This window comes from Aeromonas sp. FDAARGOS 1408 (assembly GCF_019048665.1).
Classification (GTDB): domain Bacteria; phylum Pseudomonadota; class Gammaproteobacteria; order Enterobacterales; family Aeromonadaceae; genus Aeromonas; species Aeromonas dhakensis.
This window is the reverse complement of record NZ_CP077394.1, coordinates 3837501-3891087: the sequence shown is the minus strand read 5'-3', so window position 1 is coordinate 3891087 and position 53587 is coordinate 3837501. Positions and strand designations below refer to the sequence as shown.

Sequence of the window (53587 nt, the reverse complement as noted above, 5' to 3'; positions counted from 1 at the left end):
CCTCAAGCGCAATGAAATCATGAAGATGGATCTCGAACGCAGTGGCTATGAGGCCGAGCTGGAGGCGCAGATCCTCAAGGATGTGGCCCGACTGAAGGATTTTCAGTTAAGCCGGTGAGCCAATAACAACAAGAGGAAGCAAGCGTGCAAGCAGAACAGATTGTGTGGGATCAGGCCCTGATCGAAAAATATAATTACAGCGGCCCGCGTTATACCTCCTATCCCACTGCGCTGGAGTTCAACGAGGGCTTCGGTTATCCGGACTTCGTCCAGGCCGCGAGCCAGTATCCGGCGCGCAACCTGTCGCTTTACGTGCACATCCCCTTCTGTCACAAGCTCTGCTACTACTGCGGCTGCAACAAGGTGATCACCCGTCACCGCCACAAGGCTGACCAGTACCTCGATTACCTCGAGCAGGAGATCAAGGCACAGGCCCCGCTGTTCAAGCAGCGGCTGGTGACCCAGCTGCACTGGGGCGGCGGCACGCCCACCTATCTGGATGAACCCCAGACCCGCCGACTGATGACCATGTTGCGGGAGCACTTCCATTTCGCCGAAGAGGGGGAGATCAGCATCGAGGTGGATCCGCGCGAGATCGAGCTCTCCATGCTGGACGTGCTGCGGGAAATCGGCTTCAACCGCATCAGTCTTGGCGTGCAGGATTTCAACAAGGAGGTCCAGGTCGCGGTCAACCGCGAGCAGGACAACGACTTCATCCGCGCCATGCTGGAGCGGGCCCGCGAACTGGGTTTTCGTTCCACCAACCTGGATCTCATCTACGGCCTGCCACATCAGAACCGTGAGAGCTTCCACCACACCCTGGAAGAGGTGCTCAAGACCGACCCGGCGCGCCTCTCCATCTTCAACTATGCCCACCTGCCGAGCCGCTTTGCCGCCCAGCACAAGCTGAAGGAGGCGGACATGCCGGCGCCGCAGGAGAAGCTGGCCATGCTGCAGGACACCATCGCCTTCCTGACCGGTCAGGGTTACCAGTTCATCGGCATGGATCACTTCGCCAAGCCGGACGACGAACTGGCGGTGGCCCAGCGTGAGGGCAAGCTGCATCGCAACTTCCAGGGCTATACCACCCAGGGGGATTGCGACCTGCTGGGGCTGGGGGTCTCCTCCATCAGCATGATCGGCGACGCCTATTCCCAGAACCAGAAAGAGCTCAAGGCCTACTATGGCCAGGTGGAAACGCTGGGGCACGCCCAGTGGAAGGGGTGCTCCCTCAACCGGGACGACCTGATCCGCCGCGAGGTGATCAAGCGCCTCATCTGCGATTTTCGCCTGAACTTTGCCGCCGTCGAGCAGGCCCATGGTCTGGTGTTCAAGGAGTACTTCGCCGAGGATCTCAAGCTGCTGCAGACCTTCATCGATGACGGTCTGGTGCGCATGACCGAAGAGGGGCTGGAGGTGGTCTCCACCGGTCAGCTGCTGATCCGCAACATCTGCATGTGTTTCGATGTTTACCTGCGGAGCAAGGCGCGCCAGCAGCAGTTTTCCCGGGTGATCTAAGCCGGTCGATGCTATTGGAAAATAAAAAAACCGCCTCTCGGCGGTTTTTTTGTTGGGCCTGGCTGTACTCAGTGCTGGGCTGCGCGGGCGCTCAGCTCGGCCTTTTCGCTCTCGCTCAGGAAGGCCAGGGTCAGGCCATTCTGCTGGGCGGTGCGGATCTCGCTCACTGTCATGCCGGCGGCCGGAGCGGCCACTTCATATTCGTGAGGCAGGTCGATCCCCTCTACCGCCGGGTCGTCGGTGTTGAGACAGGCCAGCACGCCGGCGGCCAGGAACTGGCGGATCGGGTGCTCGCTCAGACTCGCCACCGTGGTGGTCTGAATGTTGGAGGTGAGGCAGGATTCGATGCCGATGCGGTGCTCGGCCAGATAGGCCATCAGGGCTGGATCCTGAATCGCCTTGACGCCGTGGCCGATACGCTCGGCCCCCAGCTCGCGAATGGCCTGCCACATGCTTTCGGGGCCAGCGGCTTCACCGGCGTGCACGGTGACGCGCATGCCCGCATCGCGCACCCGGCGGAAGTGCTCGGTGAACAGCTCGCCCGGGAAGCCCAGCTCGTCGCCAGCCAGATCGATGGCAACCAGCTTGTCGCGATGAGCCAGACAGGCATCCAGCTCCTGCTTGCACTGCTCGGTGCCGAAGGTGCGGCTCATGATGCCGATCAGGTTGGTCTTGATGCCGAAGTCGCGGCTACCGGCCGCTACGCCGTCGATGATGGCTTCGACCACGCCCTGCGGGTGCAGCTTGTGGGCCATCGCCATGTAGGCCGGGCTGAAGCGCAGCTCGGCATAGTCGATGCCGGCGCGCAGCAGGTCTTCCACGTTCTCGTAGGCCACCCGGCGGCAGGCATCGTAGTCGGCCAGCACGGCCACGCCCCAGTCCAGTTTCTTCAGGAAGGCGACCAGACTCGGCTCGTTCTCGACGATCTGCACGTGCGGGCGCAGCGCTTCGAGTTCGTCTGCCGGCAGCCGGATATTGTGCTGACGTCCCAGCTCGAGGATGGTCTGCGGACGGATGTTGCCGTCCAGATGGCGGTGCAGGTCGGTCAGGGGAAGAGATCTGTCAATCATGATGGCGCCTTCTTCGAGTCGGGTTGGAAAGCCTGCCATTCTAGGCGGGGCTTCCAAAAAAGATACCCCGTTTGAAATCAAACGGGGTCTTATTGGTCGGCGATTTGCCAAGGCGTGATGGGAATCGTTTTTCCTCGGGACTCAGGAGAGGTCGAGTTCCTTCAGCTTGCGGGTGAGGGTATTGCGTCCCCAACCGAGCAGGCGCGCCGCCTCCTGTTTGTGGCCATGGGTATGGTCCAGCGCGGTTTCCAGCATGATCCGCTCGAACTGGGGCAGGGCATCGGCCAGGATGTCGGTCTCCCCCAGCGCCAGCTTGGCGGCGACCCAGTCCTGCAACTGCTGCTGCCAGCCGCCGGACAGCGCCGGCTGGCCCGGCTCGGCGGTGCTGGTGATGGGGGTCAGCAGCTCGGTGGGCAGGTCGCTCACCAGCACCTCCTGCCCCGAGGCCATCACGGTGAGCCAGCGACAGACGTTCTCCAGCTGGCGCACGTTGCCGGGCCAGGGCAGACGGCTGATATAGGCCTGGGTATCCGGATGCAGGCTCTTGGCCTCCACGTTCAGCTCCTTGGCTGCCCGCAGCAGAAAGTGACGGGCCAGTTGGGGAATGTCTTCGCGCCGCTCCTTGAGGGCGGGAATGTGGATGCGGATGACGTTGAGGCGGTGGAACAGGTCTTCCCGAAACTCGCCGTCGGCCACCCGCTTCTCCAGGTTCTGGTGGGTGGCGGCGATGATCCGCACATCCACCTGTACCGGCTGATGGCCACCGACCCGGTAGAACTGGCCGTCGGCCAGCACCCGCAGCAGCCGGGTCTGCACATCCAGCGGCATGTCGCCGATCTCGTCGAGAAACAGGGTTCCGCCGTCGGCCTGTTCGAAGCGGCCGTGGCGGATGTTGTTGGCACCGGTGAAGGCACCCTTCTCATGGCCGAACAGTTCCGATTCGATGAGATCTTTCGGGATGGCTGCCATATTGAGGGCGATGAAGTTCTTGTGGGCGCGCGGGCTGTGCTTGTGCAGGGCGTGGGCGACCAGCTCCTTGCCGGTGCCGCTCTGGCCGTTGATCAGCACCGAGATGCTGGAGCGTGACAGCCGGCCGATGGCGCGGAACACCTCCTGCATGGCCGGCGCCTCGCCGATGATCTCTGGGCTGCTGGCCGGATCCTGCTGGCGTGCCTTGCGCTTGGTGCGCTGCTCCTTGAGGTGATTCTCGGCGCGGCGCACTAGAGTCACAGCCTCGTCGATGTCGAACGGCTTGGGCAGGTATTCGAAGGCGCCGCGCTGGTAGGCGTTGACTGCGCTGTCGAGATCCGAGTGGGCGGTCATGATGATGATGGGCAGGTCGGCCTGGCGGCGATGGATCTGCTCAAGCAGGCTGAGGCCGTCGATGCCGGGCATGCGGATGTCGGAGAGGATCACGTCCGGCGAGCGCATTTCCAGCGAGCTCAGCAGCGCCTCGCCGTCGGCGAAGCTCTCGCACTCGAAGCCTTCACTGCCGAGGGTGCGCTCCAGCACCCAGCGGATAGAACTGTCGTCATCGACGATCCACACTTTTGCTGTCATGACGTTCCCTTATTTGCGAAGCGGTAGAAAAATGGTGAATTCGGTGTGGCCGGGCCAGCTGATGCAGTCGATCCGCCCCTTGTGCTGGTCGATCAGGTTCTGGGCGATGGAGAGGCCGAGCCCGGTGCCTCCCTCCTTGCCGGTGATCATCGGATAGAAGAGGGTGTCGCGGATGGCATCCGGGATGCCGGGGCCGTTGTCGATGATCTTGATCTCGGCCGCCAGCCGGTAGCGCTGGCCGTGGATGGTGATCTGGAACGCGGTGCGGGTTTTGATGCGGATGAGGCCGGTCTGCTCGCCGATGGCCTCGGCGGCGTTGCGCACCATGTTGAGAAAGGCCTGCTGCAGCTGGTCCGGCTCCATCTCGAACTCCGGGATGCTGGGATCGTAATCCCGCTCGATGCGCACCGTTGGTGGTAGCTCCAGCTCTACCAGCCGGCGCACCTGCTCCAGTACCGAGTGCACGTTGTGCATCTGGTGACGACCGGGGCGCTGGGGGCCGAGCAGCCGATCGACCAGTACCCGCAGCCGGTCGGCCTGTTCGATGATAATGCCGGTATATTCGCGCAGGGCGGGGTCGGGCAGCTCCTTTTGCAGCAGCTGGGCCGCGCCGCGCAGACCGCCGAGGGGATTCTTGATCTCGTGGGCCAGGCCGCGTACCAGCTCCTTGGCCGCCTGCTGCTGGGCATGTTGCTGCAACTCCTGGCTGATCTTCTTCTGCTGGTCTATCTTGCGCAGCTCCACCACCATCAGCCGCTGTTCGTGGTCGGCCAACGGGCTGACGCTCATCTCCACCAGTCTGGGCTCCCCTTCCACCACCAGGGTGACTTCGCTGTCGGTGAAGCCCTGCCCCGAACTGAGGCACTGCTTGAGCCGCTGTAGATCGAGGGAGATATGTTCCAGCAGATGGGGCAGCTCGATGCCGATCAGCCGGCGCTGACTGAGGGAGAGCAGCTGCTCGGCGGCGGGGTTGACGAACTGGATGCAGAGCCGTTCATCCATCAGGATGACGGCGGTCAGCAGGTTGTCGAGCAGTATCCTGGCTTGATCCGGGCGGGTTGGCACTGGTTTCTCCCTAAAACGGTGCTATACACCAGCTATGCACCAATGTGGTGCATTTAGTCTACCCGTATCGAGGCACAGGATCACCCCTTGTTGTTGAGCGGGGTCGCTTTGGGGGCTGAATTGATGCTGGCCCGGTGCAGGTAGAAGGTGACTGCCTTGGATTTAGCAAGGATCGTACCGTCTTTGGCGAGCAGCTCGAGCTGGGCCTCGTGGGCACCCCGATCCAGGTTTTCGACCCGGATGGCGAGGGCGTTGTTGACGAGGGGGGCCGCCTTGCCGTCCAGGGTCAGGCGCACGTCATACTGGGTGGGCGGCTGGGGCTTGACCTGGCCCTGGAACACCACGTTGCCTGTGTTGTCGCGCAGTGTACTGCCCTGTTCCGGGGAGAGCAGTTCGATCACCAGCTTGGCCGCCTCCTTCTCTTTTTTGGCATCGACACCGGTCAGGCTGTTGAAATTGTCCACCTGGACCGAACGGGGGGCAGTGCCTATGAAGGGGGCGACGCGCAGATCGACCTCCTTGGCTTTCTGTCCCGGGGGCGGAGCATCCGTGTAGTGGACGACCCCCTGGTTGTCGGTCCAGGAGTATACCTTGGCGGCCTGGGCGGCACTGGTGGCCAGTAGCAACAGGCTCAGCATCCATACTGGGTAGGCGGTTTTCATCCATCTCTCCTTGACGGGATTCTGCTTAATCCTATCAGAGAAAAAACCCGCCTGTCGGCGGGTTTGGTCAAGTTCTGAGCTGGGATCCGGATTAAACGGAGTAGTACAGTTCAAATTCCAGCGGGTGCGGGGTCATGCGCACACGGTCAACGTCCTGCTGCTTCAGCTCCAGGTAGGAGTTGATGAAGTCGTCGCTGAACACGCCACCGCGGGTCAGGAACTCGCGATCCGCATCCAGCGCGGCCAGGGCTTCGTCCAGAGAGCCGGCCACGGTCGGCACTTCGGCTGCTTCTTCCGGCGGCAGATCATACAGGTTCTTGTCCATGGCATCGCCCGGATGGATCTTGTTGATGATGCCGTCCAGACCGGCCATCAACTGGGCAGCGAAGGCCAGGTACGGGTTGGCAGCCGGATCCGGGAAGCGGACTTCAATGCGGCGCGCTTTCGGGCTCGGTACCACCGGGATACGGATGGAGGCAGAGCGGTTGCGGGCGGAGTAGGCCAGCATGACCGGTGCTTCATAACCCGGTACCAGACGCTTGTAGGAGTTGGTGGTCGGGTTGGCGAAGGCGTTGATGGCCTTGGCGTGCTTGATGATGCCGCCGATGTAGTGCAGCGCCATCTCTGACAGACCGCCGTACAGGTCGCCGGCGAACAGGTTGACGCCGTTCTTGGCCAGAGACTGGTGGCAGTGCATGCCGGAGCCGTTGTCACCGAACATGGGTTTCGGCATGAAGGTGACGGTCTTGTTGTAGGCGTGGGCCACATTGTGGATCACGTACTTCAGTACCTGTACTTCGTCAGCCTTCAGGGTGAGGGTGTTGAAGCGGGTGGCGATCTCGTTCTGACCGGCAGTGGCCACTTCGTGGTGGTGAGCCTCAACGACCTGGCCCATCTCTTCCAGCACCAGACACATGGCGGCGCGGATGTCCTGAGAGGAGTCGACCGGGGCAACCGGGAAGTAACCGCCCTTCACGAACGGACGGTGGCCTTTGTTGCCGTGCTCGTAGTTGGTACCGGAGTTCCAGGCGGCTTCTTCGGATTCGATCTTCACGAAGCTGTGACCCATGGTGTTCGAGAAGGTGATGTTGTCGAACATGAAGAATTCCGGCTCCGGCCCGAACAGCACGGTGTCGGCGATGCCACTGGCTTTCAGGAAGTCTTCGGCACGCTTGGCGATGGAGCGCGGATCGCGGTCGTAACCCTGCATGGTAGCGGGTTCCAGCACGTCACAGACGATGTTCAGGGTGGTCTCTTCGGTGAACGGGTCCAGCTTGGCAGAGGCAGGATCCGGCATCAGCACCATGTCGGATTCGTTGATGCCTTTCCAGCCGCCGATGGAGGAGCCGTCGAACATCTTGCCGTCTTCGAAGAAATCTTCGTCGACCTGGTGGGCAGGGATGGATACGTGCTGCTCTTTACCCTTGGTATCGGTAAAGCGCAGGTCGACAAACTTGACTTCGTGTTCCTGGATCAGGGCCAAAACGTTCTGGGCTGACATGCTAAGTAACCTCCGGTGTTAAAACTCTTAGGGTGAATGCGTCATCACATTCACATAAGCCAGTATCGTGCCAAGTTTGTGACAGCTTGATTTCAGGGCATTTGCGACTACGGGCCTGCCCCGAGACTCGCTATCTCAGCGCGTTACGCCTCAAAGTAGTGCAACCTTGGATCGTTTTGGTGCACTAAAATGGTGCGTGGTATACGGTCGGCCCCTATCTAAGCAGGCTTTGATGAGAAGGTCTATGATCCTGATCCCCTGTTATGCGCGAATGTACTGCAATTCTGCTAGGCAGATCACAAAGGCGAGAGTACAATTAGCGCCCAATTTTACCCGGTGATTTGAGGCGAGAATGTTAGAGAATTTACGCAATATTGCGATTATTGCGCACGTTGACCACGGCAAAACCACGCTGGTGGACAAGCTGCTGCAGCAATCCGGCACTCTGGATCGCACCAGCGAAGGTCAGGAACGGATCATGGACTCCAATGATCTGGAACGGGAACGTGGCATCACCATTCTCGCCAAGAACACTGCGATCCGCTGGAACGACTACCGCATCAACATCGTGGATACCCCGGGTCACGCCGACTTCGGTGGTGAAGTTGAGCGTGTGCTCTCCATGGTTGACTCCGTACTGCTGCTGGTTGACGCCGTTGACGGCCCGATGCCGCAGACCCGTTTCGTGACCCAGAAGGCGTTCGCCCAGGGTCTGAAGCCGATCGTGGTCATCAACAAGATCGACCGTCCGGGTGCTCGTCCTGATTGGGTAATGGATCAGGTCTTCGATCTGTTCGACAACCTGGGCGCCACCGATGAGCAACTGGACTTCAAGGTTGTTTACGCCTCTGCACTGAACGGTTGGGCCACCCTGGATCAAGACGTCGAGTCCGAGAACATGGAACCCCTGTTCCAGGCCATCGTCGACAACGTGGAAGCGCCTGCCGCGGACACCGACGGTGCCTTCCAGATGCAGATCTCCCAGCTGGACTACAACTCCTACGTGGGCGTTATTGGTATCGGCCGCATCACCCGTGGTCGCGTCAAGACCAACCAGCAGGTGACCGTAGTGGGTGCCGATGGCAAGACCCGTACCGGCAAAGTTGGCCAGGTGCTGGGCTACCTGGGTCTGTCCCGTACCGAAGTGGCCGATGCGCAAGCTGGCGACATCATCGCCATCACCGGTCTGGGCGAGCTGAAGATCTCCGACACCATCTGCGACAACGGTGCCGTTGAAGCGCTGCCGCCGCTCTCCGTTGACGAACCGACCGTGAACATGACCTTCCAGGTCAACACCTCTCCGTTCGCCGGTAAAGAGGGCAAGTTCGTGACCTCCCGCAACATCCTGGAGCGTCTGAACCAGGAGCTGGTCCACAACGTGGCCCTGCGTGTGGAAGAGACCGACGATCCGGACAAGTTCCGTGTCTCCGGCCGTGGTGAACTGCACCTCTCCATCCTGATCGAAAACATGCGTCGCGAAGGCTACGAGCTGGCGGTATCCCGTCCGGAAGTTATCCTGCGCACCGTGGATGGCGTTCTGCAAGAACCGTTCGAAACCGTAACCGTGGACGTGGAAGAAGCGCACCAGGGTTCCGTTATGGAGCAACTCGGCCTGCGTAAGGGCGAGATGACCAACATGACCCCGGATGGTAAAGGTCGTGTTCGCCTCGACTTCATGATCCCGAGCCGTGGCCTGATCGGCTTCCAGACCGAGTTCATGACCCTGACCTCAGGTACCGGTCTGCTGTACCACACCTTCGACCACTACGGTCCGCACAAGGGTGGCAGCATCGGTGAGCGTCAGAACGGCGTGCTGATCTCCAACGCTACCGGCAAGGCGCTGACCTATGCCCTGTTCGGTCTGCAAGACCGTGGTCGTCTGTTCATCGGTCACGCGACCGAAGTGTACGAAGGCCAGGTGATCGGTATTCACTCCCGTTCCAACGACCTGACCGTCAACTGCCTGAAGGGCAAACAGCTGACCAACATGCGTGCCTCCGGTACCGACGAAGCCCAGGTGCTGACTCCGCCGATCCGCATGTCTCTGGAACAGGCTCTGGAGTTCATCGACAACGACGAACTGGTTGAAGTCACTCCGAAGAGCATCCGTATCCGCAAGAAGCTGCTGACCGAGCTGGACCGCAAGCGCGCCGGTCGTGCTTGATCCGCTGCATCAGCGATGAAAAGAGGCCTGCGGGCCTCTTTTTTTATGGCCGCTTCCCGCAGAAGGGGCCACAGTCGCGCCCGGACGAGTCGCATCCAGCCGGTTCGCGGGTGGTCAAACGGTGACAGGATCTGACACAATGTCGGCATGATGAAGACATAGGGAAGCACAATGCAGCTGAAATCCGGTGGCCGTCTCGGTCACGCCCTCTCTTTCTTGCGCCATGATGGGCGCCATTTTGCCCAGTTCGTCTGGGGCCGTTTCCAGCAGGACAGGCTGACGGTTACCGCCGGCTATCTGGCCTATGTCACCCTGCTCTCCCTGGTGCCCATGATCGCCGTGGTGTTCGGCATGATGTCGGCTTTTCCGGTGTTCCAGAGTCTGAAGCAGGCGATGGAGCAGTTCGTCTATCACAACTTCGTGCCCACCGCCGGCGAGATGCTCAAGGAGTACATCGACGGCTTCGTGGCCAACGCCACCAACACCACGGCAGTCGGTATCGGTGCCCTGATCGTGGTGGCGCTGATGCTGATCTCGGCCATCGACAAGAACCTCAACTACATCTGGCGTTCGACCCGGAGCCGGCCGCTGGCCCAGGCTTTCGCCATGTACTGGATGATCCTGACCCTGGGCCCCGTGCTCATCGGGGCCAGTATCGCCATCTCCTCCTATATTTTCTCGCTGCGGCTGTTCGGGGCCGAGAGCCTGTTCGGTATCGGCTACCTGCTGCTGCGCGGCCTGCCATTCCTGTTCTCTGTGCTCACTTTCCTGCTGGTCTATACCGTGGTGCCCAACTGCAAGGTGCGGCTGATGCACGCCTTCATCGGCGCCCTGGTGGCGGCCACCCTGTTCGAGCTGGCCAAGCGCGGTTTTGCCATCTATATAACCAACTTCCCCTCCTATCAGGCCATCTATGGTGCCCTGGCGACCATCCCCATTCTGTTTGTCTGGGTCTACCTGAGCTGGCTGGTGGTCTTGCTTGGCGCGGAAACCACCGCCTGTCTCGGCGAATATGAGCGACCGGGTGCCGATGAGTTGGCTTGACCCGGCCCCTTGCTGTTAGCATCGACGACCGCCCCCGTCAGCAGATGGGGGCGGTCGTTTCGTTTTGAGAGGAGAGAGATGTGATTGCACTGATTCAGCGGGTCAGCGAGGCCAGCGTAACGGTAGAGGGCGAGGTGACTGGGGCTATCGGTCAGGGTCTGCTGGTGCTGCTCGGGGTGGAGCAGGGGGATGACGAGGCCAAGGCCGACAAGTTGCTGCACAAGGTGAGCGGCTACCGCATCTTCTCCGATGAGAACGGCAAGATGAACCTCAACGTGAGCCAGGCCGGCGGCAGCCTGCTGGTGGTCTCCCAGTTCACCCTGGCGGCGGACACCAACAAGGGGATGAGACCCAGCTTCTCCGGCGGTGCCCACCCGGTCGAGGCCGAGCGGCTGTACGACTACTTCGTGGCGCGGGCCGCCAGCGGCATACCGACTGCCACCGGCCGCTTCGCCGCCGACATGAAGGTGGCGCTGGTCAACGACGGCCCGGTCACCTTCTGGCTACAGGTCTGACGCCAGCGGATCGCGCGGGCTGGTGTGCAGCAGTATGTTGCGCAGCCCTGGCACCGGGTAGGGGGTGGTGGGGCCGACCCACTGCTCCAGCAGCATCAGTACCCGGGTCAGCTCGAGGCGGGTGCGCGGCAGCAGGTTAATGATGAGCTCGCCGTTGAGGCGGGGGGCCAGCGCCTGATAGATGCGTTCCTGGAACAGCAGCGGCGGATTGCCGTCCTGGCTGAACAGATCGAGCAGGATGAGGTCGTACTGTGCCTCGCTCTGCTCCAGAAAGGCGAGGGCATCGGCCTGGTGCAGGGTCGGCGTACGCTGGCTGCCTTGTTCGGGCTGAAAGAACAGCTGATAGAGGGTGATCACCTCTTCATCGAGGTCGACGCACTCGTGGCGGGCATCGGGCCAGCGTCGACGCAGATGGCGAGTGAGATCGCCCCCTCCCAGCCCTAGTTCGAGGATGCTGGCGGCCTGTTCGGGCAGCAGACAGGCGATCACCTGCTGGTGCGGCAGGCAGAGGGTGGCGGGCTCGGCCAGGGACATGGCCGACTGCACCACGCCGTCGATCTCCAGCCAGCGGTGATGGGCATTTTCCTGCACGGTGAGCCGGCGCTGGGGCTTGGCGCTGAGGTGCAATAAGTGGTCGGCTTGGTACGCTTGCAGATTGAAGTCCATGAATTTGCACGGCAAGATGGTTTTCGACCAGTGTAACTCAAGGATGGAACTATGTACCGGATGGTCACCCCCCAGACGGCAGCCGAGCTGGATGCCCATTATCAATTGAGCTGGGAGGCATGGGTGTGCAAGCCCTTCACTCTGTCCGTCGGCGCCAACTCAAGGATCGCTTTATGTACCGGGTAGTCACTCCTCAAACCGACGCCGAACTGGATGCCTACTACCAGTTGCGCTGGGAACTGTTGCGTAAACCCTTCAATCTGCCTCTCGGTTCCGAGCGGGACGAATACGACACCGTCGCCATTCACCGGCTGATGCTGGCCCCCGACGGCACACCCATCGCGGTGGGGCGGCTGTTTGTCGGCGGTGACGAGGCGCAGATCCGCTTCATGGCGTTGCGCCCCGAATTTCGCGGCCAGGGGCTGGGTGCCCGCATGGTGCAGGATCTCGAACAGCTGGCCTGCAGCGAGAAGGTGAAGCGACTGGTGATGAATGCCCGCCAGGAGGCGGTGGAGTTCTACCGCAAGTGCGGCTTTCTCGAGGTGGGGGAAGGCCCCGTCTCCTTCGGCCGCATCCCGCACCGCCAGATGATCAAGTCTCTGAGCCCGCTGCAGACCATCCAGTACCGCCCCGAGTGGTGCCAGGATCTCACCACCCGCTGGTCACAGGGCATTCCCATCAGCGAGAAGATGGGGGTGCACATCACCCACTACGACGGTCAGACCTTCCACCTCAAGGCCAATCTGGCGGCCAACCTCAACGTGCATGACACCATGTTCGCCGGCAGCATCTACAGCCAGTGCGTGCTGGCGGGCTGGGGCCTGATCTGGCTGCAACTCAAGGAGGCGGGGCTGGTGGGGGATACGGTGCTGGCGGAGGGCAATATCAAGTACTACCGGCCGGTCAAGGAGGAGCCGGAGGCGCGGGTGGCCCGCGAAGGCATGCCTGCCGTGCTCGAGCCGCTCAAGGCCGGTGAGTCCGCCAAGTTCAGCCTCAAGATCAAACTGTTCAGCGGCGACAAGCTGGCAGCCGAGTTCCTCGGTCACTACGTGGTGCAGCCGGTCAAGCGGCCGGGTCAGTAGCCCCGCGCGGGATCCCATCAAGCAACAAGGCCTCATCACGAGGCCTTGTTGCTTTCTGTCGGCTAGCCGTTGGCGGCCTGTGCGGCCTGGGCCTTCGGCGCCGGTCGCCAGAGCGGGCTGCCGTTGCCCTGGGGCGGGTAGCGCACGCCGGTCTCCCAACCACAGCCGTTCGGCTTCTGCTGGAAGCCCCAGCTGAGGGTCGGCTCGGCGAGCGGCCCGCGCCACTGACCGAGCAGCTCGGCGCAGTGCTGGCCGTTGAGAACGCCCAGATCCAGCTGCCACTGCTCATTGACCAGATCGACGCTGCCCTGCAGCCCCAGCAGATGGGTGATGGTGGAAGCGCCGGCCTGCTCGATCTTCAGCTGGCCCTGGGCCACCTTGCCCTGCAGCTTGATGCGGTAGAAGGGGGTGTCGCCCTCCTGCATCGCCTGCCAGAGCTCGGCCGGGGTGAGGGTCGGCGCCGCCGCCTGCTTGAACCACTGATCCAGCAGCGGATCTATCTTCACCTTGTCCCAGAACGGTTCGGTGGCATCGAGGGCAAAATTCCCCTGCAGGGAGCTGCGCCAGGCGCCCGGGGTGCCGCCGTGCAGCGCCTGCAGATCGGCGCTCAGGTCCAGCTTGCCGGCGAAGGAAACGGGAGAGTGGAGGATCTTGCCCCATTGCACCAGATCCAGCTTCTCGCCCTTGAGCTGCAACCGGCTGGTCTGGCCCGGCTCGCGTCCCCACTGGCCGCTCAGGCTGAGGCTGCCCTCATCCGGCAGCGAGCTGGTGAGCTTGTTGAGCTGCCAGGAGCCGGCACTCAGCTCGCCATCCAGCTCGCCGCTGCGGGCGCTGAGGCCGTCCCACACCAGTTCGAACCAGGCGCTCTCGAGGCGGGCCCGGCCCAGCAGCGCCCCAGGCTGATTTCCGCGCAGGCTGAGATCGGTCAGATAGAGCTGCCAGCCGGTCAGCGACAGGGGCAGGGTATCGTCGAAGGAGAGCACCTTGAGCTTGTCGAAGGCCAGCTTGCGGATGTCGATCTGCTGCGGGCGCCAGCTCTGCCAATCCTGCCACCACCCTTCCGGCAGGCTGATGTCCATGCCGCTCAGCGCCATGTCCTTCAGGGTCAGCTTCTGCTGCAGGGGATCGAAGGAAAGTTCCAGGTTGAACTCCCCTTCATAGGCCTTGCCCTGCAGCTCCGCATCCAGCTGCTGGGGCGAGAAGGCGACCTTGCCCTGAATGGCCTCCAGCTGGAACAGGCCACGGCCGAGATCACCGAGGGTCCCCGAGAAGTAGCCGCTGGGCGTGTTGCCAGCCTGCCAGTTGAAGGCGGTCAGCTGGCCGCTGAGGTTGTTGAGGGCCAGCTCCTGCTCGATGTCGTTGAAGCTGAGATCCCGGATCTGGCCGAGATCCAGGCTGACCTGGCGTAGGGGGGATTCGGCTTTGGCGAGGATGCCCCACTCGATGCGCATGCCCTGGCTCTTGAGGTTGTTCAGCCGCAGGCTGCGGGCGGGCCAGTCGAGCACCATGCCGGTCTCGAGCAGACCGTCGAACAGGTTGGCGGTCAGCTTGTCGGTGCTCAGCACCTGCCCCTCCAGCCGACCGGCCAGGTTGAGGCGGGAGAGGGCCCAGGCCGGGGTCGCCAGCTCAGTGATGTTGAGGGTCAGGTTGGCCTGGGGCGGGCGCACCGGATTGAGCAGCTGCCAGTCGCTCAGGGTGGCGTTGAGGCCGCGCAGGGTCAGCCCGTCGCTCTCCAGGCTGAGCCGGTCGATGGTGCTGTCGGTGATGGTGAGGGAGTGCACCGGCAGGCTCGGCAGCTGATTGGGCAGCGGCAGCTTGATGGCCGGGCGAATGAGGTCGAGATGGGCGATGCGCACGTCCCGGTTCAGCCAGTCGATGCTCTCTATCTCGAGATAGATCTTGTCGAGGGTCACGGCGTTGCCGTAACTCACCTGCTCCGCCAGCAGGGTGTAGGGGTGAAGCGGGTTGAACACCAGTCGGCCTATGGTGACGGGTACGCCAGTCTGCTGGCTGAGCCAGCCGGCGATGGGCCCCTTGGCCCGCTCGGCGTCGAACAGGCCGAGGCCGACCCAGACAAACAGCAACAGGAAGGCAAGGGTGTAGAGCAGGCCGCGCAGCCAGGAATTCATAAGCGCTTTCCTCCTGTATTGGTTGAGTGATCAGGCGTTGGCAGCGTGATCCCGCAGGTCAGGCATTGGAATAGTGATCCCGCAGACCGAGCCAGCGACGTATCAAGGGTTCGACATGATCTGGGTGGCGGTCCATCAAGAAGCGAGCCATCTTCTGCACCTGCGGGATGAGCGACTGGTCGCGTACCAGATCGGCGATCTTGAGATCGGCCAGGCCGGTCTGGCGGGTGCCGAGCAGCTCGCCCGGGCCGCGCAGCTCCAGATCGCGCTGGGCGATGAGGAAGCCGTCGTTGGTCTCCCGCAGCACCCCGAGCCGGCTCTGGGCCGTCTTGGACAAGGGGGCATGATAGAGCAGCACGCAGTGGGAGGCCACCGAGCCGCGCCCGACCCGGCCGCGCAGCTGGTGCAGCTGCGCCAGCCCCAGTCGCTCCGGGTTTTCGATGATCATCAGGCTGGCGTTGGGCACATCCACCCCCACCTCGATGACGGTGGTGGCGACCAGCAGTTGCAGTATGCCTGCCTTGAACTCCTCCATCACCCGCTGTTTCTCGACCGGTCGCATCCGGCCATGCACCAGCCCGATATGCAGGCCGGGCAGCCGATTTTGCAGCTCGGCGGCGGTGTCTTCGGCGGCCTGGCACTCCAGTACCTCCGACTCCTCGATCAGGGTGCAGACCCAGTAGGCCTGCTTGCCCTCCTCGCAGGCCAGTCTGACCCGTTCGATCACGTCCTGGCGGCGGCTGTCCGGCAGCGCCACCGTGGTAATGGGGGTGCGGCCCGGCGGCAGCTCGTCGATGATGGAGGTGTCGAGGTCGGCATAGGCGGTCATCGCCAGGGTACGGGGGATGGGGGTGGCGGTCATGATGAGCTGATGGGGGTGTACCCCTTCCCGCTCCCCTTTTTCCCGCAGGGCGAGCCGCTGATGCACCCCGAATCTGTGTTGTTCATCGATGATGACCAGGGCGAGGCGCTGGAACACCACCTGCTCCTGGAAGATGGCGTGGGTGCCCACCACCATCTTGACGCTGCCATCGGCGATGGCGGCCAGCGCTTCTTCTCGTGCCTTGCCCTTCTGCTTGCCCGCCAGCCAGCCGACCCCGATGCCGAGTGGTTCCAGCCACTTGGCGAAGTTGATGGCGTGCTGCTCGGCCAGCAGCTCGGTCGGCGCCATCAGCCCCACCTGACAGCCGTTGCCGATGGCCTGCAGGGCGGCCAGTGCCGCGACCAGGGTCTTGCCGGAGCCTACGTCCCCCTGCACCAGCCGCATCATGGGGTGGCTCTGCTGCAGATCCTTGCCTATCTCGGCCACCACCCGGTTCTGGGCACCGGTGGGGGTGAACGGCAGGGCGCCGAGCAGCTGTTCCACCAGCGCTGGCGCCGGCTTGAGGGCGCGGGCGAGCTGGGTCTGTGCCTGGGCCCGCACCTTCAAGACCGAGAGGTTGTGGGCCAGCAGTTCCTCCAGCACCAGCCGCTGCTGGGCCGGGTGCTGGCCGCTCTCGAGCAGGGCCAGCGCCACCGAGGGGGGCGGACGGTGCAGCAGCTTCAGGGCCGCGGCCAGATCGATCTGCTGGGGATAGAGGCCGGCGGGCAGCAGCTCCTCCACGCCATAGAGGTCGAGCTGGGCCAGTGCCTGATCGGTGAGGCTGCGCAGGGTGAGCTGGCGCAGCCCCTCGGTGGTCGGGTAGACGGGGGTGAGCGCCTCTTCGGTCTGGCCGGCCTGCTCCTCGCCGAGCAGCTTGTACTCGGGGTGGGCCATCTCCAGCCCGTATTTGCCGGGGCGCACCTCGCCGAAGCAGCGCATCAGCCGGCCAGGGCTCAGGCTGTTCTTCTGGGTGGCGGTGAAGTTGAAGAAGCGCAGGGTGAGGGTGCCGGTGCCGTCGCTGATGCGGCAGACCAGCATGCGGCGGCGCCCCATCACCAGCTGAGTGTCCTGGATCTCCCCCTCGACGGCGCCGTGCAGGCCGGGCGGCAGATTGCCGATGGGCCACACCTGGGTGCGGTCCTCGTAGCGCAGGGGGAGATGGAACAGCAGATCCTGCACCGTGGCCAGCCCCAGCCGCTCGAGCTTTTCCTGCATCTTGCTGCCGACGCCCTTGAGGCTGTCGAGGGAGATTTTATCCAATTTCATCAATTAGATGCCCGAAAACACTGTAAATATGTCCAGATGATAGGGTTTATTGCCGTCCCGACGCAAGCCGCGTCGCGCGGTTGGGGGTCGTCCAGCGGGATCGTAAGCCAGGAATGAAAAAGGCCTGCCGAGATGCGGCAGGCCCTTGCAAGGAACCTGAGGGCGCGATGCGCGCCGGTCAGATGATACGCTTGAGCAGGATATGGGCCTTGACCCTGTGGATCCGGGCCAGCAGCTTGCGCACCTGGTCCGGGTAGTCCTGGATCTGCTCGATCTGATCGAAGTGGCTGATGCGCTTGGTGTTGGTCAGGATGTTCTCGCGCTCGGCGTTGAACTGGGGCCGCAGCAGGTGGCGGCGATCGTAGACCAGCAGGCCGTTCTCCAGATCCAGCGCCCAGGCGCGGGGATTGAGGTTGTTGCCGGTGAGCAGAGCCCACTCGTCATCCACGAAGATCCCCTTGAGGTGGTAGGAGTTGCGCTCGCAGCACCAGAGCATCAGGTTGAGACGGCCGGCATCGATGTGATGCTGGTTGCGCTCGGCGAACTTGCGCAGGTTGGTCTCGTACAGATAGGGCAGACCGCCGATGGTGGAGAATTTCTCCTCCGGCGGAATAAAGAAGTCGTTGGCTGTCTTGTCGCCCACCACGATCGTCACCTTGCAGCCGCGCTTGAGCAGGGCCTCGATATCCTTGTTCAACTCCTTGGGCGGGTTGAAGTAGGGGGTGCAGATGAAGATCTCCCGCTCGGTGGCCCGCACCAGGGTACGGATCATTTTGTTGAGCTGGTTGCCACGCTTGCCCAGGCCGCTCATCGGGGTGATGGCCACCTCCTGGCTGTTGACCGGCATGGTGTCGAAGCGGTACTGACCGAGGCGCAGGTTGTGCTTGAAGCGGCGGATCGGCCCCTTCAGCTGTTTGGCGCTGGGGATGTCGGTGCGATCCAGCCGCTGCACCGCTTCGCTGCGCAGGAACAGGTCATCCACGTAGTTGACCATGCTGCGGGTCAGCTCCGGGCTGGTGATCTGGTGATAACGGTCGAAACGGTAGCGATCCTGCTGGTGCAGGTAGATGTCGTTGAGGCTGGCACCGGAGTAGAGCAGGGTGTCATCGAAGATGAACCCCTTGAGGTGCAGCACTCCGAGCAGTTCACGGCCTTTTACCGGCACGCCATAGATGGCGATCTGGTGCTCGTGGCGAGCAGCCATCTCCTGATACATCAGGTGGTTGCCACCCTGCTTGCCCTTGCCGATCAGGCCGCGCTGGGCACGATGGAAGTCGACGAACACCTTGACGTCGAGGGCCGGGTTGCGCTGTTTGGCGGCATAGAGGGCGGAGAGGATCTCCCGTCCCGCCTCGTCATCCTGCAGATAGAGCGCCACCAGATAGATGCGGCGAGTCGCGCTGGCGATGAGCGAAAGGATCCGGCTCTTGAAGTCCTTGGCGCTGCCGAGCACTTCAAACTGGTCTGCGGCGACGGCGATCTGGGGCAGGCGCGCCAGCAGCTGTCGATAATGTGCCGATGAATGCATAGAGAAACCTGAAATCACTGCGTTAAGCGTTCCACTCGGAGCGATGGATAGGCGATTCTAGCAATCTCGCCCTGTTAGCCAAAGAAAGAATCGTCATAAAGATGAAAAAGGCCTCACATCGGAGGCCTTTTCTGCATGGTCGCGATCAGAGGAAGCTGTAGATCAGCATGGCCATCACGCCGCCCGTGGTACCGATGATGGTTTCCATTACGGTCCAGGTTTGCAGGGTCTGCTTCTCGGTGAGACCGAGGTAGCGGTTGGCCAGCCAGAAGCCGGAGTCATTGACGTGGGAGAGCACTATGGCCCCGCCGCCGATGGCGATGGTGACCGCCGCCAGCTGGGCGCCGTTCAGGCCGAGCGGCTCCAACATCGGCAGCACCAGGCCGCAGGCGGTCAGCATGGCGACGGTGGCGGAACCCTGAATGACCCGTACTGCGGCCGCCAGGATGAAGGCCAGCGCGACGATGGGCAGGCCGGAGTCCGCCAGCATGTTGCCGAGGGCGGCGCCCACACCGGAATCCACCAGCACCTGCTTGAACACGCCACCGGCACCGGTCACCAGGATGATGACGCCGGCCGGCTGGATGGCGCTGTTGCAGACGCTCATCACCTCGTCACGGGACATGCCGCGACGGATCCCCAGCAGGTAGAAGGCGGCCAGGCAGGCGACCATGATGGCGGTGAAGGGGTGGCCGATGAACTCCAGCCAGCCGTGCAGGGGCGTACCGGCCTCGACGAAGCGGCCGACGATGGTCTTGAGACCGATCAGCAGCAGCGGCAGGCCGATGAGGCCCATGGCCAGCCAGAAGGAGGGCAGGTTCTGGCCGTCGTCATGGGCACTGCTCTGGGCGTCGGCCGGCAGCGGCACGTCCACTACCTTGCTGATCAGCTCGCCAAACAGCGGGCCGGCCAGGATCAGGGCAGGAACGGCGGCGATCAGGCCGAACAGGATCATGTAGCCGAAGTCGGCCCCCAGCTGGGAGGCCACCAGGATGGGGCCCGGTGCCGGGATCAGGAAGGCCTGGCAGGTGGCTATACCCGCCAGCAAGGCGATGCCGATCTTCACCACGCTGCCGCCACCGCGGCGGACGATGGCGAAGGCGACGCCGATCAGCAGCACCACGGCCACGTCGAAGAACAGTGGCAGTGCGCAGACGAAGCCGGTCAGCGCCATGGCCCAGTTGGCGCGCTTTACGCCGAACTTGCCGAGCAGGGTGTGGGCCACCCGGTCGAGGGCGCCGGTGACTTCCATCACCTTGCCGAACATGGCACCCAGTGCCACCACCACGGCGACGAAACCGAGGGTGCCACCCATCCCTTTCTGGATGGTGGCGGCGATGTCGGCCGGGTTCATGCCGGCGGCGAGCCCCGCCACCATGGAGACCAGGATGAGGGAGACGACCGCGTGCAGGCGGGCCTTCATCACCAGAAAGAGCAGCAGCACGATGGAGCCGGCGGCCGTCATGATCAGGGAGAGGTCAGACATTGTTGTGCATTCCTTGTTCCAAGTTCAGTATCGACACCCTGCCGATCCGTCGGCAGACCATATCTTTATGATTTATTTAGATTTATGGCCAGGGCTCAAACTCGCTTGCCCAGGTGACTATGAGTGCGCTCAGTCTGTGGCAGACTTCACAATTCTTGTTGTTACCGGTAACATGTTACCGGTAACGTGCTAAGTTAGAACCCATCGGCAGCACGTTTTTTGAAAAATGAGATAGAGGTCAAACAATGGCGGGTAAGAGCATTATCGTGATGGGTGTGTGTGGTAGCGGCAAGTCCAGCGTGGGCCTCAAGGTGGCCAGCGTGCTGGGCGCCAAGTTCATCGACGGTGATGATCTGCACCCCAGGGCCAACATCCAGAAGATGGCCGGTGGCAACCCCCTCAACGACGAGGATCGCGCCCCCTGGCTGGAGCGGATCCGCGACGCGGCCTACAGCCTGGAACAGAAGAACGAGGTGGGCGTCATCGTCTGCTCGGCCCTCAAGAAGCAGTATCGCGACCAGATCCGCGAGGGCAACGAGTCGGTCAGCTTCCTCTTCCTCGACGGCAGCCAGCCGCTGATCCTCGAGCGGATGCGGGCCCGCAAGGGCCACTTCATGCGCGAAAGCATGGTACAAAGTCAGTTCGATACCCTGGAGCGCCCGGATGGCGAAGCCGGTGTATTCCACATCGATATCGACGGCACCTTCGAACAGGTGGTTGATCGCGCCGTCACCGCATTGGAGCAAGCCCAATGATCCATCAGGTTATTTCCAGCGTCACTGCCCGCATTCGCGAGCGCAGTGCCGCCCGTCGCCAGGCCTTCCTGGCCCGCATCCAGCGCCAGGCCGATCAGGGCAAGACCCGCGCCGCGCTGGCCTGCGGCAACCTGGCCCATGCCGTGGCCGCCTCCAGCTGTGACGAGAAGGGACGCATCCTCGACATGACCCGTGCCAACGTCGGCATCGTCACCGCCTACAACGACATGCTGAGTGCCCATCAGCCCTATCAGGGCTATCCGGACATCATCAAGGCCGCGCTGGCCGAGCTCGGCCACAGCGCCCAGGTGGCCGGCGGCGTGCCCGCCATGTGCGACGGCGTGACCCAGGGCCAGCCGGGGATGGACATGTCCCTGTTCTCCCGCGATCTCATCGCCCAGGCGACCGCGTTGTCGCTCTCCCACAACACCTTCGATGCCACCCTGCTGCTCGGCATCTGCGACAAGATAGCGCCGGGCCAGATCATGGGAGCGCTCTCCCACGCTCATCTGCCCACCGCCTTCGTGCCGGCCGGCCCGATGGCGAGCGGCATCAGCAACGACGAGAAGGTGAAGGTGCGCCAGCAGTACGCCGCCGGCGAAGTGGGTCGCGATGCCCTGCTCAAGATGGAGTGCGGCGCCTACCACGCGGCGGGCACCTGCACCTTCTACGGCACCGCCAACACCAACCAGCTGGTGTTCGAGGCCATGGGCCTGATGCTGCCGGGCTCCGCCTTCGTGCACCCGCACAGCGAGCTGCGCCGCGCCCTCACCGAGGAGGCGGCCCGCCGCATCAGCGCCATGATCCCCGGCTCCCCGGCCTATCGCCCCCTGAGTGCGGTGATTGACGAGCGCTCGCTGGTCAACGGGCTGGTGGCCCTGCTCGCCTCCGGCGGCAGCACCAACCACAGCATCCACATGGTGGCGCTGGCCCGCGCCGCCGGTCTGGTGCTGACCTGGGATGACATCAGCGATCTCTCCGACGTGGTGCCGCTGTTGGTACGCATGTACCCGAACGGCCCGGCCGACGTGAACGCCTTCGAGCAGGCGGGTGGCGTGCCCGGCCTGATGCGCCGGCTGGCGCAAGAGGGGCTGATCCACCTGGATGCCACCCCGGTCTTCGGCGAGATGCAGGATTACCTCAGCCGTCCGGTACTGGTGGATGGCAAGCTGGTATGGCAGCCGGTGGGCGAGAGCAGTGATGCGAGCGTGCTGTCGCCTTCCGGTAGCCGGTTCCAGGCCACCGGCGGCACCAAGCTGCTCTCCGGCAATCTGGGCCGCGCCGTGGTCAAGGTCTCTGCCGTGGCCCCCGAGTATCGGGTGATTGAAGCCCCGGCCCGAGTCTTCTCCTCCCAGCATGCGGTGGAAGCGGCCTACAAGGCGGGGGATCTCAATCAGGACGCCGTCATCGTGGTGCGTCACAATGGCCCGGCCGCCAACGGCATGCCGGAGCTGCACAAGCTGATGCCGGTGCTCGGCAACCTGCAAAAAGCCGGTCACAAGGTGGCGCTGGTCACCGACGGCCGCCTCTCCGGCGCCTCCGGCAAGATCCCGGCCGCCATCCACGTCACCCCGGAAGCGCTGCACGGCGGGGCCATCGGCCTGCTTGCCGATGGCGACTTGCTGCGGGTGGATGCGGTAACCGGCAGCCTCGACTGCCTGACCGATTTGAGCGGCCGTACCCAGGCCGAGATCGACCTCACCCTGGAACAAGAGGGGTGGGGCCGTGAACTGTTCAGCGTGATGCGTCGCGCGGTATCGAGCGCCGAGTGTGGCGCCACCATCTTTGACTAAGGAAGAGCTATGCAGAACTGGAAAGTGACCCCGGCCGAGGTGTTTGCCGCCTCCCCGCTGGTACCCGTGATGGTCATCAATGAGCTGGATCAGGCCCTGCCAATGGCCAAGGCGCTGCTGGCCGGCGGCATCTCGGTGTTCGAGATTACCCTGCGCACCCCGGTGGCACTCGATGCGATCGCCCTCATCGCCAAGGCGATGCCGGAGGCCATGGTCGGTGCCGGTACCGTGCTCAACTGCGCGCAGTTTGACGCCGCCGTGGCCGCCGGTGCCCGCTTTGTCATCTCCCCGGGGATGACCCCGGCCCTGCTGGCCCACGCGGCCAACAGCACGGCGCCGCTGATCCCGGGCGTGGCCACCCCGTCCGAGGTGATGCAGGCGCTGGAAGCGGGCTACGACCACCTCAAATTCTTCCCGGCCGAGGCGAATGGCGGCACCAAGGCGCTGGCCGCCATCGCGGCGCCGCTGCCCCAGGTAAAATTCTGCCCCACCGGCGGTATCGGCCCGAAGAACGTGGCCGATTACCTGGCGCTCAAATGCGTCGCCACCGTCGGCGGCTCCTGGATGCTGCCGGCAGAGGCCGTCAAGAACGGTAACTGGGAAGAGGTGACCCGCCTCTCCCGCGAAGCTGTCGCCCAGGTCGCATCCTGATTTGACGCCGGCGTGAGCCGGATCTTCCGTTTGCCAAGCAAGCAGGCCACCCTCGGGTGGCCTGCTCTGTTATGGCTGAATGGCGGGGATGTGCGTCGTCAGCCCAGGCTGTCACCTTCGTAGAGGGAGAAGCCCATGTCGAGCCGGGTGTCGGCCAGCGGCTGGCCGTTGAGGCGGGCCAGCAGCATGGTGGCGGCCGCCCGGCCGATCTCCTTGCGCGGCGTGACGATACTGGCCAGCTTGGGGGTCATGGCGTGGCCGATGTCGAGGGCGTTGCTGCCGGCGATGGCGATCTGCTGGGGGACGGGTATCCACTTGGCCTGACACTGCAGCAGGGCGCCCACCGCCAGGTCATCGTTGGTGCAGAACAGGCCGTCCAGATCGGGATAGCGCACCAGCGCCTGCTCCAGCAGCTGGCCGCCGAGGGTGAAGCTGGAGGATTGCTCGGTCAGCAGGTGCTGGCCGCTCAGGCCGAAATCCTGCATCGCCTGGTAGTAGCCCTCCATCCGCAGCTGGGTGCGCACGTCGAGCCGCGCGCCCAGATAGACCAGCTTGCGTCGGCCCCGCCGCAGCATCTCTGTTACCATGGCCCGGGCGGCCGCCCGGTGATCCATGCCGACCACCATGTCGATGGGGCTCTGCGGCAGATCCATGGTTTCCACCACCGGGATGCCGGCGGTGGCGATCATCTTGCGGGTGCGCTCGGTGTGCTGGCTGTCGGAGAGGATCAGCCCATCCACGTGATAGGAGAGCAGGGAGGCGACCTGCTCCTCTTCCCGCTCCGGGCTGTAGCCGTAGTGAGCCAGCAGGGTCTGGTAGCCGGCGGGGCGGGTCACCGACTCGATGCCGTGCACCACGGCGGAGAAGACCTGGTTGGAGAGGGAGGGGATCAGGATGCCGATCGCCTTGCTGGTGGCGTTGGAGAGAATGTCCGGCGCCCGGTTGGGGATGTAGCCGAGATCCTCCACCGCGGCGGCGATCCGCTCGCGGGTGCCCTCGGCCACGGCTTGCGGGTCGCGCAGGTAGCGGCTGACGGTCATCTTGGTGACCCCGGTCAGGTCGGCTATGTCCTGCAGGGTGGGGCGGCGCTTGCGGGTATCGTTCATCTCTGGATCCGGGACAAATGTTACGTGTAACATTACCGTTTTTTTGTAACAAAGTCAGCATATGACGCCGTCAACAAGGGGAATCTCAGGATGATCAAGGCCAAGTGCTTTGAGGGGGTGCGCTTCGAGCAGCAGGACCTGGCTGGGGAGCAGTTTCAGGGATGCCGTTTCATCGGCTGCAACTTCTCCAGGCTAGATCTCGGCGAGAGTCGTTTCGTCGACTGCAGCTTCTACGATCGGGAGAGCGAGCAGAACTGCCTGCTGCAGGGCTGCAATCTGCGCGAGGCGAGTTTTCTGCGCTGCGATCTCACCATGGCCGACTTCAGTCACAGCCAGTGCCTCGGGCTCGAGCTGCGCGACTGCCAGGCGATGGGGATCAACTTCTCCCGCGCCAGCTTTGCCAACCAGATCACCGTCAAGAGCTACTTCTGCGAAGCCCATCTCACCGGCAACAACTTCAGCTACGCCAACTTTGAGGGCTGTCTGCTGGAAAAATGCGAATTGAACGGCAATCGCTGGCTGGGGGCCAACCTGTTCGGCGCCTCGCTGGCGGGCTCGGATCTCAGCGGCTCCGAGTTTGGCCAACTGGACTGGAGCCGCATCAACCTGCAGGGCTGCGATCTGCGTCAGTGCGATCTGCCCGGGCTGGATCTGCGGCGGGTCAATCTACACGGGGTGCAGATCAACGAAGATCAGCAGCAGGCCTTGCTGGAGCAGATAGGGCTGGTCGTCTTTCCTTGAACAGCCTGAAAAAGAGGTAATTTTTCACCAAAGGTAGCGCGTCGCCGCGCGCTGCCGGAGGGACGACAGCCTGCGCAAGGCAGGCTGGAGGAGGCAAGTCGGCGTCAGCGCTTGGCCAGCCACTTGGTGGGGTTGATGGCCTCGCCCTGGTAGCGAATTTCGAAGTAGAGGCCGGGTCTGTCCTGGCCGCCACTGTCACCGACCAGCGCCACCGGTTCGCCCTGTTCCACGTTCTGGCCCACCTGGCGCAGCAGCGACTGGTTGTGACCGTAGAGGCTCATGTAGCCGCGACCGTGATCGATCACCAGCAGCATGCCGAAGCCGTCCAGCCAGTCGGCATAGACCACCTGGCCCGGCGCCACCGCCTTGACCTGGGTCCCTTCGCTGGCGCCGATCAGGGTGCCCTTCCACTTCAGCTCGGCGGTGCGTGGCGAGCCGTAGGCGATGAGGATTGGCCCCTGCACCGGCCAGCGCAGGCTGCCATTGGTCTTGAGCCCGCTGTAGTAACCGGCGCTGCTGATGCCTGAACCTCGTTCAGGCTTGCTGGTGGTGCTCTCCCGGCTGGCGGTCTGCTGCTGGGCCGCCTTGCTCTGCTGGGCGGCGAGCCGCTCCTGTTCGGCGCGGCGCTGTTCGGCCAGCTTGCGTTGCCGCTCCTGTTCCGCCTTCAGCTTGGCAAGGCGCTCCCGCTCGCGGCGCTCCTGCTCTTCCCGCTGGCGGCGCAACTCTTCCAGCCGGGCCTTCAGCGCTTTCTCCGCCTTGACCAGCTTGGTCAGCTTCTGTTCGTCATCCTGTACCGACTGCTGCAGCTGGTTGCGCACCTTGGCACGGCTCTGCTGGCTGGCCAGCAGACTTTGATGGTGTTGCTGCTGTTCGGTGAGCAGGGATTGCAGCCGGCTTTCGGTCTCTTTGGTGACCTGCTGGTTTTTGGCCAGCTTGGTGCGGGTGGCCCGCAGGGCTTCGATGGCCTCGATGCGTGCCTTGTTGAGGTAGTCGTAGTAGTCGAGGGAACGGCTCAGTTTGGCTGGATCCTGCTGATTGAGCAGCAGTTTGAGGTAATCGTGGTTGCCGGCGGTAAAGGCGCTCTCCGCCTGTTTGGCCAGCAACTGCTTCTGGCGGCTGGCCTGCTGTTCCAGGTCCAGCTTGTCCTGTTGCAGCCCCACCAGCTTCTGCTGGTTCTCTCTGAGCTGCTGTCTGGTCTGGTCGAGCTTGGCGGCGGCGGCCGAGATGGCCTGCTCATCGGCCTTGAGCTGGGTGTTGAGCTTGGCCAGCTCCTGCTTGCTGAGCTTGATGGTCTGCTGCTGTTCCTTGATCTGGGACTGCATGGCGCCCAGCTGCTGGTTGGCAGCCCAGGCCTTGCCCGGCCCGAACGACAGACAAAAAAACAGCGCGCCGGCCAACAGGCCGACGCGACTGGTTTTGGTTGAAATCACTTCGCATCCCCGCATGGGGAAGGATTATTTCAGAATCATCAGGGGCTTGCCAGTCATTTCCGGCGGTACCGGCAGACCCATAAGAGTCAGCATGGTGGGGGCCAGATCGGACAGTTTGCCGCCTTCCAGCACCTCGGCCTTGCGACCGAAGTAGATGAGCGGAACCGGCAGATTGGTGTGGGCGGTATGGGCCTGACCGGTCTCTTCGTCCATCATCTTCTCGGCGTTGCCGTGGTCGGCGGTGATCAGGCACTCGCCACCCACTTCGGCCAGGGCCTCGGTGACGCGACCGATGCAGTGGTCAACGGCTTCACAGGCTTTGACGGCCGCATCGAACACGCCGGTGTGGCCAACCATGTCGCCATTCGGGTAGTTGCAGATGATGACGTCGTATTTGCCGCTCTTGATGGCACCGACCAGCTTGTCGGTCAGCTCTTCGGAGCTCATCTCCGGCTGCAGGTCGTAGGTGGCCACTTTTGGGCTGGCAACGATCTCGCGATCCTCACCGCTGAAGCAGGCCTCTTCGCCGCCGTTGAAGAAGAAGGTGACGTGGGCGTACTTCTCGGTCTCGGAGATGCGCAGCTGGGTCTTGCCCTGCTTGGCCAGCCACTCACCCAGGGTGTTGACCAGGGCGGTCGGCGGGTAGGCGCAGGCGGTTTTGATGTCGGCCGCGTACTCGGTCAGCATCACGAAGTTCAGCGCCGGGGTGGCGGTGCGGGCGAAGCCGGTGAAGTCGCTGTCGACGAAGGCGCGGGTGATTTCACGGGCGCGGTCGGCACGGAAGTTCATGAAGATCAGCGCATCGCCATCCTGCATGGGGGCGGCTTCGCCGATGCGGGTCGCCTTGACGAACTCGTCGTTCTCGTCGCGAGCATAGGCGGCGGCCAGGGCTTCGCTGGCGCTGTCGGCGGTGAACTCGCCCTTGCCCTGGGTCATCAGGTCATAGGCTTGTTGTACGCGATCCCAGCGGTTGTCACGGTCCATGGCGTAGTAACGGCCGATCATGGAGGCGAAACGACCCTTGCCCAGACGGGCGAACAGGGCGTCGAACAGCTCGATGGAGGACTGGGCGGAGCGCGGCGGTACGTCGCGGCCATCCAGGAAGGCGTGGAAATAGATCTGCTCGGCGCCACGCTTGGCGGCCATCTCGATCATGCCCATGATGTGCTCTTCGTGGCTGTGTACGCCACCCGGGGACATCAGGCCCATGATGTGCACGGCCTTGCCCTTGCTCACGGCAGTGTCAACAGCCTTGGCCAGCTCGACGTTCTCGAAGAAGGGGCCGTCCTGGATGTCTTTGGAGATGCGGGTCAGTTCCTGATAGACGATGCGACCGGCGCCAATGTTGACGTGGCCCACTTCGGAGTTCCCCATCTGACCGTCCGGCAGACCCACGTCCAGGCCGGAGCCGGAGATCAGGGTGCTGGTGTAGTCACGGGCGAGACGGTCGAGGTTGGGAGTCTTGGCGGCAGCGACGGCGTTGTGCTCTTGCTTGGTGCTGTAGCCCCAACCGTCCATGATGACCAGAACCAAAGGTTTCTTAGCTGTTGACATAAGGCTATGTCCTCTCGGATAGGAATGAATTGCGGGAAGTGAAACTAGCGTAATATTACTACATCTGCCGAAATAGTCACCTGATAGCCAAGTCCCTCTCCAGCCTCGCTTTTTAACTGTTATCCCGCTGTTTTCGGCATGTTGCCGGCTTGTCTTCGCCCCCGAATTTTCCTCTTTCATCCTTGCTTTCATCGCGTCTTCCACTGTGCCCCAGGCCCGGGCGGGGGAGGGGATCGGGGAGGCAAAACCCGGGTGGGAGCTTGCTCTCGCTTTGCCGCCAAGATGGCTGATCTTATGCAGGGCCCCATGTATACTCGGGCCCTTGTCTTGGTCCCTGGATAGTAGAAGATGCAAGAGTATTTGGATTTTGCGGCCCGCAACCCGCTGCTGACCGCAGCCTGGTTGGGCCTGGCAGGCACCCTGGTGTATACCACTGTGCGTGCTCGTTTTTCTCCGGTGAAGGCGGTGAACAACCACGCCGCCACCCTGCTGATCAACCGTGAAAATGCCACCGTCGTGGACATTCGCAGTCAGGATGAGTTTGCCAAGGGCCATCTGGCCGGTGCCCAGCACCTGCCGCTCAGCCAGATCCAGAGCAATAACCTGGGCCCGGTTGAAAAGCATAAAGATGCCCCCATCATAGTGGTGTGCGAGTCGGGGATGACCGCTGGTGGCGCGGGTCGCCAACTGAGCAAAGCCGGCTTCAAGCAGGTGTATGTGCTCAGCGGTGGCATGGCCCAGTGGCGTGCAGAAAATCTGCCGGTGACCAAAAAACGCTGATTTAAGGGCCTGCGCCCACCTATTTTCATAAAAAGGAATCAAACAAAATGGCTGAAGAGATCAACAACCAGGAAGTACAACCGGAATTCCACATCCAGCGCGTCTACACCAAGGACGTCTCCTTCGAAGCGCCGAACACTCCGCACATCTTCCAGAAAGAGTGGCAGCCGGACGTCAAGCTGGACATGGACACCAAGACCAACATCCTGGCCGACAGCGTCTATGAAGTGGTACTGACCCTGACCGTCACCTGCAAGCTGGAAACCGAGACTGCCTTCCTGTGTGAAGTTCAGCAGGCCGGTATCTTCACCATCGGCAACCTGCCGGAACCGCAACTGGCCCACTGCCTGGCTGCCTTCTGCCCGAACATCCTGTTCCCGTACGCCCGTGAAGCGGTGGCCAACCTGGTGAGCAAGGGGTCCTTCCCGCAGCTGAACCTGGCACCGGTCAACTTCGATGCCCTGTTTGCCCAGCACATGGCACAGGCTCAGGCCCAGCAGGCGACTGCGGAAGCCTGATAATGGCCGACCAGATCGCTATCTCGGTCTTGGGGGCGGGGTCTTACGGCTCCGCCCTTGCCATTTCTCTGGCGCGCAACGGTCATCCGACCCTGCTGTGGGGTCACGATCCCGCCCATGTCGCCGAGCTGGAACAGGACCGCTGCAACAAGGCATTCTTGCCGGATGTCCCCTTTCCCGCCGATCTGCAGCTGACCGCGGATCTGCAACAGGCGGTACAAGCCGCCCCCGTACTGCTGCTGGTGGTGCCAAGCCATGTGTTTGGTCAGGTGCTGGCCCGGGTCAAACCCTTCCTGCGCCCCGATACCCGTATCGCCTGGGCCACCAAGGGGCTGGAGCCGGACAGCGGCCGCCTGCTGCAAGACGTGGCGCGCGAGGTGCTGGGTGACGAGATGCCGCTGGCGGTGATCTCCGGTCCTACCTTCGCCAAGGAGCTGGCCGCCGGTTTGCCGACCGCCATCTCGGTGGCCTCGACCCACGACGACTTCGCCGACGATCTCTCCCTGCTGCTGCACTGTGGCCGCTCGTTCCGGGTCTATACCAATCCGGACTTCATCGGTCTGCAGCTGGGCGGGGCGGTCAAGAACGTCATCGCCATCGGCGCCGGTCTCTCCGACGGGCTGGGTTTTGGCGCCAACGCCAGGACTGCGCTCATCACCCGTGGCCTGGTAGAGATGCAGCGCCTCGGCGCCGCGCTCGGGGCCGACGCCAAGACCTTCATGGGGATGGCAGGGCTCGGGGATCTGGTGCTGACCTGTACCGACAACCAGTCGCGCAACCGTCGCTTCGGGTTGGCCCTCGGGGCTGGCAAGGATGTGAACACCGCCATGACCGAGATCGGTCAGGTGGTGGAAGGCTATCGCAACACCAAGGAGGTGCATCTGCTGGCGGCCCGCTGTGGCGTCGAGATGCCCATCTGCGAGCAGATCTTCAAGGTGCTGTACGAAGGCAAGAATCCGAAAGAGGCGGCCATTGCCCTGCTGTCGCGAGACAAGAAGGACGAATAATCTGCCTGCCGCAGAATGCAAAAGGCCCCGCCAGCTGGCGGGGCCTTTTCTTTGCAGCATGTTTTTACCACAAGGGCAGCAAATCAGTAGTAGGAGTGATCGCCGCGCTGGTGCTCGGTGGCATCCTTGACGCCGTTGAGCTCGCCCGGGAACTTCTCCAGCAGCTGCTTCTCGATCCCCTCTTTCAGGGTGTAATCGACCATGGAGCAACCGTTGCAACCACCGCCGAACTGCAGGATGGCCAGCTTGTCCTCGGTCAGTTCGACCAGGGTGACCTTGCCGCCGTGACCGGCCAGCATGGGGTTCACCTCGGACATCAACACGTACTCGATACGGTCGATCAGCGGGGCGTCGTCGGCCACTTTGCGCATCTTGGCGTTCGGGGCTTTCAGGGTGAGCTGGGAGCCCATCTGATCGGTGACGAAGTCGATGGTGGCATCCACCAGGAAGGGGGCGCTCAGGGGATCGACCATGCAGTCGAAGCCGCTGAAGGGCAGGTGTTGATCTTCCGGATCGACCGCGTCGGGTGGGCAGTATGATACGCCGCACTCGGCATTCTGGGTTCCCGGATTGACCACAAACACCCGGATATTAGTGCCGTCAGGCTGTTTTTCCAGCAATTTACGGAAATGGGCCTGGGCGGTGTCGGAAATGCTGATCATCACTATCCTCATAAACCTGAGTGTACGACTAGGGTATTCATGATAACTCTGTTGGCAAGGCTTGGGTAGCATGCCGTTGGCTACTTGAGGTGCTTGAGGGTACGACAGACGGCCCACACTTCCACCTTTGTGACTCCGCTCTCATGGAGCAAACGGGTGAGATGGCCGGCGGTCGCACCCGTGGTGACCACATCGTCGAGCAGCGCAACGTGCTGGTAGGCGTGGGGGCGGATCTGGAAGGCGCCGCGCAGATTGCGCCGCCGCTGGCCGGCACTGAGCTTGGTCTGCTGCGGGGTTGCCCTGACCCGGCGCAGCAGCCGATTATCGCAGGGGATGCCGGTCAGCTCGCCGAGGGCGCGGGCTATCTCTTCCGCCTGATTGAAGCCGCGCCACCACTGGCGCCACCAGTGCAGGGGGACTGGAATGATGGCCTGTGGCGGCTCGCGGCAATCCAGATGATCCGCCAGCACCCTGGCGAGCAGCGGGGCCAACAGGATCTGGCCGGAATACTTCAGCCGTGGGATCAGCATGGGGTAGGGCGGCCGGTAGTCACCGATGACCTGTAGTCGCTCCCAGGGCGGCGGCCTGCGCTGGCAGCGACCGCAGATCGGCTCGCGTGCTTCATCCAGTGCCGGCAAGGGGGCAGCACACAAGCGGCAGCTGTGGTCAGCCTGCTGCAGGGCCAGTCGACACCAGCTGCACAATAGGGGATCAACATCGCAAGGTTGCTGGCAGAGCAGGCAGCTGCCCTGCCAGTCGGCATGACTGCCGAGGATCGGACTTGCTTTGGCGAGCAGCCGCTTTAACATGCTGACCCCAACAGAGTGAACAGGATCTTGAGTCTAGATGAGCGTATCGGTAGAGCGGTTTGGTCAGGGGCCCGATCTGGTGCTGTTGCACGGATGGGGGATGAATGGCGCGGTCTGGCACGGAATTGTGCCGGCCCTGGCGGCTCGCTATCGCGTCCATCTGGTGGATCTGCCAGGCTTTGGCAATAGCCCGCTGGCGGGTGAGGCCGAGTACAGTCTGCCCTGGCTGGCGGAACAAGTTGCTGCCATCCTGCCGGAGAGGTGCCATTTGTTGGGTTGGTCCCTCGGTGGTCTGGTGGCCAGCCAATTGGCCTTGAATCATCCCGAGCGACTGCACTCTCTCATCACTGTGGCCAGCTCACCCTGTTTCATGGCCCGCGACGAGTGGCCGGGGATCGCCCCCAAGGTGCTGACCGGGTTCAACCAGATGTTGGCGGGAGACTTCAAGCAGACCATTGAACGCTTCCTGGCGATCCAGGCCATGGGCAGCGAACACGCCAGAGATGACATCCGTCAGCTGCGCCACTGGCTGGCGGAGCGGCCCGCTCCACAGCTGGCCGCGCTGGAGGCGGGGCTCGGTTTGCTGGCCGATGTCGATCTGCGTGATGAGCTGGTGCAGTTGAACCTGCCCTGGCTGCGGGTCTACGGCCGGCTGGATTCGCTGGTGCCCAAAGCCTCCATTCCTCTGCTGGACGAGCGCTACCCGGCCAGCCGCAGTGTGGTGCTGGAAAAGGCCTCACACGCGCCCTTTATTTCTCATCCACAGCAGTTCATTGAAATCATTGAACATTTTGTAGGTTGAAAAATAGCCAATTTGCTTCATTAATCCTCTGGGGTGACGGATAATTAATCCAGTGTCAGAGGAGAATTGTCATGCGTATAGATTCTGCATTGAACAGCGGTGTACAGGGGTTCCAGCGTGCGGAGCAGATCGCCGACAAGGCATCCAATCAGATCGCCAGGCTCAACACCCCGAGCGGTGACAAGGTGCAGTTGCCCGAGGAACTGGTGAACCTCAAGAGTGCCGAGGTGCAGGCCGGTGCCTCCGCCAAGGTGATCCAGACCGCCAGCGACATGATGGGAACCCTGATCGACATCCGGGTGTGACATGAACATCAATGTCAGTCTGCCAACCATCATTCCCAACCAGCTGCAACCGCAGACGGAATCGGCACGTACTGACAATCGCCGCGCAGCCCTCATCCCCCAGAGCCGCCAGACCGAGGCCTTCAATGCCGAGCCCGAGGTCGGCTCCCAGAAAGACAAATCCAGATCCACTCAGGCCAACGCCAATCAGACCTCCCAGCAGGCACGGGAGGGCTCCCAGACCGGCAACCCGCAGGCTGCCGTCGACAACCGTTTCGTCGAGGCCACCGGTGAAGACGGCCAACGCAACAAGCAGCAGGATCCCAAACAACAAGAACAGCAGCAGAAACAGGAGCTGCAGGTCAAGGAGCTGGCAGACAGGGATCAGGAGGTGCGAACCCACGAGCAGGCGCATCAGAGCACCGGCGGTCAGTATGCCGGCAGCCCGACCTACCAGTTTGCCATGGGGCCGGATGGCAAACGCTATGCCACCGGTGGCGGCGTTTCCATCGACATCAGCGTCATTCCCGGCGACCCCAGGGCCACCATCGCCAAGATGCAGCAGGTACGTGCCGCCGCACTGGCGCCGGCACAACCCTCCTCCCAGGACCTGAGTGTGGCAAGGAGTGCCGCGGCCAAGGAGGCACAGGCCCGCAAGGCGCTGATCTCTGCCGATCCGGACTCCACCTTGAAGGCCGATGGCAGTGCCAAGACCGGGGTGTTGAATGGCTACATGGAGCAGCGCAACCAGGTCATCGCCCAGCGCTATCAGCAGGCGGTCAAGCCAGCGACTCCGCAGAGCTTCAACCTGAGCGTCTGAGCCTGGCAATTCCCCCTGTTTTTCCCCCGCAAGCGACTATTTGCAACTACTCTGAGGGGTAATCCCATCCACACTCACAGGAGTCGTCATGCACTTTGATGAAGTCAAACCGGAAGATTTTGCCACCTTCTCCCGTGTCCCTCCGCCGCACCTCCAGATGGAGCAGTTTTTGATGCAGCTCGGTGGGGGCGGTACCGAAGGCACCCATTTCAAGAAGAAGGTGATGCTGGCGGCAGGGTGGAGTCATACCGGCGTCGTCTCTTATGGCAAATATCCGCAAGAGGCCTGCAAGGCATTCAACCGGCTGCGGGAGGTGCTGGCGGCCCATCAGGAGGCCGACGCCATTCTGAGCGCACTGGCCGAGTGAAGCGGCTGCACCACCGGCACAAAAAAGCCCCTCGCGGGGCTTTTTGCATTCTGGGGGCTTATTTCTTCAGTTTGGAGAGAGCGGCGGCAAAGGCGTTGCCCATGGCGCCGTCGGTCGGGGCGCTCTGACGGGCGGCCTGTTTCGGCTTGGCGTTGCCGGTGTGGTGGCGCGGCTCGGCCGGTTTGCGCGCCGGCTGGCCGGCCTTCTCATCCAGACGCATGGTCAGGCTGATGCGCTTGCGCGGTACGTCCACCTCCAGCACCTTGACCCGGACGATGTCGCCGGCCTTGACCACCTCGCGAGGATCCTTGACGAAGCGATCGGTCAAGGAGGAGATGTGCACCAGGCCGTCCTGATGGACGCCGATGTCGACGAAGGCACCGAAGTTGGTGACGTTGGTGACCACCCCTTCCAGCACCATCTCGGGCACCAGATCGCTGATTTTCTCCACCCCTTCTTTGAAGGTGGCGGTCTTGAACTCGGGGCGCGGGTCGCGGCCCGGCTTGTCCAGCTCGCCGATGATGTCGGTGACGGTGGGCACGCCAAACTGCTCATCGGTGTAGTCGGCGGGTTTGAGGGTGCGCAGCAGGCTGCTGTTGCCGAGCAGGCCGTCCACGGTCTGCTCCAGTTTGGCGAGGATCCGCTCCACCACAGGGTAGGATTCCGGGTGTACCGCCGAGCCGTCCAGCGGGTTGCTGCCGCCACGAATGCGCAGGAAGCCGGCACACTGCTCGAATGCCTTGGGGCCGAGCCGGCTCACTTTCAGCAGTTGCTGGCGGTGCTGGAAGGCGCCGTGTTCGTCCCGGTAGGCGACGATGTTCTGGGCCAGAGTCTGGGAGAGGCCGGAGACCCGGTTGAGCAGGGCGACCGAGGCGGTATTCACATCCACCCCCACCGCGTTCACGCAATCCTCGACCACCGCATCGAGCCGGCGGGCCAGCTGGCTCTGGCCGACATCGTGCTGATACTGACCGACGCCGATGCTCTTGGGATCGATCTTGACCAGCTCGGCCAGCGGATCCTGCAGGCGGCGGGCGATGGAGACGGCGCCGCGCAGGGAGACGTCGAGATCCGGGAATTCCTGGGAGGCAAGCTCGGAAGCGGAGTAGACCGATGCCCCCGCTTCACTCACCACGATCTTCTGGGCCTTGGTGGCCGGGTAGCGCTCGAACAGATCGCTCACCAGGCGGTCGGTTTCCCGCGAGGCGGTGCCGTTGCCGATGCTGATGAGTTCGACCTTGTGCTTCTGGCACAGCTCGCTCAGGGTCTTGAGGCTCTGGTCAACCTGGCGCTTGGGTTCGAACGGATAGATGGTCGCGGTATCGACCAGCTTGCCTGTGGCATCCACCACGGCCACCTTGACCCCGGTACGGATGCCGGGATCCAGCCCCATAGTGCATCGCATTCCCGCCGGTGCCGCCATCAACAGATCCTTGAGGTTCATGGCGAACACCTTGATCGCCTCCTCTTCCGCCGACTCGCGGATGCGGCCAATGAGCTCGGTCTCCATCTGCAGGGAGAGCTTGATCTTCCAGGTCCAGCTCACCACCCCCTGCAGCCACTTGTCGGCCGGGCGACTCTGCAGGTTCAGTCTGAGGTGATGGGCGATGATCCCCTCGCAGGGGCTGGCGCTCTCGTCGTCACCGGTGACCAGCGCCAGGTTGAGGATCCCCTCGTTGCGGCCGCGCAGCATGGCCAGCACCCGGTGGGAGGGGGCCTTGTGCAGCGGCTCGTCGTGCTCGAAGTAGTCCTTGAATTTGGCCCCTTCCTGCTCCTTGCCTGCCACCACGCGGGCGCGCAGGGTGGCGTTTTGCCACACATAGTCCCGCAGCTTCTCAAGGAGATCCGCCTGCTCGGCGAAGCGCTCCATCAGGATGTAGCGGGCACCGTCGAGGGCGGCCTTGTTGTCGCTGATCCCCTGCTCGGCGTTGAGGAAACGGGCCGCCTCCTGTTCGGGATCTTTCATCGGGTCGCTCAGCAGCAGGTCTGCCAATGGTTCCAGCCCCGCCTCGATGGCCATCTGCCCCTTGGTGCGGCGCTTGGGTTTGTAGGGGAGGTAGAGATCTTCCAGCCTGGTCTTGCTGTCGGCCTCGTTCAGCTCGCGGGCCAGCTCGGGGGTCAGCTTGCCCTGCTCTTCGATGGAGCGCAGGATCACCTGGCGGCGATCCGCCAGTTCGCGCAGGTAACCGAGCCGGCTCTCCAGGGTGCGCAGCTGGCTGTCGTCCAGACCGCCAGTCACCTCTTTGCGGTAACGGGCGATGAAGGGGACGGTGGCGCCTTCGTCCAGCAGGCGAACGGCGGCCTGCACCTGTTCCGGGCGGGCATTCAGCTCACCGGCAATCTGATGTTCTATTACGTGGCTTTGCATCGAGGGTCTCTGTGGTCGGGTCCAGAACAACGGGCTGGCGCGAGGGCGATGTCGCCGGGCAAGAGGCTGTCAGGGCGGTACTCAAGGTATCAGCCAGGCCACTGCCGCGCGGGCCGGTTGGCGCCGCAAGGCGCCGGGTGTGAGCACTATATGGGGTAGGACAGCGGGATGCCAGCCCTGGTAGAGAGGGCGGTGTCCTCCCTGGATGAGAGGCGGAACAAACCCATGCTGGCTGTGGTAGCCGGTTGGCAGGGCAGGTGGCTGTGGCGTGACAGCGGCTTATTTGGGATAGCTGATCTCATTGATGTACCAGCAGGCGTCACCGACTGGCGTACGCACTATGGCCTCGTCACCCACCTCTTTCTTGAGCAGGGCGCGGGCCATGGGGGAGTCGATGGAGATGTAATCCTTGCGCTCGAAGATTTCGTCATAGCCGACGATGCGAAAACGCTTGGTCTCTCCCTCCTCGTTTTCCACCTCGACCCAGGCGCCGAAGAAGACCTTGCCCTCCTGGGCGGGGGAGTAGTCGACGATCCCCAGCTCCTCGAGGCACTTGCGCAGGTAACGGACCCGCCGATCGATCTCCCGCAGCCGCTTCTTGTTGTACTGGTAATCCGCATTCTCGCTGCGATCGCCGAGGCTGGCCGCCCAGGCCACTTTGCGGGTGGTCTCGGGGCGCTCCTCGCGCCAGAGGAAATCGAGCTCCTGCTTGAGCTTGTTGTAGCCTTCACGGGTGATCAACTTGGTCTTCATGGAGGGTCCCTGTGTCGATGGGGCGGATGAGCCTCTTATGGCTCGGCAGATCTTATCCGCTGTCGCCTTGCTGTCGAGCAAAAACTGGCGGGCCGGATGACTCTGGGGGCAGGGAAAAAGTGGCGTCATGCCGGCAGCACGGGCAATAACCGGTAACATATTTATGCTTTGCCGTTACGAGTCCGGGCTCTAGTATTGGCAGCATATCGAGAGGAGAGGCAAGCAATGAGTCAGCAATACAAGGTTCTGGTCGTCGACGATGATTTGAAATTACGTTCCCTGCTGGAGCGCTACCTGACCGAACAGGGGTTCGTGGTTCGGGGCGTCGCCAATGGCGAACAGGCCGACCGCCTGCTGACCCGAGAGAACTTCAGCCTGATGGTGCTCGACCTGATGCTGCCGGGGGAAGACGGCCTCTCCATCTGTCGCCGCCTGCGCGAGGCTGGCAACCAGATCCCGGTGCTGATGCTGACCGCCAAGGGGGATGAGGTGGACCGCATCGTCGGCCTCGAGATGGGAGCCGATGATTACCTGCCCAAGCCGTTCAATCCTCGTGAGCTGCTGGCCCGGATCCGCGCCGTGCTGCGCCGCCACACCGTCGAGTTGCCGGGCGCCCCCTCTACCGCCGAGAAGGTGGTTAGCTTTGGCAGCTACCAGCTCAACCTGGCAACCCGTGAGTTGAGTCGCGATGGCGATCCGGTGGCACTGACCAGCGGCGAATTCGCCGTGCTCAAGGTGCTGGTGAGCCATCCGCGCGAGCCTCTCTCCCGCGACAAGCTGATGAACCTGGCCCGCGGTCGCGAATATACCGCCACAGAGCGCAGCATCGATGTGCAGGTTTCCCGCCTGCGCCGCCTGCTGGAGCAGGACCCGGCGCAGCCTCGTTATCTGCAGACCGTCTGGGGTCTGGGCTATGTGTTCGTGCCGGACGGTGACGGCGAATGAAGAAAGTGAGCAGCATGTTCTCCCGCATGCTCTGGTTTTTGGCCGCCGTGCTGGTGGTCTATCAGTTTGTCTCCTATGCCACCTTCTACAACTATCTGCTGGCGCCGACCGTCAAACAGATCAGCCACCTGCTGGCCAATCAGGTCAAGCTCATCTTCCCGGTCGAGAGCAACCAGCTGGCGCTCAGTGAAGATGCCGAGGCGCTGGTTTACGTGGCGACCGGCAGCGACATCTATACCCAGACCGAGGCGGAGCAGCACGGGCTCAAGGAGTCCAAACCCTACACCTATCTGGAAGAGAGCATCAGTCGCGAGCTGGGGGGCAAGACCAAGGTGCGGGTCGAGATCCAGGACCACTACATCATCTGGATCCAGCCGCCCCAGGCCAACAAGGTGTGGGTGCGCATCCCGCTGACCGAGATCGAGGATGACGACATCGAGCCGCTGATCCTCTACATGAGCGTGCTGCTGGTGGTGACCCTGTTCGCGGCCTGGCGGTTTGCCCGCCAGCTGGTGCGGCCGCTGGAGGAGCTGGAGGCGGGGGCCGTGGCGGTTGCCCGCGGCAACTTCCCCGATGCGCTGGGGGAGCAGGGCTCGCGGGAGGTGCGCCGGCTGACCCGCACCTTCAACCACATGTCGAGCTCCATCAAGAGCCTTATCGAAGAGCGAAACATGATGATGGCGGGCGTTTCCCACGATCTGCGTACGCCGCTGACCCGTATCCGGCTGGCGACCGAGATGATGTCCTCAGGGGATGAGTATCTCAAGGAGAGCATCAACGCGGACATCGACGAATCGAACGGCATCATCGACCAGTTCATCGATTACATTCGCCCGGACGAGGGGCTGGATACCCAGCCGGTGGACCTGACCCAGCTGATCCACGATGTGCTGCTGGTGCAGACCGACCAGGGGCTGGAGGTGGAGCTCGAGCTGCCAGCCGAGGCGGTGCGGGTCGCCTGCAACCCCATCAGTATCCGGCGCATCCTCAACAACCTGTCGGGCAATTCGTTGCGCTACGGGGCGAGCCGGCTGCAGGCCGAGCTCAAGGATGACGGTCACTGGGTCCGGCTGCGCTTGTCAGATGACGGCCCCGGCATTCCGGAACAGGATTATTACCGGGTACTCAAGCCCTTCACCCAGGGCAACGAGGCGCGTACCGGCAGCGGCAGTGGGCTGGGGCTGGCCATCGTCGCCAAGATCGTCTCCCAGCATCACGGCACCATCAGGCTGGGGCGTGCCGAGCAGGGGGGCTTGCTGGTGGAGATCCGGCTGCCCAAGAACCAGCCGCTGGAGTGGATTGATTGAACGAAGGGCGCATCCGTGGATGCGCCCTTCTGCATTGTCAGGCCTGCGGCTCGGTTGCCTTGCGGTAACGCTTGCCGTATTTCAGCTGCTGGATCAGCAGGGCGGCGACGATGAGCGCCAACCCGATGGGGGTGGCCGGGTGAATTGTCTCGCCGATCAACAGGTTGAGCAGCACCAGCGAGGCAAACGGCGAGATGAAGATTAGATTGCTGATGGGGGCCGTGTTGGTGGCGTGGCGTAGCGCCATCAGCCAGAGCACGAAGCCGAAGCCCATCTCGAACAACCCCACGTAGATGGCGCCGGCCCACCCCTGCCAGGCGGTCATGGCAAAATCGGAGAGCAGCCAGGTCGCCACGACGATGAACGGCAGGCTGATGATGAAGCCGAGCAGCAGGCTGACGATGGGATCTCCCTGATTGCGGGTGTTGAGGATCCAGTAGCCGGCCCAGATGAGGGTTGACACCAGCGCCAGCGTCACGCCGAGGGGGCTGTCGAACTGCAGACCGAACACATCCCCTCTGGTCGCGATCACCAGAGCACCGAAGTATCCCAGCACGATGGCCACCCCGTCGCGGCGGCGCAGCTTCTGGCCGAGGAAGGGGACGGCCAGCAGACTGAGGGTGATGGCCCAGGTGTAGTTGAGGGTCTGCGCCTGCTGGGCGGGCAGCAGATCATACGCCTTGAACAGCAGCAGGTAATAGAGGAAGGGGTTGAGCACCCCCAGCGCCAGATAGTAGAGGGGGCGGCCCTTGATGTAGCTGAGCAGCAGCGGCAGCTTGCCCTGACAGGCCACGATCACCCCCAGCGTCAGGGTCGAGGTGCAGGCCGCGACCAGCAACAGCTGCACCGGCTCGAAGTAGGTGAGAGAGATCTTGAAGGCGCTGGCCACCGTCGACCAGAGGGCGACGGCGCAGAGGCCATATTGATAGGCTTTTTTCTGATCTTTGAGCATGAGAAATCGTTCCGGTGATCAAGGCTGTGGCACAGTCTACCAGCCTGTTTGCAACATTGTCGTTACCCGCGCCGGACGGGGGATCATGTGGCGGCGGCAGAGATCCATCCGTCACATAAAATTGTGCACATTCTGTTCGCCTTCCCTTGCGCAAATTGAAAAAATCCGTATAATCCCCTCCGCTTACCCATGAGGTAAGCCAGACGATATGTCTGCTTGCTGAGTTTTTCGCTTGCGAAGGCCAGCCATACAGTCTCCCCGATATGGGGAGAAACGTGAAAAATCACACCTCTGGCGGGAGTAATCTCGGTCGGGCGGTGCTGATTTATGTTCTTTTATCTATTGGAGCTCTGTCAATGCAGAACCAAAGAATCCGTATCCGCCTGAAGGCTTTTGATCATCGCCTGATCGATCAATCCACTGCGGAAATCGTTGAAACTGCTAAGCGCACTGGCGCGCAGGTTCGCGGTCCTATCCCGCTGCCGACTCGCAAAGAGCGTTTCACCGTTCTGATCTCCCCGCACGTCAACAAAGACGCGCGTGATCAGTACGAGATCCGCACTCACAAGCGTCTGGTAGACATCGTTGAGCCGACTGACAAGACCGTAGACGCTCTGATGCGTCTGGATCTGGCAGCTGGTGTAGACGTCCAGATCAGCCTGGGTTAATTACGGAAAGAGGTTGATAACAATGACAATCGGTCTTGTAGGTCGCAAAGTGGGTATGACTCGCATCTTCACTGAAGATGGCGTTTCTATCCCCGTGACTGTTATCGAAGTTGAAGCTAACCGTGTAACTCAGGTCAAATCTGTAGAAACCGACGGCTACAACGCTATTCAGGTTACCACTGGCTCCAAGAAAGCTAGCCGCGTAACCAAGCCGGAAGCTGGCCACTTCGCCAAAGCTGGTGTAGAAGCCGGTCGTGGTCTGTGGGAATTCCGCCTGAACAACGGTGAAACTTTCACTGTTGGTAGCGAGCTGAAAGTAGATCTTCTCGCTGACGTTAAGCTGGTAGACGTTACCGGCACATCCAAGGGTAAAGGTTTTGCCGGTACTGTTAAGCGCTGGAACTTCCGCACCCAGGATATGACCCACGGTAACTCTCTGTCCCACCGTGTACCTGGCTCCATCGGTCAAAACCAGACCCCGGGCCGTGTATTCAAGGGCAAAAAGATGGCTGGTCACATGGGTGCTGAGCGTGTAACGACTCAGAACCTGGAACTGGTTCGTGTTGACGCTGAACGCAACCTGCTGCTCATCAAAGGCGCAGTACCGGGTGCAACCAACGGCAACGTGATCGTTAAACCTGCCGTCAAAGCGTAACGTCTGAGGAGATAGTAATGGAATTGGTAATGAAAGACGCCAAGAGCGCTCTTGAAGTTTCCGAGACTACCTTCGGGCGCGAATTCAACGAAGCTCTGGTTCACCAGGTTGTCGTTGCTTATGCCGCTGGTGCCCGTCAGGGTACTCGTGCGCAGCTGACTCGCTCTGAAGTGTCTGGTGGCGGCAAAAAGCCGTGGCGTCAGAAGGGTACTGGTCGTGCCCGTGCTGGCTCCATCCGTTCGCCCATTTGGCGTTCCGGTGGTGTGACTTTTGCTGCTAAGCCGCAAGATCACAGCCAGAAAGTAAACAAGAAGATGTACCGCGGCGCTATCCGTAGCATCCTGTCCGAGCTGGTACGTCAAGAGCGCCTGATCGTTGTTGAGAAGTTCGGCATCGAAGCTCCGAAAACCAAAGAACTGATCGCCAAGCTGAAAGAAATGGAACTGTCTGACGTTCTGATCGTGACTGCTGAAGTCGATGAGAACCTGTTCCTGGCTGCTCGTAACCTGTACAAAGTTGACGTGCGTGACGTTGCCGGTATCGACCCGGTCAGCCTGATCGCTTTCGACAAGGTTCTGATGACTGCTGACGCAGTTAAGCAAATCGAGGAGATGCTGGCATGATCCGTGAAGAGCGTCTGCTGAAAGTTCTGAAGGCTCCGCACATCTCTGAAAAGAGCACCATGGTCGCAGAAAAGCAGAACACTATCGTGTTCAAAGTTGCTGTTGATGCCACCAAGGCGGAAGTCAAAGCTGCAGTTGCGAAACTGTTCGAGGTCGAAGTTGAGACCGTCCGTACCCTGAACATGAAGGGTAAGACCAAGCGCGCAGGTGCACGCGTAGGCCGTCGTTCCGATTGGAAAAAGGCTTATGTGACCCTGAAAGCTGGTCAGGACATCGACTTCATGGGCGCAGCCGAGTAAGAGGAGTTCTGAAAAATGGCAATCGTTAAGTGCAAGCCTACTTCTCCGGGCCGCCGCCACGTCGTCAAGATCGTCAACCAAGACCTGTACAAGGGCAAGCCCTTTGCAGCTCTGCTGGACAAGAAAGACAAGTCCGGTGGTCGTAACAACAACGGCCGCATCACCACCCGTCACATCGGCGGTGGTCACAAGCAACACTACCGTATCGTCGACTTCAAGCGCGACAAAGACGGTATCCCGGCCAAAGTAGAGCGCCTGGAATACGATCCGAACCGTACCGCAAACATCGCCCTGGTGCTGTATGCAGACGGTGAGCGTCGTTACATCCTGGCTCCGAAAGGCCTGAAAGCTGGTGATGCAATCGCTTCTGGTGCTGATGCCGCAATCAAGGTAGGTAACACCCTGCCGATGCGCAACATCCCGGTCGGTTCTACCGTTCACGCTGTTGAGATGAAGCCTGGTAAAGGTGCCCAGCTGGCTCGTTCCGCTGGTACTTTCATCCAGATCCTGGCTCGTGAAGGTAACTATGTAACTCTGCGTCTGCGTTCCGGCGAAGTACGTAAAGTTCTGGCCGAGTGCCGCGCCACCATCGGTGAAGTTGGTAACTCCGAGCACATGCTGCGTCAACTGGGTAAAGCCGGTGCAAACCGCTGGCGTGGTATTCGTCCGACCGTTCGCGGTATGGCGATGAACCCGGTAGACCACCCGCACGGTGGTGGTGAGGGTCGTAACAAGGGCATGCAGCCTGTGTCCCCATGGGGCCAGAAGGCTAAAGGCTTCAAGACCCGTAAGAACAAGCGTACCGACAAGTACATCGTACGTCGTCGTAACAAGTAATTGTTAACATAGAGGAATCACCATGCCACGTTCTCTCAAGAAGGGTCCATTTATCGACCTGCACTTGCTGAAGAAGGTAGAGAAAGCGGTGGAAAGCGGGGATAAAAAGCCGGTTAAGACCTGGTCCCGTCGTTCAATGATCATCCCGAACATGATCGGTTTGACCATCGCTGTCCATAATGGTCGTCAGCACGTTCCGGTTTTCGTTACCGAAGAAATGATCGGTCACAAACTGGGTGAATTCGCACCTACTCGTACTTATCGCGGCCATGCTGCTGATAAGAAGGCTAAGAAGCGCTAAGGGATAAATGATGGAAGCTATCGCTAAACACCGTTATGCCCGTACTTCTGCCCAGAAAGCTCGTCTGGTAGCCGATCAAGTACGTGGTCTGTCCGTAGACAAGGCTCTGAACATCCTGACCTTCAGCCCGAAAAAGGCTGCAGTTCTGGTGAAGAAAGTGCTGGAATCTGCCATTGCAAACGCTGAGCACAACGAAGGCGCCGACATCGACGCCCTGCGTGTTGCTACTATCATGGTCGACGAAGGTCCCTCCATGAAGCGCATCCGTCCTCGTGCCAAAGGTCGCGCGGATCGTATCCTCAAGCGTACCGCTCACATCACCGTAGTGGTATCCGACGCTAAGGCTGGGAGATAAGCAATGGGTCAGAAAGTACATCCTAATGGCATTCGCCTGGGTATTACCAAGCCTTGGAATTCTACCTGGTTCGCGAACACCAAAGACTTCGCTGACAACCTGTACAGCGATTTTCAAGTACGCCAGTTCCTGACCAAGGAACTGAAAAACGCGTCCTTGTCCAAGATCACCATCGAGCGTCCGGCCAAGAGCATCCGTGTGACCATTCACACCGCTCGTCCGGGTGTTGTGATCGGTAAGAAAGGCGAAGACGTTGAAAAACTGCGCAAAGCTGTAGCCACTATTGCTGGCGTGCCTGCTCAGATCAACATTTCCGAAGTCCGCAAGCCGGAGCTGGATGGCAAACTGGTTGCCGACAGCATCACTTCCCAGCTGGAGCGTCGCGTAATGTTCCGTCGTGCTATGAAGCGCGCCGTACAAAACGCCATGCGCCTGGGTGCCAAGGGCATCAAGGTGGAAGTTTCCGGTCGTCTGGGCGGCGCTGAAATCGCGCGTACCGAATGGTACCGTGAAGGTCGTGTGCCCCTGCACACCCTGCGTGCCGACATCGACTACGCAACTTCTGAAGCCCACACCACTTACGGTGTGATCGGCGTTAAAGTTTGGATCTTCAAGGGCGAAGTTCTGGGCGGTCTGGCTGCTGTCAACGCTGCCGCTGCTCAAGAGCAAGCTCCTGCGAAGCCCAAGCGTGACAACAAGCGCCGCGCTGCCAAGTAAGGAGATTCGGTAAATGTTGCAACCAAAGCGTACTAAATTCCGCAAGACCCACAAGGGTCGTAACCGCGGTCTGGCCAACTCTGGTAACGAAGTATCCTTCGGTACCTTTGGCCTGAAGGCGACATCCCGTGGCCAGCTGACTGCTCGTCAAATCGAAGCAGCCCGTCGTGCCATGACCCGTCACGTTAAGCGTCAGGGTAAGATCTGGATCCGTGTGTTCCCGGACAAGCCGATTACCGAAAAGCCCCTCGAAGTTCGTATGGGTAAAGGTAAGGGTAACGTGGAATACTGGGTTTGCCCGATCCAGCCTGGCAAGGTTCTGTACGAGATGGACGGTGTACCTGAGGCTCTGGCGCGTGAAGCGTTCGCCCTGGCCGCAGCCAAGCTGTCTGTTCAGACCACTTTCGTAATTAAGACGGTGATGTGATGAAAGCCCAAGATCTGCGTCAAAAGAGCGTCGAAGAACTGAACCAGGAGCTGCTGGGCCTGCTGCGCGAGCAATTCAACATGCGCATGCAAGCTTCCACCGGCCAGCTGGCTCAGACTCACACTCTGAAACAAGTGCGTCGTGACGTCGCACGTATCAAGACTGTACTGACTGAGAAGGCAGGTGCGTAATGACTGATAAAATCCGTACTCTGCAGGGTCGTGTAATCAGCGACAAGATGGACAAGTCCATCACTGTCGCCATCGAGCGCAAGGTAAAGCACCCGATCTACGGTAAGATCATCAAGCGCACTACCAAGCTGCACGTGCATGACGAAAACAACGAATGCAAAGCTGGCGACCTCGTGGAAATCCGCGAATGCCGCCCGCTGTCCAAGACCAAGTCCTGGACCCTGGTTGCCGTTGTAGAAAAGGCCTAATCGGTACTTTGTAGTCTAAACGGCCCCTTGATGGGGCCGTTTGTTTTTTAGGCTACCTTTTCTAAAAATCCTGTGTTATAGTTTCGCGCCTTTTGAAGGCAGCCAGATCCCGAGAGGGATAAGAAGTAAACAAAGCGGAGCACTAAGATGATCCAGATGCAAAGTATGCTGGGTGTTGCCGACAACTCCGGCGCTCGCAGTGTAATGTGTATTAAGGTTCTGGGTGGTTCGCACCGCCGTTACGCCGGCATCGGCGACATCATCAAGGTTTCCATCAAGGAAGCTATTCCTCGCGGTAAAGTGAAGAAAGGTGATGTGTATAACGCGGTGGTCGTACGCACCCGTAAAGGCGTTCGTCGTCCGGACGGCTCTGTCATCCGTTTCGACAACAATGCGGCTGTGTTGCTTAACAACAACCAGCAGCCGATCGGTACTCGTATTTTTGGCCCGGTGACCCGTGAACTGCGTAATGAGAAGTTCATGAAGATTGTGTCCCTGGCACCCGAAGTACTGTAAGGAGTCGAACGATGGCAGCTAAAATCCGTCGCGAAGACGAAGTGATTGTTCTTACCGGCAAAGACAAGGGCAAGCGTGGCAAAGTCACTCAAGTTCTGATTGCTAAAGGTAAGGTAATCGTGGAAGGCATCAACCAGGTGAAGAAACACCAGAAGCCGGTACCCGCACTGGGTCAGGCTGGCGGTATCGTCACCAAAGAAGCCCCCATCGATGTATCTAACGTAGCGCTGTTCAACTCTGCCACTGGCAAAGCTGACCGCGTTGGTTTCCGGATTGAAGACGGCAAAAAAGTTCGCTTCTTCAAATCCACCGGCGAACTTGTGAAGTAATTGGAGTTTAACGATGGCGAAACTGCATGATTACTACAAATCAGATGTAGTAAATGAACTGACCAAGCAGTTCGGTTACAAGACTATCATGCAAGTCCCTCGGATCGAGAAAATCACCCTGAACATGGGTGTTGGTGAAGCGATCTCTGACAAGAAATTGCTGGAAAATGCTGCTGCCGATATGGCTGCCATTTCCGGTCAGAAGCCGCTGATCACCAAAGCTCGCAAATCTGTTGCGGGCTTCAAGATTCGTGAAGGCTACCCGATAGGTTGTAAAGTAACCCTGCGTGGCGAGCGTATGTGGGAGTTCCTGGAACGGCTGATTTGCATCTCCGTACCGCGTATCCGTGACTTCCGTGGCCTGAACGCTAAAGCGTTCGACGGTCGTGGTAACTACTCCATGGGCGTGCGTGAGCAAATCATCTTCCCGGAAATCGACTATGACAAGGTCGATCGCGTTCGTGGTCTGGATATCACCATCACCACTTCCGCGAATACCGATGAAGAAGGCCGTGCTCTGCTGGCTGCCTTTAACTTCCCATTCCGCAAGTAAGGTTAGGGTTATGGCTAAAACATCCATGAAAGCACGTGAAGTAAAGCGTGCGAAGCTGGTAGCCAAGTACGCGACCAAGCGTGCCGAGCTCAAAGCTATCATCGTTGATATGAACGCTTCTGAAGAAGCGCGTTGGGATGCTGTTCTGCAACTGCAACAGCTGCCCCGTGATTCCAGTCCGTCCCGTCAGCGTAACCGTTGCAACATTACTGGTCGTCCGCACGGTTTCCTGCGTAAGTTTGGTCTGTCCCGCATCAAGGTGCGTGAGCATGCCATGAAGGGCGAAATTCCGGGCCTGAAAAAGGCCTCTTGGTAAAGAATCTCGGGAGTTAGACTATGAGCATGCAAGATCCGATCGCGGATATGCTGACCCGCATCCGTAACGGTCAGGCGGCGAGCAAAGTTGCGGTTTCCATGCCTTCTTCCAAGCTGAAAGTGGCTATTGCCAAAGTGCTGAAAGAAGAAGGTTACATCGCTGGCTACTCCGTAGCTGGTGACGTGAAACCGGAACTGGAAATTGAACTGAAATATTTCCAGGGCAAGCCGGTTGTAGAACTGATCCAACGCGTGAGCCGTCCCGGCCTGCGTATTTACAAGCGCACTACTGATCTGCCGAAAGTTATGGGCGGTCTCGGTGTTGCTATCGTGTCCACGTCTAAAGGTGTGATGACTGACCGTGCTGCCCGTAAAGCAAGCATGGGCGGTGAGATCATCTGCTACGTCGCTTAATAGGAGGTAGGAAATGTCTCGTGTTGCTAAGGCACCCGTCACTATTCCTGCTGGCGTAGAGGTGACTCTGAACGGCCAGGAACTGTCCATCAAAGGTGGTAAAGGTTCCCTGGTTCGCTCTATTCACGCCGGTGTAGAAGTGACCAAAGAAGACAATGTACTGAAGTTCGCCCCGCGCGACGGCATCGCTGGTGCTGACGCTCAGGCCGGTACTGCCCGTGCATTGGTCAACAACATGGTAATCGGTGTTACCCAAGGCTTCGAGCGCAAGCTGCAGCTGGTTGGTGTAGGTTATAAAGCCTCCATCAAGGGCAATGCTGTTGCGCTGGCTCTGGGCTTCTCTCACCCGGTAGAGCATGCGCTGCCGGCTGGTGTGACCGCTGAGTGCCCGACTGCCACAGAAATCGTTCTGCGTGGTGTCGACAAGCAGCTGGTTGGCCAAGTCGCCGCCGATATCCGTGCTTACCGCGCTCCGGAGCCCTACAAGGGCAAGGGTGTACGCTATGCCAACGAGCAAGTGCGTACTAAAGAAGCTAAGAAGAAGTAAGGTAACACTATGGACAAGAAAGCAGCTCGTCTCCGTCGTGCTACTCGTGCTCGGAAAAAGATGCAGGAACTGGGAGCTACCCGTCTGGTTGTTCACCGTACCCCGCGTCACATCTATGCGCAGGTTATTGCAGCCAACGGTTCCGAAGTTCTGGCCTCTGCTTCCACAGTAGAGAAGGCCATCAGTGAAGCTCTGAAATACACCGGTAACGCAGATGCTGCTACCGCTGTAGGTAAGGCTATCGCCGAGCGTGCCATTGCCAAAGGCGTTCAGAACGTATCTTTCGATCGTTCCGGTTTCAAGTATCACGGTCGCATCGCTGCTCTGGCAGCTGCTGCACGTGACGCTGGTCTTCAGTTCTAAGCTAGGAGTCGAAGATGGCTAAAGTCGAATCTCAAGCCGGCGAACTGCAAGAAAAGCTGATTGCAGTAAACCGTGTTTCGAAAACTGTTAAAGGTGGTCGTATCATGTCCTTCACCGCGCTGACCGTGGTGGGTGATGGTAACGGCCGTGTAGGTTACGGTTACGGTAAAGCCCGTGAAGTTCCGGCCGCTATTCAAAAAGCGATGGAACAGGCTAAGCGTAACCTGAACAAGGTTGAGCTGAACAACGGCACCCTGCACCACCCGGTGAAAGGTGTTCACTCCGGTTCCACCGTGTTCATGAAGCCGGCCTCTCAAGGTACTGGTATCATCGCAGGCGGCGCTATGCGTGCCGTTCTGGAAGTTGCTGGTATCCACAACGTGCTGGCTAAGACCTACGGTTCCACCAACCCAATCAACGTTGTTCGCGCCACTGTAGACGCTCTGGTTCAGGGTCAATCCCCGGAACAGATCGCTGCCAAGCGTGGTCTGCGCGTTGAAGAAATTCTGGGGTAATGCGACATGGCTAACACTGTAAAAGTAACTCAAACTCGCAGCTCTATCGGCCGTCTGCCAAAGCACAAGGCGACTCTGCGTGGTCTGGGTCTGCGTCGCATTGGTCACACCGTTGAGCTGGAAGATACTCCCTGCGTACGCGGCATGATCAACCAGGTTTATTACATGGTTAAGGTGGAGGGCTAAGCATGCGTCTGAATACTCTGTCTCCGGCCGCTGGTTCCAAGCGCGTTAAGCACCGTCCGGGCCGTGGTATCGGTTCTGGTCTGGGCAAGACCGGTGGTCGTGGTGTTAAAGGTCAAACCTCTCGTTCCGGTGGTGGCAAAGTCCGCAACGGTTTCGAAGGCGGCCAGATGCCTTTGAAAATCCGTCTGCCGAAGTTCGGTTTCTTCTCTCGCAAATCTTTGGTTTCTGCCGAAGTACGCCTGAACGAAATCGCCCTGGTAGAAGGTGATGTGGTCGACGTGAGCACTCTGAAGCAAGCCGGTGTTATTACCAAAAACATCGTGTTCGCTAAAGTTGTTCTGTCTGGCAACATTGACCGTGCTGTGACCGTTCGTGGTCTGTCCGTCACCAAGGGTGCACGTGCAGCCATCGAGGCCGCTGGCGGTAAAATCGAGGAATAATCAGTACAATGGCTAAGAAACCAGGATTGGATGTTAAAGCACAGGGTGGTCTGAGTGAACTGAAGAGCCGTCTGCTCTTCGTTCTCGGGGCGATTATCGTTTTCCGTGCAGGCTCTTATGTGCCGATTCCTGGTATTGACGCCGCCGTACTGGCCGAGTTGTTCCAACAACAGAAGGGCACCATCATTGAGATGTTCAACATGTTCAGTGGTGGTGCACTCTCGCGTGCTTCTATTCTTGCGCTGGGGATCATGCCGTACATTTCGGCCTCGATCATCATCCAGCTGCTGACTGTGGTTCACCCCTCTCTTGCTGAACTCAAGAAAGAAGGTGAATCCGGCCGTCGCAAGATTAGCCAATATACCCGTTGGGGCACGCTGGTTTTGGGAACTTTCCAGGCCATTGGTATTGCAACCGGTCTGCCGAATATGATGCAGGGACTCGTGACTCATCCGGGTTTGGGCTTCTATTTCACAGCCGTTGTGAGTCTGGTCACCGGTACCATGTTCTTGATGTGGTTGGGTGAGCAGATTACCGAGCGTGGGATTGGTAATGGTATCTCGTTGATTATCTTCACAGGTATCGTTGCTGGTCTGCCTCATGCCATTGGCGCTACGGCCGAACAGGCACGTCAAGGGGAATTGCACATCCTGCTGTTGTTGTTGCTGGGCTTGATTGTTTTCGCAGTGACTTACTTTGTGGTGTTCGTGGAGCGTGGTCAGCGTCGTATCGTCGTCAACTATGCCAAGCGTCAACAAGGCCGCCAGGTATTCGCAGCGCAAAGCACACACCTGCCGTTGAAAGTAAATATGGCCGGTGTGATTCCTGCGATTTTCGCATCCAGCATCATCCTCTTCCCGGGGACCATTACCTCTTGGTTTGGTCAGGGCGAGGGCAAGGTCGCCGATATCCTGCAACAGGTCTCTATGGTCCTGCAGCCGGGTCAGCCCTTGTATGAGATGCTCTATGCAGCAGCCATTATCTTCTTCTGCTTCTTCTATACCGCGCTGGTGTTCAACCCCCGCGAGACAGCAGATAACCTGAAGAAGAGTGGAGCCTTTATCCCGGGGATCCGCCCGGGCGAGCAGACAGCACGTTATATCGATAAGGTTATGACCCGCCTGACATTGGCAGGTGCGCTCTATATAACCTTTATCTGTCTGGTACCCCAGTTCCTGATGACTGCCTGGAACGTTCAGTTCTATTTCGGTGGCACCTCGCTGCTGATTATCGTGGTAGTTATCATGGACTTCATGGCTCAGGTTCAGACCCATATGATGTCTCATCAATATGGCGACGTCCTGAGGAAGGCCAACCTGAAGGGCTACGGCCGCTAAAGGTCGGCGTAGTTACGGAGTTAAGCAATGAAAGTTCGTGCTTCCGTTAAGGCAATCTGCCGTAACTGCAAAATCATCAAGCGTCACGGTGTGGTGCGTGTGATTTGCAGCGAGCCAAAGCATAAACAGCGCCAAGGCTAATTTTTTACGGTTAGTACTTGCAACAAATAGTTGTGCTGGCTAATATAGCCAGCCAACTTTTGTTGTGTATTGGTTGACCGCCACGTATCCGCTCACGGGCTTTGTGGTGGTCGTAATCTACTATATGTAGGAGTGAATAGTGGCCCGTATCGCTGGCATTAACATTCCTGACCATAAGCATGCAGTCATCGCTTTGACTGCTATTTATGGCGTCGGTCGTACCCGCTCCAAGGCCATCTGTGCCGCAGCCGGTATCGCTGAGAATGTGAAAATTAAAGACCTGGACGAAGCTCAGATCGAGAGTCTGCGTGAACAAGTAGGTAAATTCACCGTTGAAGGTGACCTGCGTCGTCAGATTTCCATGAACATCAAGCGATTGATGGATCTGGGTTGCTACCGTGGTTTGCGTCACCGTCGTAGCCTGCCTGTTCGTGGTCAACGTACCAAGACCAACGCTCGTACCCGTAAGGGTCCGCGCAAGGCTATCAAGAAGTAACGGGAAGGTAGAAAATGGCTAAAACTCCGACTCGTGCTCGCAAGCGCGTTAAAAAGCAAGTGAGCGACGGTATTGCGCACGTTCATGCATCTTTCAACAACACAATCGTGACCATTACTGACCGTCAGGGCAACGCTCTGTCTTGGGCTACTTCTGGTGGTTCCGGTTTCCGTGGTTCTCGTAAGTCCACCCCGTTCGCTGCTCAGGTAGCTGCCGAGCGCGCTGGTGAGATGGCCAAAGAATATGGCGTGAAGAACCTGGAAGTCATGGTTAAAGGTCCGGGTCCCGGTCGTGAGTCTTCCATCCGCGCTCTGAACGCGGCTGGTTTCCGCATCACTAACATTACTGATGTGACTCCGATCCCGCACAACGGTTGTCGTCCTCCCAAGAAGCGCCGCGTGTAACGCTGTAGCTACTTGGTCTAGGATTGTTGGAGAAAGAAGATGGCAAGATATATCGGTCCTAAGCTTAAGCTTAGCCGTCGTGAGGGCACCGACCTCTTCCTGAAGTCTGGTGTTCGTGCGATTGATTCTAAGTGCAAGATTGACACCGTTCCTGGTCAACACGGTGCGCGTAAAGCGCGTCTGTCTGACTACGGTGTTCAGCTGCGCGAGAAACAAAAAGTTCGTCGTATCTACGGCGTATTGGAAAAACAGTTCCGCAACTACTACCGCGACGCTGCCCGTCAAAAGGGTAACACCGGTGAAAACCTGTTGCAGCTGCTGGAAGGTCGTCTGGACAACGTCGTCTACCGCATGGGCTTCGGTGCTACCCGCGCTGAATCTCGTCAGCTGGTGAGCCACAAGGCCATCATGGTAAACGGTCGCGTTGTGAACATTCCTTCTTTCCAGGTTTCCCCTGAGGACGTGATCTGCGTTCGTGAGAAGGCTAAGAAGCAAGCGCGTATCAAAGCTGCCCTTGAGGTTGCTGGTCAGCGCGAGAAGCCGACTTGGGTAGAGGTTGATGCCGCTAAAATGGAAGGTGCTTTCAAGCGTCTGCCAGAGCGTTCCGACCTGTCTGCCGACATTAACGAACAGCTGATCGTCGAGCTTTACTCCAAGTAAAGCTAGCTTCTAAAGAGAGGACACAATGCTGGGTTCTGTAACAGATTTTCTTAAACCGCGGCTAGTTGACATCGAGCAAGTTAGCCCGACTCATGCGAAAGTGACTCTTGAGCCACTCGAGCGTGGCTTTGGTCACACGCTGGGCAACGCCTTGCGTCGTATTTTGCTGTCTTCTATGCCCGGTTGTGCAGTTACTGAAGTCGAAATTGACGGTGTACTGCATGAGTACAGCAGCAAAGAAGGTGTACAGGAAGACATTCTTGAAATCCTGCTCAACCTGAAAGGTATCGCTGTGAAGCTGGAAGGCAAGGACGAGGTAACTCTGTCCCTGACCAAGTCTGGAACAGGCCCCGTTACCGCTGGTGATATCACTCACGGTGATGAAGTCGAGATCGTAAACCCGGAGCACGTAATCTGCCACCTGACTGGTGCCAATGCTGAAATCAGCATGCGCCTGAAAGTTCAGCGCGGTCGTGGTTATGTGCCTGCTTCTGCTCGTGTTCACAACGATGATGAAGAGCGTCCTAT

General features: G+C 60.6%; 64 protein-coding genes (2 of these 64 only partly in view). 46 read left to right on the top strand and 18 right to left on the bottom strand.

Going from position 1 to position 53587, the window contains the following annotated elements:
- Nucleotides 1–118, top strand: the final stretch of a protein-coding gene (locus I6L38_RS17985; RefSeq protein WP_216989603.1) for a DUF2489 domain-containing protein. It extends 323 nt beyond the left edge of the window; 118 of the gene's 441 nt are visible here — the last part of the coding sequence; the start codon falls outside the window, past its left edge; it ends in the stop codon at nucleotides 116–118.
- A gap of 26 nt (nucleotides 119–144) precedes the next feature.
- Nucleotides 145–1518 (top strand): oxygen-independent coproporphyrinogen III oxidase, encoded by a 1374-nt coding sequence (hemN, locus tag I6L38_RS17980; protein ID WP_043170741.1) that lies wholly within the window; start codon nucleotides 145–147, stop codon nucleotides 1516–1518.
- 68 nt (nucleotides 1519–1586) lie between these two features.
- Here the strand turns inward: hemN and add are convergent, their stop codons facing one another.
- From add to glnA, 5 genes are all read right to left on the bottom strand, one after another.
- On the bottom strand, nucleotides 1587–2588 hold the full coding sequence (add, locus tag I6L38_RS17975; protein WP_216988804.1) for an adenosine deaminase: 1002 nt from the start codon (nucleotides 2586–2588) through the stop codon (nucleotides 1587–1589).
- Nucleotides 2589–2729: 141 nt separating this feature from the next.
- A complete protein-coding gene (gene glnG / locus I6L38_RS17970) occupies nucleotides 2730–4148 on the bottom strand; it encodes a nitrogen regulation protein NR(I) (RefSeq protein WP_005307804.1) in 1419 nt (472 codons plus the stop codon).
- Between the two features lie 9 nt (nucleotides 4149–4157).
- Nucleotides 4158–5213, bottom strand: a complete 1056-nt coding sequence (gene glnL, locus I6L38_RS17965) for a nitrogen regulation protein NR(II) (protein ID WP_005307805.1) — start codon at nucleotides 5211–5213, stop codon at nucleotides 4158–4160.
- Nucleotides 5214–5293: 80 nt separating this feature from the next.
- A complete protein-coding gene (locus tag I6L38_RS17960; protein WP_043170743.1) occupies nucleotides 5294–5875 on the bottom strand; it encodes a DUF4124 domain-containing protein in 582 nt (193 codons plus the stop codon).
- A gap of 91 nt (nucleotides 5876–5966) precedes the next feature.
- Nucleotides 5967–7376, bottom strand: a complete 1410-nt coding sequence (glnA, locus tag I6L38_RS17955) for a glutamate--ammonia ligase (protein WP_005307807.1) — start codon at nucleotides 7374–7376, stop codon at nucleotides 5967–5969.
- Nucleotides 7377–7728: 352 nt separating this feature from the next.
- Between glnA and typA the strand changes: the two genes are divergently transcribed.
- The 3 genes from typA (at nucleotide 7729) to dtd (ending at nucleotide 11099) form a co-directional block, all read left to right on the top strand.
- Nucleotides 7729–9540 (top strand): translational GTPase TypA, encoded by a 1812-nt coding sequence (gene typA / locus I6L38_RS17950; RefSeq protein ID WP_005307808.1) that lies wholly within the window; start codon nucleotides 7729–7731, stop codon nucleotides 9538–9540.
- A gap of 171 nt (nucleotides 9541–9711) precedes the next feature.
- Nucleotides 9712–10584 carry a virulence factor BrkB family protein gene (locus I6L38_RS17945; protein WP_017766237.1) on the top strand — a complete coding sequence of 291 codons (873 nt, stop codon included), beginning with the start codon at nucleotides 9712–9714 and terminating at the stop codon, nucleotides 10582–10584.
- A gap of 80 nt (nucleotides 10585–10664) precedes the next feature.
- Entirely contained in the window at nucleotides 10665–11099 is a 435-nt protein-coding gene (dtd, locus tag I6L38_RS17940) for a D-aminoacyl-tRNA deacylase (RefSeq protein WP_043171993.1), read from the top strand.
- On the opposite strand, the gene I6L38_RS17935 is transcribed toward dtd, so the two are convergent.
- Nucleotides 11088–11765 carry a spermidine synthase gene (locus tag I6L38_RS17935; protein ID WP_026141220.1) on the bottom strand — a complete coding sequence of 226 codons (678 nt, stop codon included), beginning with the start codon at nucleotides 11763–11765 and terminating at the stop codon, nucleotides 11088–11090. The genes dtd and I6L38_RS17935 overlap by 12 nt on opposite strands.
- Before the next feature lie 173 nt (nucleotides 11766–11938).
- On the opposite strand from I6L38_RS17935, the gene I6L38_RS17930 reads away from it, so the two are divergent.
- Complete coding sequence (locus I6L38_RS17930; protein WP_005307835.1) at nucleotides 11939–12847, top strand: bifunctional GNAT family N-acetyltransferase/hotdog fold thioesterase; 909 nt, start codon at nucleotides 11939–11941, stop codon at nucleotides 12845–12847.
- Between the two features lie 62 nt (nucleotides 12848–12909).
- Here the strand turns inward: I6L38_RS17930 and I6L38_RS17925 are convergent, their stop codons facing one another.
- The 4 genes from I6L38_RS17925 to gntU all read right to left on the bottom strand — a co-directional run bounded on the left by I6L38_RS17925 (nucleotide 12910) and on the right by gntU (nucleotide 20118).
- Complete coding sequence (locus I6L38_RS17925; RefSeq protein ID WP_043171994.1) at nucleotides 12910–14976, bottom strand: AsmA-like C-terminal region-containing protein; 2067 nt, start codon at nucleotides 14974–14976, stop codon at nucleotides 12910–12912.
- A gap of 58 nt (nucleotides 14977–15034) precedes the next feature.
- Nucleotides 15035–17104 carry an ATP-dependent DNA helicase RecG gene (recG, locus tag I6L38_RS17920; RefSeq protein WP_216988803.1) on the bottom strand — a complete coding sequence of 690 codons (2070 nt, stop codon included), beginning with the start codon at nucleotides 17102–17104 and terminating at the stop codon, nucleotides 15035–15037.
- Nucleotides 17105–17282: 178 nt separating this feature from the next.
- Nucleotides 17283–18632, bottom strand: coding sequence for a CDP-diacylglycerol--serine O-phosphatidyltransferase (gene pssA / locus I6L38_RS17915; protein ID WP_216988802.1), 1350 nt, complete (start codon nucleotides 18630–18632; stop codon nucleotides 17283–17285).
- 145 nt (nucleotides 18633–18777) lie between these two features.
- Entirely contained in the window at nucleotides 18778–20118 is a 1341-nt protein-coding gene (gene gntU, locus I6L38_RS17910) for a gluconate transporter (protein WP_216988801.1), read from the bottom strand.
- A gap of 245 nt (nucleotides 20119–20363) precedes the next feature.
- Here gntU and I6L38_RS17905 point away from each other — a divergent pair, with 245 nt between their 5' ends.
- The 3 genes from I6L38_RS17905 to I6L38_RS17895 are packed head-to-tail and all read left to right on the top strand — an operon-like array spanning nucleotide 20364 to nucleotide 23317.
- Nucleotides 20364–20873, top strand: a complete 510-nt coding sequence (locus tag I6L38_RS17905; protein ID WP_005307862.1) for a gluconokinase — start codon at nucleotides 20364–20366, stop codon at nucleotides 20871–20873.
- The gene (edd, locus tag I6L38_RS17900) at nucleotides 20870–22666 is read left to right on the top strand and encodes a phosphogluconate dehydratase (RefSeq protein WP_216988800.1); all 1797 of its coding nucleotides are present in this window, start codon (nucleotides 20870–20872) and stop codon (nucleotides 22664–22666) included. The genes I6L38_RS17905 and edd overlap by 4 nt, the downstream gene beginning before the upstream one ends.
- Before the next feature lie 9 nt (nucleotides 22667–22675).
- Complete coding sequence (locus tag I6L38_RS17895; protein ID WP_216988799.1) at nucleotides 22676–23317, top strand: bifunctional 4-hydroxy-2-oxoglutarate aldolase/2-dehydro-3-deoxy-phosphogluconate aldolase; 642 nt, start codon at nucleotides 22676–22678, stop codon at nucleotides 23315–23317.
- Between the two features lie 98 nt (nucleotides 23318–23415).
- Here the strand turns inward: I6L38_RS17895 and I6L38_RS17890 are convergent, their stop codons facing one another.
- Nucleotides 23416–24423, bottom strand: a complete 1008-nt coding sequence (locus I6L38_RS17890) for a substrate-binding domain-containing protein (protein ID WP_017778598.1) — start codon at nucleotides 24421–24423, stop codon at nucleotides 23416–23418.
- Nucleotides 24424–24513: 90 nt separating this feature from the next.
- On the opposite strand from I6L38_RS17890, the gene I6L38_RS17885 reads away from it, so the two are divergent.
- Complete coding sequence (locus I6L38_RS17885; protein WP_216988798.1) at nucleotides 24514–25164, top strand: Qnr family pentapeptide repeat protein; 651 nt, start codon at nucleotides 24514–24516, stop codon at nucleotides 25162–25164.
- A gap of 104 nt (nucleotides 25165–25268) precedes the next feature.
- Here I6L38_RS17885 and I6L38_RS17880 read toward each other — a convergent pair whose 3' ends face one another.
- Both I6L38_RS17880 and gpmM read right to left on the bottom strand, forming a co-directional pair.
- Complete coding sequence (locus I6L38_RS17880) at nucleotides 25269–26609, bottom strand: peptidoglycan DD-metalloendopeptidase family protein (protein ID WP_216988797.1); 1341 nt, start codon at nucleotides 26607–26609, stop codon at nucleotides 25269–25271.
- A gap of 9 nt (nucleotides 26610–26618) precedes the next feature.
- The gene (gene gpmM, locus I6L38_RS17875) at nucleotides 26619–28148 is read right to left on the bottom strand and encodes a 2,3-bisphosphoglycerate-independent phosphoglycerate mutase (protein ID WP_010635426.1); all 1530 of its coding nucleotides are present in this window, start codon (nucleotides 28146–28148) and stop codon (nucleotides 26619–26621) included.
- Nucleotides 28149–28496: 348 nt separating this feature from the next.
- Here gpmM and I6L38_RS17870 point away from each other — a divergent pair, with 348 nt between their 5' ends.
- From I6L38_RS17870 to gpsA, 3 genes are read left to right on the top strand one after another with little or no spacing between them, the layout of a single operon-like run.
- Nucleotides 28497–28928, top strand: coding sequence for a rhodanese-like domain-containing protein (locus I6L38_RS17870; RefSeq protein ID WP_216988796.1), 432 nt, complete (start codon nucleotides 28497–28499; stop codon nucleotides 28926–28928).
- Nucleotides 28929–28975: 47 nt separating this feature from the next.
- On the top strand, nucleotides 28976–29446 hold the full coding sequence (gene secB, locus I6L38_RS17865) for a protein-export chaperone SecB (RefSeq protein WP_005307878.1): 471 nt from the start codon (nucleotides 28976–28978) through the stop codon (nucleotides 29444–29446).
- Between the two features lie 2 nt (nucleotides 29447–29448).
- Complete coding sequence (gpsA, locus tag I6L38_RS17860) at nucleotides 29449–30453, top strand: NAD(P)H-dependent glycerol-3-phosphate dehydrogenase (RefSeq protein ID WP_024941541.1); 1005 nt, start codon at nucleotides 29449–29451, stop codon at nucleotides 30451–30453.
- An 83-nt stretch (nucleotides 30454–30536) separates the two neighbouring features.
- Here gpsA and nfuA read toward each other — a convergent pair whose 3' ends face one another.
- Nucleotides 30537–31115 (bottom strand): Fe-S biogenesis protein NfuA, encoded by a 579-nt coding sequence (gene nfuA, locus I6L38_RS17855; protein WP_005307891.1) that lies wholly within the window; start codon nucleotides 31113–31115, stop codon nucleotides 30537–30539.
- Between the two features lie 80 nt (nucleotides 31116–31195).
- A complete protein-coding gene (locus I6L38_RS17850; protein ID WP_201990199.1) occupies nucleotides 31196–31924 on the bottom strand; it encodes a ComF family protein in 729 nt (242 codons plus the stop codon).
- 37 nt (nucleotides 31925–31961) lie between these two features.
- Between I6L38_RS17850 and bioH the strand changes: the two genes are divergently transcribed.
- The 4 genes from bioH to I6L38_RS17830 all read left to right on the top strand — a co-directional run bounded on the left by bioH (nucleotide 31962) and on the right by I6L38_RS17830 (nucleotide 34197).
- Nucleotides 31962–32726, top strand: coding sequence for a pimeloyl-ACP methyl ester esterase BioH (gene bioH / locus I6L38_RS17845; RefSeq protein WP_201971818.1), 765 nt, complete (start codon nucleotides 31962–31964; stop codon nucleotides 32724–32726).
- A gap of 71 nt (nucleotides 32727–32797) precedes the next feature.
- Complete coding sequence (locus I6L38_RS17840) at nucleotides 32798–33031, top strand: flagellar basal body rod C-terminal domain-containing protein (protein ID WP_005307918.1); 234 nt, start codon at nucleotides 32798–32800, stop codon at nucleotides 33029–33031.
- 1 nt (nucleotide 33032) lies between these two features.
- Entirely contained in the window at nucleotides 33033–33830 is a 798-nt protein-coding gene (locus I6L38_RS17835; RefSeq protein WP_017778594.1) for a putative metalloprotease CJM1_0395 family protein, read from the top strand.
- A gap of 88 nt (nucleotides 33831–33918) precedes the next feature.
- A complete protein-coding gene (locus I6L38_RS17830; RefSeq protein WP_005307922.1) occupies nucleotides 33919–34197 on the top strand; it encodes a hypothetical protein in 279 nt (92 codons plus the stop codon).
- A 58-nt stretch (nucleotides 34198–34255) separates the two neighbouring features.
- Here the strand turns inward: I6L38_RS17830 and I6L38_RS17825 are convergent, their stop codons facing one another.
- Nucleotides 34256–36565 (bottom strand): Tex family protein, encoded by a 2310-nt coding sequence (locus I6L38_RS17825; RefSeq protein ID WP_201882176.1) that lies wholly within the window; start codon nucleotides 36563–36565, stop codon nucleotides 34256–34258.
- Nucleotides 36566–36844: 279 nt separating this feature from the next.
- Nucleotides 36845–37318, bottom strand: a complete 474-nt coding sequence (gene greB / locus I6L38_RS17820; RefSeq protein WP_011704309.1) for a transcription elongation factor GreB — start codon at nucleotides 37316–37318, stop codon at nucleotides 36845–36847.
- A 225-nt stretch (nucleotides 37319–37543) separates the two neighbouring features.
- Here greB and ompR point away from each other — a divergent pair, with 225 nt between their 5' ends.
- Nucleotides 37544–38263, top strand: coding sequence for a two-component system response regulator OmpR (gene ompR, locus I6L38_RS17815; protein ID WP_005307934.1), 720 nt, complete (start codon nucleotides 37544–37546; stop codon nucleotides 38261–38263).
- Entirely contained in the window at nucleotides 38260–39570 is a 1311-nt protein-coding gene (envZ, locus tag I6L38_RS17810; protein ID WP_010635419.1) for a two-component system sensor histidine kinase EnvZ, read from the top strand. The genes ompR and envZ overlap by 4 nt, the downstream gene beginning before the upstream one ends.
- 37 nt (nucleotides 39571–39607) lie before the next feature.
- On the opposite strand, the gene I6L38_RS17805 is transcribed toward envZ, so the two are convergent.
- The gene (locus tag I6L38_RS17805; protein WP_010635418.1) at nucleotides 39608–40522 is read right to left on the bottom strand and encodes a DMT family transporter; all 915 of its coding nucleotides are present in this window, start codon (nucleotides 40520–40522) and stop codon (nucleotides 39608–39610) included.
- A 356-nt stretch (nucleotides 40523–40878) separates the two neighbouring features.
- Between I6L38_RS17805 and rpsJ the strand changes: the two genes are divergently transcribed.
- The 27 genes from rpsJ to rpoA form a co-directional block, all read left to right on the top strand.
- Complete coding sequence (rpsJ, locus tag I6L38_RS17800; RefSeq protein ID WP_005307944.1) at nucleotides 40879–41190, top strand: 30S ribosomal protein S10; 312 nt, start codon at nucleotides 40879–40881, stop codon at nucleotides 41188–41190.
- Nucleotides 41191–41212: 22 nt separating this feature from the next.
- Nucleotides 41213–41845, top strand: coding sequence for a 50S ribosomal protein L3 (gene rplC / locus I6L38_RS17795; protein ID WP_005307947.1), 633 nt, complete (start codon nucleotides 41213–41215; stop codon nucleotides 41843–41845).
- A 17-nt stretch (nucleotides 41846–41862) separates the two neighbouring features.
- The gene (rplD, locus tag I6L38_RS17790) at nucleotides 41863–42468 is read left to right on the top strand and encodes a 50S ribosomal protein L4 (RefSeq protein WP_005307949.1); all 606 of its coding nucleotides are present in this window, start codon (nucleotides 41863–41865) and stop codon (nucleotides 42466–42468) included.
- Nucleotides 42468–42767 carry a 50S ribosomal protein L23 gene (gene rplW / locus I6L38_RS17785; RefSeq protein ID WP_342690021.1) on the top strand — a complete coding sequence of 100 codons (300 nt, stop codon included), beginning with the start codon at nucleotides 42468–42470 and terminating at the stop codon, nucleotides 42765–42767. Before rplD ends, rplW begins: the two co-directional genes overlap by 1 nt.
- A 15-nt stretch (nucleotides 42768–42782) precedes the next feature.
- Nucleotides 42783–43604, top strand: a complete 822-nt coding sequence (gene rplB, locus I6L38_RS17780; RefSeq protein WP_005307957.1) for a 50S ribosomal protein L2 — start codon at nucleotides 42783–42785, stop codon at nucleotides 43602–43604.
- Nucleotides 43605–43626: 22 nt separating this feature from the next.
- Entirely contained in the window at nucleotides 43627–43905 is a 279-nt protein-coding gene (gene rpsS, locus I6L38_RS17775; RefSeq protein WP_005307960.1) for a 30S ribosomal protein S19, read from the top strand.
- Nucleotides 43906–43915: 10 nt separating this feature from the next.
- Entirely contained in the window at nucleotides 43916–44260 is a 345-nt protein-coding gene (rplV, locus tag I6L38_RS17770) for a 50S ribosomal protein L22 (protein ID WP_005319741.1), read from the top strand.
- Nucleotides 44261–44263: 3 nt separating this feature from the next.
- A complete protein-coding gene (gene rpsC / locus I6L38_RS17765; protein WP_005307962.1) occupies nucleotides 44264–44977 on the top strand; it encodes a 30S ribosomal protein S3 in 714 nt (237 codons plus the stop codon).
- Nucleotides 44978–44990: 13 nt separating this feature from the next.
- Nucleotides 44991–45404 (top strand): 50S ribosomal protein L16, encoded by a 414-nt coding sequence (gene rplP / locus I6L38_RS17760; protein ID WP_005307963.1) that lies wholly within the window; start codon nucleotides 44991–44993, stop codon nucleotides 45402–45404.
- Nucleotides 45404–45595, top strand: coding sequence for a 50S ribosomal protein L29 (rpmC, locus tag I6L38_RS17755; RefSeq protein ID WP_005307965.1), 192 nt, complete (start codon nucleotides 45404–45406; stop codon nucleotides 45593–45595). Before rplP ends, rpmC begins: the two co-directional genes overlap by 1 nt.
- The gene (gene rpsQ / locus I6L38_RS17750; RefSeq protein WP_005307966.1) at nucleotides 45595–45843 is read left to right on the top strand and encodes a 30S ribosomal protein S17; all 249 of its coding nucleotides are present in this window, start codon (nucleotides 45595–45597) and stop codon (nucleotides 45841–45843) included. The genes rpmC and rpsQ overlap by 1 nt, the downstream gene beginning before the upstream one ends.
- Nucleotides 45844–45990: 147 nt before the next feature.
- The gene (gene rplN, locus I6L38_RS17745) at nucleotides 45991–46359 is read left to right on the top strand and encodes a 50S ribosomal protein L14 (RefSeq protein ID WP_005307975.1); all 369 of its coding nucleotides are present in this window, start codon (nucleotides 45991–45993) and stop codon (nucleotides 46357–46359) included.
- 11 nt (nucleotides 46360–46370) lie between these two features.
- Nucleotides 46371–46688 (top strand): 50S ribosomal protein L24, encoded by a 318-nt coding sequence (rplX, locus tag I6L38_RS17740; RefSeq protein WP_005307977.1) that lies wholly within the window; start codon nucleotides 46371–46373, stop codon nucleotides 46686–46688.
- Between the two features lie 13 nt (nucleotides 46689–46701).
- On the top strand, nucleotides 46702–47241 hold the full coding sequence (gene rplE, locus I6L38_RS17735) for a 50S ribosomal protein L5 (RefSeq protein WP_005307978.1): 540 nt from the start codon (nucleotides 46702–46704) through the stop codon (nucleotides 47239–47241).
- 10 nt (nucleotides 47242–47251) lie between these two features.
- Nucleotides 47252–47557 (top strand): 30S ribosomal protein S14, encoded by a 306-nt coding sequence (gene rpsN / locus I6L38_RS17730; RefSeq protein WP_005307979.1) that lies wholly within the window; start codon nucleotides 47252–47254, stop codon nucleotides 47555–47557.
- Nucleotides 47558–47577: 20 nt separating this feature from the next.
- Nucleotides 47578–47970: a 30S ribosomal protein S8 gene (rpsH, locus tag I6L38_RS17725; RefSeq protein ID WP_005307980.1), complete on the top strand. Its 393-nt coding sequence runs from the start codon at nucleotides 47578–47580 to the stop codon at nucleotides 47968–47970.
- A 13-nt stretch (nucleotides 47971–47983) separates the two neighbouring features.
- Nucleotides 47984–48517 carry a 50S ribosomal protein L6 gene (rplF, locus tag I6L38_RS17720; RefSeq protein WP_005307981.1) on the top strand — a complete coding sequence of 178 codons (534 nt, stop codon included), beginning with the start codon at nucleotides 47984–47986 and terminating at the stop codon, nucleotides 48515–48517.
- 9 nt (nucleotides 48518–48526) lie between these two features.
- On the top strand, nucleotides 48527–48880 hold the full coding sequence (gene rplR, locus I6L38_RS17715; protein WP_005340606.1) for a 50S ribosomal protein L18: 354 nt from the start codon (nucleotides 48527–48529) through the stop codon (nucleotides 48878–48880).
- Nucleotides 48881–48894: 14 nt separating this feature from the next.
- Nucleotides 48895–49395 (top strand): 30S ribosomal protein S5, encoded by a 501-nt coding sequence (gene rpsE, locus I6L38_RS17710; RefSeq protein WP_005307983.1) that lies wholly within the window; start codon nucleotides 48895–48897, stop codon nucleotides 49393–49395.
- 6 nt (nucleotides 49396–49401) lie between these two features.
- Nucleotides 49402–49581, top strand: coding sequence for a 50S ribosomal protein L30 (gene rpmD, locus I6L38_RS17705; RefSeq protein WP_005307985.1), 180 nt, complete (start codon nucleotides 49402–49404; stop codon nucleotides 49579–49581).
- A gap of 2 nt (nucleotides 49582–49583) precedes the next feature.
- The gene (gene rplO, locus I6L38_RS17700) at nucleotides 49584–50021 is read left to right on the top strand and encodes a 50S ribosomal protein L15 (RefSeq protein ID WP_005307987.1); all 438 of its coding nucleotides are present in this window, start codon (nucleotides 49584–49586) and stop codon (nucleotides 50019–50021) included.
- Nucleotides 50022–50029: 8 nt separating this feature from the next.
- Nucleotides 50030–51358: a preprotein translocase subunit SecY gene (gene secY / locus I6L38_RS17695; RefSeq protein WP_123246570.1), complete on the top strand. Its 1329-nt coding sequence runs from the start codon at nucleotides 50030–50032 to the stop codon at nucleotides 51356–51358.
- Nucleotides 51359–51385: 27 nt separating this feature from the next.
- On the top strand, nucleotides 51386–51499 hold the full coding sequence (rpmJ, locus tag I6L38_RS17690; protein ID WP_005319705.1) for a 50S ribosomal protein L36: 114 nt from the start codon (nucleotides 51386–51388) through the stop codon (nucleotides 51497–51499).
- Nucleotides 51500–51638: 139 nt separating this feature from the next.
- Nucleotides 51639–51995 carry a 30S ribosomal protein S13 gene (gene rpsM, locus I6L38_RS17685; RefSeq protein WP_005307991.1) on the top strand — a complete coding sequence of 119 codons (357 nt, stop codon included), beginning with the start codon at nucleotides 51639–51641 and terminating at the stop codon, nucleotides 51993–51995.
- Nucleotides 51996–52009: 14 nt separating this feature from the next.
- The gene (gene rpsK / locus I6L38_RS17680; protein WP_005307993.1) at nucleotides 52010–52399 is read left to right on the top strand and encodes a 30S ribosomal protein S11; all 390 of its coding nucleotides are present in this window, start codon (nucleotides 52010–52012) and stop codon (nucleotides 52397–52399) included.
- A gap of 39 nt (nucleotides 52400–52438) precedes the next feature.
- Nucleotides 52439–53059 (top strand): 30S ribosomal protein S4, encoded by a 621-nt coding sequence (gene rpsD, locus I6L38_RS17675; RefSeq protein ID WP_005307996.1) that lies wholly within the window; start codon nucleotides 52439–52441, stop codon nucleotides 53057–53059.
- Nucleotides 53060–53084: 25 nt separating this feature from the next.
- A protein-coding gene (gene rpoA, locus I6L38_RS17670; RefSeq protein ID WP_005307997.1) for a DNA-directed RNA polymerase subunit alpha crosses the window boundary here: on the top strand, nucleotides 53085–53587 show its 5' portion. It continues 487 nt past the right edge of the window; 503 of the gene's 990 nt are visible here — the first part of the coding sequence; its start codon is at nucleotides 53085–53087; its stop codon lies beyond the right edge, outside the window.

Bases quoted from the DNA above. Each gene is read 5' to 3' on its own strand.
- rplR (WP_005340606.1), top strand. From the start codon at position 48,527: ATGGACAAGAAAGCAGCTCGTCTCCGTCGTGCTACTCGTGCTCGGAAA.
- nfuA (WP_005307891.1), bottom strand. From the start codon at position 31,115: ATGATCAGCATTTCCGACACCGCCCAGGCCCATTTCCGTAAATTGCTG.
- I6L38_RS17935 (WP_026141220.1), bottom strand. From the start codon at position 11,765: ATGGACTTCAATCTGCAAGCGTACCAAGCCGACCACTTATTGCACCTC.
- gntU (WP_216988801.1), bottom strand. From the start codon at position 20,118: ATGTCTGACCTCTCCCTGATCATGACGGCCGCCGGCTCCATCGTGCTG.
- I6L38_RS17885 (WP_216988798.1), top strand. From the start codon at position 24,514: ATGATCAAGGCCAAGTGCTTTGAGGGGGTGCGCTTCGAGCAGCAGGAC.
- rpmJ (WP_005319705.1), top strand. From the start codon at position 51,386: ATGAAAGTTCGTGCTTCCGTTAAGGCAATCTGCCGTAACTGCAAAATC.
- rplC (WP_005307947.1), top strand. From the start codon at position 41,213: ATGACAATCGGTCTTGTAGGTCGCAAAGTGGGTATGACTCGCATCTTC.
- ompR (WP_005307934.1), top strand. From the start codon at position 37,544: ATGAGTCAGCAATACAAGGTTCTGGTCGTCGACGATGATTTGAAATTA.
- rplO (WP_005307987.1), top strand. From the start codon at position 49,584: ATGCGTCTGAATACTCTGTCTCCGGCCGCTGGTTCCAAGCGCGTTAAG.
- rpsD (WP_005307996.1), top strand. From the start codon at position 52,439: ATGGCAAGATATATCGGTCCTAAGCTTAAGCTTAGCCGTCGTGAGGGC.
- rpsK (WP_005307993.1), top strand. From the start codon at position 52,010: ATGGCTAAAACTCCGACTCGTGCTCGCAAGCGCGTTAAAAAGCAAGTG.
- I6L38_RS17960 (WP_043170743.1), bottom strand. From the start codon at position 5,875: ATGAAAACCGCCTACCCAGTATGGATGCTGAGCCTGTTGCTACTGGCC.
- envZ (WP_010635419.1), top strand. From the start codon at position 38,260: ATGAAGAAAGTGAGCAGCATGTTCTCCCGCATGCTCTGGTTTTTGGCC.
- I6L38_RS17890 (WP_017778598.1), bottom strand. From the start codon at position 24,423: ATGAACGATACCCGCAAGCGCCGCCCCACCCTGCAGGACATAGCCGAC.
- rplN (WP_005307975.1), top strand. From the start codon at position 45,991: ATGATCCAGATGCAAAGTATGCTGGGTGTTGCCGACAACTCCGGCGCT.
- rpsJ (WP_005307944.1), top strand. From the start codon at position 40,879: ATGCAGAACCAAAGAATCCGTATCCGCCTGAAGGCTTTTGATCATCGC.
- glnG (WP_005307804.1), bottom strand. From the start codon at position 4,148: ATGACAGCAAAAGTGTGGATCGTCGATGACGACAGTTCTATCCGCTGG.
- rplB (WP_005307957.1), top strand. From the start codon at position 42,783: ATGGCAATCGTTAAGTGCAAGCCTACTTCTCCGGGCCGCCGCCACGTC.
- I6L38_RS17830 (WP_005307922.1), top strand. From the start codon at position 33,919: ATGCACTTTGATGAAGTCAAACCGGAAGATTTTGCCACCTTCTCCCGT.
- secB (WP_005307878.1), top strand. From the start codon at position 28,976: ATGGCTGAAGAGATCAACAACCAGGAAGTACAACCGGAATTCCACATC.
- gpmM (WP_010635426.1), bottom strand. From the start codon at position 28,148: ATGTCAACAGCTAAGAAACCTTTGGTTCTGGTCATCATGGACGGTTGG.
- rpmC (WP_005307965.1), top strand. From the start codon at position 45,404: ATGAAAGCCCAAGATCTGCGTCAAAAGAGCGTCGAAGAACTGAACCAG.
- I6L38_RS17805 (WP_010635418.1), bottom strand. From the start codon at position 40,522: ATGCTCAAAGATCAGAAAAAAGCCTATCAATATGGCCTCTGCGCCGTC.
- add (WP_216988804.1), bottom strand. From the start codon at position 2,588: ATGATTGACAGATCTCTTCCCCTGACCGACCTGCACCGCCATCTGGAC.
- rpsQ (WP_005307966.1), top strand. From the start codon at position 45,595: ATGACTGATAAAATCCGTACTCTGCAGGGTCGTGTAATCAGCGACAAG.
- rpsC (WP_005307962.1), top strand. From the start codon at position 44,264: ATGGGTCAGAAAGTACATCCTAATGGCATTCGCCTGGGTATTACCAAG.
- I6L38_RS17870 (WP_216988796.1), top strand. From the start codon at position 28,497: ATGCAAGAGTATTTGGATTTTGCGGCCCGCAACCCGCTGCTGACCGCA.
- rpsS (WP_005307960.1), top strand. From the start codon at position 43,627: ATGCCACGTTCTCTCAAGAAGGGTCCATTTATCGACCTGCACTTGCTG.
- I6L38_RS17930 (WP_005307835.1), top strand. From the start codon at position 11,939: ATGTACCGGGTAGTCACTCCTCAAACCGACGCCGAACTGGATGCCTAC.
- rpsN (WP_005307979.1), top strand. From the start codon at position 47,252: ATGGCTAAAACATCCATGAAAGCACGTGAAGTAAAGCGTGCGAAGCTG.
- rplE (WP_005307978.1), top strand. From the start codon at position 46,702: ATGGCGAAACTGCATGATTACTACAAATCAGATGTAGTAAATGAACTG.
- rplX (WP_005307977.1), top strand. From the start codon at position 46,371: ATGGCAGCTAAAATCCGTCGCGAAGACGAAGTGATTGTTCTTACCGGC.
- I6L38_RS17835 (WP_017778594.1), top strand. From the start codon at position 33,033: ATGAACATCAATGTCAGTCTGCCAACCATCATTCCCAACCAGCTGCAA.
- I6L38_RS17825 (WP_201882176.1), bottom strand. From the start codon at position 36,565: ATGCAAAGCCACGTAATAGAACATCAGATTGCCGGTGAGCTGAATGCC.
- pssA (WP_216988802.1), bottom strand. From the start codon at position 18,632: ATGCATTCATCGGCACATTATCGACAGCTGCTGGCGCGCCTGCCCCAG.
- I6L38_RS17905 (WP_005307862.1), top strand. From the start codon at position 20,364: ATGGCGGGTAAGAGCATTATCGTGATGGGTGTGTGTGGTAGCGGCAAG.
- I6L38_RS17880 (WP_216988797.1), bottom strand. From the start codon at position 26,609: ATGCGGGGATGCGAAGTGATTTCAACCAAAACCAGTCGCGTCGGCCTG.
- rplD (WP_005307949.1), top strand. From the start codon at position 41,863: ATGGAATTGGTAATGAAAGACGCCAAGAGCGCTCTTGAAGTTTCCGAG.
- I6L38_RS17945 (WP_017766237.1), top strand. From the start codon at position 9,712: ATGCAGCTGAAATCCGGTGGCCGTCTCGGTCACGCCCTCTCTTTCTTG.
- rpsE (WP_005307983.1), top strand. From the start codon at position 48,895: ATGGCTAAAGTCGAATCTCAAGCCGGCGAACTGCAAGAAAAGCTGATT.
- I6L38_RS17850 (WP_201990199.1), bottom strand. From the start codon at position 31,924: ATGTTAAAGCGGCTGCTCGCCAAAGCAAGTCCGATCCTCGGCAGTCAT.
- recG (WP_216988803.1), bottom strand. From the start codon at position 17,104: ATGAAATTGGATAAAATCTCCCTCGACAGCCTCAAGGGCGTCGGCAGC.
- I6L38_RS17925 (WP_043171994.1), bottom strand. From the start codon at position 14,976: ATGAATTCCTGGCTGCGCGGCCTGCTCTACACCCTTGCCTTCCTGTTG.
- typA (WP_005307808.1), top strand. From the start codon at position 7,729: ATGTTAGAGAATTTACGCAATATTGCGATTATTGCGCACGTTGACCAC.
- glnA (WP_005307807.1), bottom strand. From the start codon at position 7,376: ATGTCAGCCCAGAACGTTTTGGCCCTGATCCAGGAACACGAAGTCAAG.
- rplV (WP_005319741.1), top strand. From the start codon at position 43,916: ATGGAAGCTATCGCTAAACACCGTTATGCCCGTACTTCTGCCCAGAAA.
- rplF (WP_005307981.1), top strand. From the start codon at position 47,984: ATGTCTCGTGTTGCTAAGGCACCCGTCACTATTCCTGCTGGCGTAGAG.
- gpsA (WP_024941541.1), top strand. From the start codon at position 29,449: ATGGCCGACCAGATCGCTATCTCGGTCTTGGGGGCGGGGTCTTACGGC.
- rpsH (WP_005307980.1), top strand. From the start codon at position 47,578: ATGAGCATGCAAGATCCGATCGCGGATATGCTGACCCGCATCCGTAAC.
- I6L38_RS17895 (WP_216988799.1), top strand. From the start codon at position 22,676: ATGCAGAACTGGAAAGTGACCCCGGCCGAGGTGTTTGCCGCCTCCCCG.
- greB (WP_011704309.1), bottom strand. From the start codon at position 37,318: ATGAAGACCAAGTTGATCACCCGTGAAGGCTACAACAAGCTCAAGCAG.
- rpmD (WP_005307985.1), top strand. From the start codon at position 49,402: ATGGCTAACACTGTAAAAGTAACTCAAACTCGCAGCTCTATCGGCCGT.
- bioH (WP_201971818.1), top strand. From the start codon at position 31,962: ATGAGCGTATCGGTAGAGCGGTTTGGTCAGGGGCCCGATCTGGTGCTG.
- rplP (WP_005307963.1), top strand. From the start codon at position 44,991: ATGTTGCAACCAAAGCGTACTAAATTCCGCAAGACCCACAAGGGTCGT.
- edd (WP_216988800.1), top strand. From the start codon at position 20,870: ATGATCCATCAGGTTATTTCCAGCGTCACTGCCCGCATTCGCGAGCGC.
- I6L38_RS17840 (WP_005307918.1), top strand. From the start codon at position 32,798: ATGCGTATAGATTCTGCATTGAACAGCGGTGTACAGGGGTTCCAGCGT.
- secY (WP_123246570.1), top strand. From the start codon at position 50,030: ATGGCTAAGAAACCAGGATTGGATGTTAAAGCACAGGGTGGTCTGAGT.